Source organism: Aestuariispira insulae (genome assembly GCF_003385955.1).
Taxonomy (GTDB): domain Bacteria; phylum Pseudomonadota; class Alphaproteobacteria; order UBA8366; family Aestuariispiraceae; genus Aestuariispira; species Aestuariispira insulae.
In genome coordinates this window covers 57,672-114,367 of sequence record NZ_QRDW01000005.1, presented here as the reverse complement: position 1 = coordinate 114,367, position 56,696 = coordinate 57,672, and the positions used below count along the sequence as shown (strand labels likewise).

Sequence of the window (56,696 nt, the reverse complement as noted above, 5' to 3'; positions counted from 1 at the left end):
TCATTTTCCTGACTGACCCTAAACGGGTTTTCAACCGGGTCAACATGAAGGATATTTGTCCGCAGAAACAGAATTCAAGAAAAGGGGTCAGCCCATGTCGTTGCCGGATACCATGCGTGTTGTTGAAATCACTGAGGCGGGTGGCCCTGAAGTCCTGAAACCAGCCGCCCGGCCGGTGCCAAAACCGGGCCCCGGACAAGTGCTGATCCAGGTTTCGGCGGCTGGTGTCAACCGGCCTGACTGCCTGCAGCGCGCAGGTCTGTATCCGCCGCCGAAAGATGCCAGCGACCTGCCCGGCCTGGAGGTTGCAGGCACCGTCGCCGCCCTGGGCGACGGGGTGACTTCGCTATCCGTTGGCGAAGCGGTCTGTGCCCTGACCCCCGGTGGCGGTTACGCGGAATATTGCCTGACACATCACAGCCACTGCCTGCCGCTGCCCAAAGACTATGACATGGTGCAGGCCGCCGCCCTGCCCGAAACCTTTTTCACCGTCTGGAGCAATATCTTTGACCGGGCGCGCCTGGTCGCCGGGGAAAGCCTGCTGGTTCATGGCGGGTCCAGCGGGATCGGCAGCACGGCGATCCAGCTGGCCAAGGCCTTTGGCGCTCACGTCATTGTCACTGTCGGGAACGAAGAAAAGTCGGCTTTCTGCCGGAATCTGGGCGCGGATCATGCGATCAATTACAAGACCGAGAACTGGGTCGAGCGGGTGAAAGAGATTACCGGCGGTAAGGGTGTCAATGTGGTGTTCGATATGGTTGCCGGCGACTACATCCAGGGCAATATCGATATATTGGCGGTTGACGGGCGCTATGCCCTGCTGGCCTTCCTCAAAGGGCCGAAGGCCACCGTCAATTTCCGCCGGGTGCTGACCGACCGGCTGACCATTTCAGGTTCCACACTGCGCCCGCAATCCGACAAGGCCAAGGGGGCGATCGCAAGCTCTCTCTTAGGCTCTGTCTGGCCCCTGCTGGACAGTGGCAAGATCAAGCCGGTCATCCATGCGACCTTCCCTCTGGAAAAGGCGGATGAGGCGCATGCCCTGATGGAATCGAGCGCCCATATGGGTAAAATCATGCTGGCTGTCTAATCCTCCGGGGGCTTCTGATCACCAGCCCGACACCGGCCAAAACCAGTATGGCCGCTGCAATGGAGGCCGGATCAACCGGTTCATCCAACAGGATGATGCCCAAAAACATCGCCACCACCGGCACCAGCAAGGTGACACTCATGGCATTGGTGGCACCGGCCTGGGCGATCAGGCGGAAATAGAGGATATAAGCAAGTGCGGTGCTCAAGACCGCCAGTACCGCCATCGCCGCCCATAGATCCGTGGCCAACGGCAGGTCACGGAAACCGCCAAGCGTCCAGGTCAGCGCTACCAGGATTAGACTGGACATGGTCAGCTGACCGGTGGAAACGCAAAGTGCGGAATACCCTCCTAGACGCTTGCCGACCATCCCGGCACAGGCATAGGAAAGCGCCGCTACCAGAATGGCCCCCTGTCCCAGCAAGCTGTAAGGATCCAACACCAGATTCGGCCCGACCAGCAAAATCACCCCGCCAAGCCCCATCCCAAGCCCGGCAAGTTTTTGCCAGCTCAACTTTTCATCCTGGATCATGAAATGCGCCAGCAGGGCGCCAAAAAGCGGGGTCGCCCCGTTCAGAACCGCCGCCATACCACTATCGATACGGGTTTGCCCCCAGGTGATGCAGTAAAAGGGGATCGCGTTATTCAAGATCCCCAGCATCAAAAAAGCCCCCCATGGCTTCCACTGCCGGGGCATTTTTTCCCGCTGAAAGAGAATCACCCCCCATAAAACCGGTGCCGCCAGGGCCACACGCAAGCTGACCACTTCAAGGGGAGAGAAATATTCCACCGTAAATCCCACCAGGGTAAAGGCACCGCCCCAGAGGATTGCAAGAAGGCATAAGAGCAGAATATTGAAGGGTGTCATGGGCTTGAAATTCCGTCAGTTTCCTTGAATTTGCATGATTATGCGGCCGGTCCGGTGCCCCCGCCACCCGATCCTTGCGAACCCCTGAAACATGTTAATCACTTCTTATAAAATTCATGTTTCATTAGACCTCGCCCCTTTTAATGAATCGCAAAGATCCAATATAATGAAACATGGATTGTTGGGGCCAGTTTCGGCAATTGTCCAACAGGCCCCTTGAGCGACCATGACAGAGGCAGGAAGAAGACAGTTGGAATATGTAAAGTCCATGATCACGATGTCCGGAAGGGACGAAGACGAAGGTGATGGTGGCGCAGGCACAGGGCTGGCGACCAAGACCCGCCCGAAGACAAAAAAGCCCGCCATGTACAAGGTGCTGATGCTCAATGACGACTACACACCGATGGAATTTGTCGTCTACGTCCTGGAGAGATTTTTTAACAAAGGCCGTGAAGAAGCCACCCAGATCATGCTGCACGTGCACCAGCGCGGTGTCGGCATCTGTGGCGTCTTCCCCTATGAGATCGCCGAGACCAAGGTGAACCAGGTGATGGATATGGCCCGCAAGGAACAGCATCCATTGCAATGTACGTTGGAAAAAGAGTGAAACCGGCCAGGCCGGAGAAAGGATAAGATAACGCATGTTGTCCAAATCCCTCGAAGAGACCCTGCATCGCGCCCTTGCCTATGCCGCAGCAAGGAACCATGAATTTGCAACCCTTGAACATCTTCTGCTGTCACTATCAGAAGATCATGATGCGGTTGCGGTGATGCGGGCCTGTGATGTGGATATGGAGCGTCTGCGTGCGGATATCATCGATTATCTGGATAACGATCTGAGCGAGCTGATCAGTTCCACATCTGAGGAACCGAAACCGACCGCCGGGTTCCAGAGGGTCCTGCAGCGCGCCGCGGTTCATGTCCAGTCTTCCGGCCGCGAAGAAGTGACCGGGGCCAATGTCCTGGTGGCAATCTTCTCCGAACGGGAAAGCCATGCGGTCTATTTCCTGCAAAGCCAGGATATGACCCGCTATGACGCGGTCACCTATATCAGCCATGGCATTGCCAAGGCCCCCGGTGAAAGCGATGTTCACCCGGCAGTCAGTGGCGCCGATGAGGATGCCAAATCCGAAGAAGTGAATAAAAAAGGCACGGAAGCGCTGGATGCCTATTGCGTCAACCTCAATGAAAAAGCCAAGGACGGCAAGATCGATCCCCTGATCGGGCGCGCCGAAGAGGTGGACCGCACGGTCCAGATCCTGTGCCGCCGGACCAAGAACAATCCGCTGTTGGTAGGCGACCCCGGGGTCGGCAAGACTGCGATCGCCGAGGGCTTGGCCAAGCGCATTGTCGATGAAGACGTGCCGGAAGTCCTGCTGGAAGACACTATCTTCGCGCTCGATATGGGCGCATTGCTGGCTGGCACCCGCTATCGCGGTGATTTCGAGGAACGCCTCAAGGCGGTGATGAAGGAGCTGGAGGATTACGACGGCGCGATTCTCTTCATTGATGAGATTCATACCGTGATCGGTGCCGGGGCAACCTCCGGCGGTGCCATGGATGCGTCCAACCTGCTGAAGCCGGCTTTGGCCAGCGGCACGCTGCGCTGCATCGGCTCCACGACCTATAAGGAATATCGCGGCTATTTTGAAAAAGACCGCGCACTGTCCCGCCGTTTCCAGAAGATTGATGTCAAGGAACCCAGCGTCCCCGATACAATCAAGATTTTGAACGGCCTGAAGCCCTATTATGAAAAGCATCATTCCGTGCGTTATACAGCGGACGCGATCAAAACCGCTGTCGAGCTGTCCGACCGCTATATCGGTGACCGGAAACTGCCCGACAAGGCCATTGACGTGATTGACGAAGTGGGGGCCTCCCAAAACCTGCTGGCGCCGAGCAAGCGCAAGAAGGTGATCGGGGTCAAGGATGTGGAGAATGTGGTTGCCAAGATTGCCCGCATTCCGCCCAAACAGGTTTCCCGCGATGATAAGGAAAACCTGAAAAATCTGGAACGCGACCTCAAGACCATGGTCTATGGTCAAGATAACGCCATTACGGCGCTTGCCTCTGCAATTAAACTGTCACGGGCTGGGCTGCGCGAGCCTGAAAAGCCGATTGGCAGCTATCTCTTCTCCGGCCCGACCGGGGTTGGCAAGACCGAGGTGGCGCGCCAGCTGGCCAAGACGCTCGGCGTGGACCTGAAACGCTTCGACATGTCGGAATATATGGAACGCCACACGGTGTCCCGCCTGATCGGCGCGCCTCCAGGCTATGTCGGATTTGATCAGGGCGGACTGTTGACTGATGCCATCGACCAAACGCCCCATTGCGTGCTTCTGTTGGACGAAATTGAAAAGGCCCACCCGGACCTGTTCAACATCCTGTTGCAGGTGATGGATTACGGGAAGCTGACCGACAATAACGGCAAGACGGTCGATTTCCGCAATGTGATCCTAATCATGACCACCAATGCCGGTGCGGCAGACCTGGCCAAACCGGCGGTCGGTTTCAACCAGGAAATGCGGGTTGGTGATGATGAAGAGGCAATCAACAAACTCTTCACTCCGGAATTCCGCAACCGACTGGATTCGGTGATCTCCTTCGCCCATCTGGGTGAAGAGGTTATTCACAAGATTGTCGACAAATTCATCTTCCAGCTGGAAACCCAGCTGGCGGACCGCTCCGTTACTTTTGAATTGACCGACGACGCCCGTGAATGGCTGGGCCGGAAAGGCTATGATAAGCAGTTCGGCGCCCGTCCACTAAGCCGGGTGATTCAGGACCATATCAAAAAGCCGCTTTCCGAAGAGCTGCTGTTTGGCAAGCTGCAAAATGGCGGTGTCGTCCGGATCGAAACCAACAAGAAGGAAGATACACTGGCTTTCTCTTTCCCGGAGACCAAACCGTCCGGCAAAGGAAAAACCAAACTGCCGGCAACCGTCGACCGGTAAGAAAATCGTTCAAGAGAAAAAAGCCGGGGTTATCCCCGGCTTTTTTGTATCTGCCTCAACGGAGAAATCAGACAATTTCCTCATCAAACAGCGGGTCTTCAATCAGGTCTTGTTCCATGGAATCCACATTGGCCTCCGCTTTTTCCGGATCGAAGACCCGGGCCACATGGAAAACCGCATCGCCCTGGTTCACCACCGGCAGGTTGGTGCGGCCGATGACAATGCCATCGGTCTTGGCCCTAAGCTCGATATCCTGATCCCCGAACGGGCCGGAAACCACAGCAATCACCTCGCCTTTTTGTACAGCCTCCCCCAGGCCATAGAGCATGCGCAAAATCCCGCCTGTGGGCGCGCGCAACCAGTGACTGCTGCGCGAGAGAACCGGCCGGCGCTTGGGCCCGGCCAGGGGCTTGCCTGATATTATGCCCAGATCATGAAGGACGCGCAGAACGCCCTTTACGCCATGGCGGATCGCCCCTTCCTCAAATCGTAAGGCTTCCCCGGCTTCAAACAACAAGGTATGCACCCCTTCTTCCTGCGCCGCCTGGCGCAGGGAGCCGTCACGCAAGTTGGAGTTCAACGTGACGGGCGCACCAAAGGCGCGGGCCATGCGCCGCGCCACTTCATCGTCGAAATCCACCCTGATCTGCGGCAGATTTGAGCGATGCATACCGGCCGTATGCAGATCGATACCGTAATCCGCCTTGCGCACAACCTCTTCCATGAAGACATGCGCCAGCTTGGACGCAAGCGAACCACCGGTGCTGCCGGGGAAACAGCGGTTCAGATCCCGCCGATCCGGCAGATACCGGGTGTGGGAGATGAAGCCATAAACATTCACCACCGGCACCAACAGCAAAGTCCCGCGCGGTTTGGCAATCTGTTTCATCTGAAGCAGGCGGCGGATGATTTCTACCCCCAGCACCTCATCTCCATGAATGGCGGCACTAACAAACAGAACCGGCCCCGGTCTTTTGCCATGAATTACGTGCACCGGCAGGGTCATCGGCGTTTGGGTTGAAAGCACCCCCAGCGGGATATCAACCGTGCGCCGCTCACCGGCCGGGATGATCTCGCCCGCAATCTCAAACGCCTCTCGCCGGCGACGGCTATCAGCCCTTACCACGTGTTTGGGTCTTGTTCGGTTTAGCGTGATTTTCGATGAAGCTGATGATCTGGCCCGCCACATCCTTGCCGGTTGCCTTTTCCACCCCTTCAAGGCCGGGTGAGGAATTCACTTCCATCACAACGGGACCATGATTCGAGCGCAGCAGATCAACACCACAAACATTCAAGCCCATGGCCTTGGCCGCCGCGACAGCTGTGGAACGTTCCGCAGGCGTAATCCGAACCGACTTGGCAGAACCTCCACGATGCAGGTTGGAGCGGAAGTCCCCTTCCCGGCCTTTGCGGATCATGGAAGCAACCACTTTGCCACCAACCACCAAGCAGCGGATATCCTCGCCGCCAGCTTCCTTGATAAACTCCTGCACCAGGATGTTGGTTTTCACCCCGCCAAAGGCCTGAATGATACTTTCCGCCGCATTGGGGGTCTCCCCCAAGACCACACCGATCCCCTGGGTCCCTTCCAGGAGCTTTATAACCACCGGCGCACCACCGATAATCTTAAGTAATTCTTCTGGTTTACCGGTCCGGTGGGCAAAGACCGTGACCGGCAGGCCGATCCCTTTGCGCGCCAGCAATTGCAGACTACGCAATTTGTCGCGCGATCGGGTGATGGCAACGGATTCATTAACCGGGTACACGCCCATCATTTCAAACTGGCGCAATACGGCGGTGCCGAAGAACGTAACGGAAGCGCCGATACGGGGAATGATGGCATCAAACCCCGTCAGTTTTTCACCATTATAATGGATCGCCGGCTTATGGGCGGCGATATCGATATAGCAGCGCAAATGGTCCACCACATGAATTTCATGGCCGCGCGCTTCCGCCGCTTCGATCAGGCGTTTATGTGAATAGAGATTTTCGTTCCTGCAAAGCAGTGCGATTTTCATGATTGCCCCTTCTTTGATTTTTCGCCGCTGACACAGTAGGACCGGCCCGGATCGACCACAAAACCGCCGCGCAACGCTTCGCGGCCGATTAAAACCCGGAAACTCATTTCATCCCGGTCGGTCAAAGTCAGCTCGATGGCTTTTGACTGTCCACCCAGCACCATGGTTGTGCGAATCACATACCGGTTTTGGCTCTGTCCATTCGAACTTGTCACCGCCCGTTTATCCACCAATGGTGCTCTGCACAGGATCTCCGGTTTTTTTCTCCGTTGCAAGGGATGGACATAAAATTCCACAAATTCCTGCTCATGGACTGTGACGATCCTGGGTCGGTAAGCATGGATCGCCGATGTCTTGGCCCCGGTATCAATCTTGGCATTGATCGACGGCACGCCAAGTTCGGGAAAAGCGACCCATTCCCGCCAGCCGACTGTGGTTTTTGTTTTCTTTTTCTTCATGGACAGATCCCGTCTGCATCCTTCCTGGATCCGGCATAGCGCCTTGATTTCGCTATAACTGCTTTTATCAGCGCCCACAAAAGAAATCTGTCGCTTCCGACCCCTGAAATTGTGACATTCCGCGCGCAATAAAGAAACCCCGCCAACAGGCGGGGTCATCAGTTTGTGTTTTTTGGAGATAAAACGGGCGAATTCACACCACGGATGCCAGGGCCAGGCCGCCAATGGCCGTCAGGGCCACGGTGGTCACAAGCGCAAACCCCGCCAGAGAGCGCACTGTGCTGCTGCTCCGGCGCCAAACCAGCTTTTCCTGCGGATCAAAACGGAGATTCTGGATCTCCTCCGTCAGTTCGCCCGACTCATATACGCGTCTGCTGTTCATGTTCACGGTTTCCTGGATCAATCTTATCCGATGTTTCCGATTAGACCGTCACAGTAAGGCGTAAATGTGTCAGAACTCTGTGACTTGCGTCACAAAGTCCGGAAATTTGCGTGTTTTTTGTAATATTTTATGTCCGCTCCTCCACCAGGCGGATCGCACGCCCAACATAGTCCGGCACATTGTCGGCCCGTAGAGTAGTCAACTTTGCCTGAACGGCATCCGGAAAGGGCATGACACCGCCATCCACTGAGGTTTCCAGATGCAGCCCCATCAATTCGGTTGTCGCCCGCAGCTGACCGTCCACATGCATCTCATGAGCAAAATGCAGCCGCTTCTCATCAAAACTCAGAACAAGAGTGGTGAATTCCAGCATTTTACCCGCCGGCACTTCCATAAGATAGCGGATATGGGATTCCACCGTATAAACTGAACGGTTATGGGCATCCCGGTAATCCTGCCCCATATCGAGATAGTCATAGAGGGCATCAGTGGCATGCCCGAATGTCAGCACATAATAGGCTTCACTCAAATGCCCGTTATAATCGATCCATTCCTGGCGCACCGGCTCTTGATGCAGTTTCAACCGGGTCATCCCCGTCTCCTTCCACGAATACTTCACTCTATATCGAGTATCCACATAACGAATCCATGTTTTTGATCGAACCCGTAGCCGACTTGCAGAAATTCGACATATGTATTTTTGATTTCCAAAGAAATTGGTTTACACTTAATCAATTATTTTCTTGGACTTTTTGCTATAACCAAGAAATAAAGCAGTATTAGCCAGAACATATGGCAGGCCTAAACTAATGAATAAGCAAAAGGGCAACGGATATAGCATCCCCTTCCGCCTGCGCTTTAAAGCGTGGTGGGAAGGTATGGATCCGGCCGCCCTTATTAAAAAGAAAGGTGAGCCCCAAAAACCAGAGGACATCGAGGTCGATGCCGAGGAGGAAGGGGAAGCAACCGCCTGGCCCGAGCATCGGGTGGAATTTCTGACGCGCCTTTGGGGCGGTGAGGAGATGGAGGAAGTCGTGCTGCCCGGCGGTACCGGCTATACCCTGACGCTTGCCAAACCGCTGGGCCTGAATGAAACTAAGTCGGTTCTGGATTTATGCGCGGGCCTGGGTGGCGGAACACGCGAGCTTTCCAAACAATTCGATCTGTGGATTGAGGGCATGGAATCGGACGCCGAACTGGCGGCGCTGGCCAATGACCTCTCCATCAAACATGGCATGGAAAAACGCGCGCCGATCGAAAGCTTTGATCCCGACACGCTGAAACTGCGTGAAAAACGTTATGACGCAATCATGATCCGGGAATCGCTGTTTGCCTTTCAGAATAAAAAAATGATCCTGGAACAGTGTTTCGGTGCCCTGAAGCCGCTTGGCCATCTGCTCGTGACGGATTTCGTCCTCAAAAAGGCCGATTCCCTCGACAATAAAGTGGTGGATATCTGGAAAGAGAGCCATCCGGCCAAGCCTTATCCATGGACCATGGCCGAATATAAGCGTGCAGCCCTGGATCTTTCGATGAATTTGCATATCCACGAAGACCGGACCGATGAATATCGCCAGCTTGTGCTGGCCGGCTGGTCAGATTACGTGGGTAAACTGGCCAAATCGGATCTGAATCGCGATGTGGTCAATCAGTTGATGGCGGAAGCCCAAGACTGGCTGCGCCTGGTACGCGCGCTGGAATCGGGTGAGTTGCGCTACATGCGCTTACATGCCACCCGTGGACGTGAGACCATTTAACTGCTATCAAGCGCCCAACAGCATTGACGGTTTTTGAGAATATTAAAACTAGCTGTTGACAGAACCGGGCCCTGTCCCTATTTTCCGCGCGGATTTAACGACCCCGCGCACCGGGGCCACAGCCCGTGGTTGCCTGCAGGAGAAGAGAAATGAAAGTCGCCAGCTCGCTGAAGACCCTTAAAAAGCGTGACAAAAACTGTCGCGTTATCCGCCGTAAAGGCCGGGTCTATGTGATCAACAAAACCAACCCGCGCTTCAAAGCCCGCCAGGGTTAAGTTCGGGTTGTTGCCGGATATCCATCCGGCGCACAAGATCAGACAAAAGCCGCACTGAGTTATCAGTGCGGCTTTTGTCATTTATAAAAACTACGCAGTTTTTGCGAATTGTTCTCTCGCTTTCCGCTTCCTATAACATAAACTGATAACCGCACGTTCTTAAGATGCGGACAATTCAGTAATGCAGGGAGATCAGGTGCCATGCGCATGCCGGAACCGGACCGGGAAACGCTCGCCAACAGACAGACCATCGCAGCAGAGCTTCGACGAATCGTGCCGGGCGACGGAGTGATTGTTGATGAAGATGCCCTGCGTCCCTTCGAAACCGACGGCCTGACCGCTTACCGGACACTGCCACTGATCGTGGTCCTGCCGGAGACAGTGGAACAGGTGGCCGCGGTTTTGAAATATTGCCACCAGAACAGCGTCAAAGTGGTGCCGCGTGGTGCCGGCACCTCGCTCAGCGGCGGGGCACTGCCCCTGGCCGACGGGGTCTTGCTGTCACTTACCAAATTCAAGCAGATCCTGGAACTGGATTATGAAAACCGCTGCGCGCGCGTTCAGCCCGGCGTGACCAACCTGGCCATTTCCCAGGCGGTTGATGCGGACGGCTATTATTATGCCCCCGACCCCTCCAGCCAGATCGCCTGCACGATCGGCGGCAATGTGGCGGAAAATGCCGGTGGGGTTCACTGCCTGAAATACGGTCTGACCACCAATAACCTGTTGGGCCTCGAACTGGTGACCATCGAGGGCGAAATCATCCGGATCGGCGGCAAACACCTGGATTCGGGCGGATATGATCTGCTGGGCCTGCTGACCGGTTCGGAAGGTATGCTGGGCGTCGTCACGGAAGTGACCGTGCGCCTGTTGCCAAAGCCGGAATGCGCGCGCGCCCTCCTGGTCGGCTTCAATTCCTCCGAAGCAGGCGGAGATTGTGTTGCCGCCATTATTGCCGCCGGCATTATCCCGGGCGGCATGGAAATGATGGATCATCCCGCCATCAACGCGGCCGAAGATTTCGTCAATGCCGGATATCCCCGCGATGCACAGGCCTTGCTGATCATTGAATTGGATGGGCCAGAGGCGGAGGTGGATTACCTTATTGAAGAGGTTAGCCGCATCGCCAGGGAAAACGGGGCCAGTTCCATCCGAATCTCCGAATCGGAACAGGAACGCCTCACCTTTTGGGCCGGACGCAAGGCCGCCTTTCCGGCAGTTGGGCGCATATCACCCGACTATTATTGTATGGACGGCACGATCCCGCGCGCCAAACTGCCGCTGGTCCTGTCGCGCATGCGGGAGATGTCGGACAAATACGGCCTTCGTGTAGCTAATGTCTTTCATGCGGGCGACGGCAACCTGCATCCCTTGATCATGTATGACGCCAATGTGCCGGGCGAACTGGACCGGGCCGAAGATTTCGGCAATGACATCCTGAAGCTTTGTGTCGAGGTGGGCGGCGTGCTCACCGGCGAGCATGGGGTCGGCGTAGAGAAACGCGACTTGATGGGCGAGATGTTCACCGACGAGGACATGGCCCAGCAGCAGCGGGTGAAATGCGCCTTTGATCCCAAGGCGTTGTTGAACCCAGGTAAGGTCTTCCCCACCCTGCACCGATGCGCGGAACTGGGTCGGATGCATATCCGCCAGGGCCAGATCCCTTTCCCCGATATTCCGAGATTCTAAGCCCATGAGTGATGCGCAAATCTTTCGCCCGGAATCAGCGGAGCAATTACTTGAAACGATGTCCTGGCTGGTGTCGGAAAAAATGCCCGTTAACCTGCAGGGGCGCGGCAGCAAGCGCCTGATCGGTAATCCTGACCGGTCGGCCACCACACTTGATTTGAGCGCTTTTACCGGGATCTCGCTTTATGAACCGGAAGAACTGGTCATGAGCGCAGGCGCCGCAACTCCCATGGCCGAGATCAATAAGGCCTTAGACCAGGCCCATCAAATGCTGGCATATGACCCCCCAAACTTTGCTTCCCTTTTAGGCTTGGCCGATAAGGAGTCAGGCTCCCTCGGTGGCATGATCGCCACCAACCTGGCCGGTCCACGCCGGATCAAGGCCGGGTCCGCCCGGGACCATTTCCTAGGATTTCAGGCGGTGTCCGGGCGCGGTGAAGCTTTCAAATCCGGCGGTCGCGTGGTCAAGAATGTCACCGGCTATGATTTATCCAAACTGATGGCAGGCAGTTGGGGAACGCTTGGCGCCATGCATCAGGTTACAGTTAAAACCCTGCCACGACCGGAAAAATCGCGGACGGTCCTGGTGCAGGGGGTTGACGCCGATGAAGCACGGACCATCATGAGCGCTGCCTTGAACAGCCCCAATGAGGTCTCTGCCGCCTGCTGGCTACCAAAAAGCCTGGCGGAACGGTCAGATGTGGACATATTCCGGCATCTCAATAATTCCTGTGTGGCACTTCGGGTCGAAGGCCCCGGCCCCTCGGTTCAATATCGCTGCAAGATACTGCGCGACCGGTTTAAATCCGAGGGCAAGATTGAAGAGTTGCATACCAGCAACTCAGCCCGTTTCTGGCGGGAAATCCGGGATGTTTCCCCTTTTGCCGCTAAAATCGACGACCGCGTGATCTGGAAAATATCGGTGGCCCCTACCGCAGGCCCCGCAATCCTGTCCCAACTGAGCAACCTGAAAAATGCCGAGGGGTTTCTCGACTGGGCGGGTGGCCTGGTATGGCTGGCCGTTGATGCGCCGAAAATGGGGGCCGAATCCCTGGTACGCGATGCGGTGAACCGTCATGGCGGCCATGCCACATTGATCCGCGGGCCGGAAAAGCTACGTCGCGAGATTTCCATCTTTCACCCACAGCCCACCCCTTTGGCGGCCCTGAGCAGACGATTGAAGGATAATTTCGACCCCTTCGGCCTGTTGAACCCCAACCGCATGTATCCGGGGACATAACCAGCCATGCAGACCAATTTCACCCTGGCCCAGCTCGCCGATCCGGACATGGCCGAATCGGAGAAGATTTTGCGCAACTGCGTGCATTGTGGTTTTTGTACCGCCACCTGCCCGACCTATACATTGCTCGGCGATGAATTGGACAGCCCGCGCGGCCGGATCTATCAAATCAAGGATATGCTGGAAGGGGACAAACCCGCCGGTAAAACCATCGTCAAACATATCGACCGCTGTTTAAGTTGCCTTTCCTGCATGACCACTTGCCCGTCCGGTGTGCATTACATGCATCTGGTGGATCATGCCAGGGCCCATATCGCCAAGACCCATAAACGCTCGCCGGGTGAACGTCTGCTCCGGTCTCTCCTGGCAACATTGCTGCCGAAGCCGAGCCTGTTCCGTCTGGCTCTGATCGGCGCATGGCTGGCCAAGCCTTTTGCTAATACCTTCCAAAAACGACTGGCGGCCATGGTCCGCATGGCCCCGTCAAAGCCGCAACTATTCCCCTCCAAATGGGACCGCCCGCGCTGCCACGAGGCTGAGGACGCAAAAAAGGGCCGGGTGGCGTTAATGACCGGCTGCGCCCAAAAGGTCCTCAACCCCGCGATCAATGCCGCCACCATTCGCCTGCTTAACCGGGCCGGCATTGAGGTTGTTGTCGCCGAAGGGGCCGGATGCTGTGGCGCGCTGGTCCACCATCTGGGCGAAGTGGATGAAAGCCACCACCAAGCCGCCGCCAATATCAAAGCCTGGATGGCGGAAATTGACGGCCAAGGGCTGGACGCGATCATCATCAACGCCTCGGGTTGCGGCACCACGGTCAAGGATTACGGCTTCATGTTCCGCGAGGACAAGGCCCTGGCGGACGCCGCCGCAAAAATTTCAGGCATGACCCGCGACATCACCGAATATCTGGCCGAAATCGGCCTGCCCGAAGTGACCCGGCCGGTTCCAAAGAAAATCGCCTATCACAGTGCCTGCTCCATGCAGCATGGCCAGAAAATAACCGACCTGCCCAAGACCCTGTTGACCCAGGCCGGGTTCGACGTGGTCAGCCCGGCGGAAGGCCACCTCTGCTGCGGATCGGCCGGGACCTATAACATTCTCCAGCCGGAGATCGCCGACAAATTAAAAGAGCGCAAGGTCGCCAATATCGAAAAAACAGAGCCGGACCTGATCGCGGCCGGCAATATCGGCTGCATCAGTCAGATCGCCAGTGGCACGGATATCCCGATCGTGCATACGGTTGAATTGCTGGACTGGGTTACCGGGGGCCGGAAACCGAGAGGTGTATGAGTCTCAAAACCCACTTTCCCGCGAAACAGCTTACCGCCAGATGAAACCGCGCGTTTCCGGCAGGGCAAAATCGCGGATGCTGTCAGCAAGCAATTCCACTCGGTAACGGATATCGATCATCCGGTCCTTCAAATCCCGGTTGGCCTCCCAGAAGGGATCCATGACACCCGCCACCGTGCACAGCAAGTCGCCCGGATAATGGCTGGCCTGAATCATCGGGTTATCTTCAAGAAGGTCCAGTGCCATCGGCACCAGGATGGAGAGCCCGATATGCTGGGCGATGAGAAGGCGGAAATCTTCGGCCTGCAAGTCACTAAGCGGTTTGGAACGTGCCTTGGCGGTCGCCTGCATGACCGGGCTGTAGGCCCCGTCATGAACCGGGCTTGCGCCCTCCAGTTCCACCAGAGACTTCGAAAGATCGATCAATGCCATGGTCACCTACCTTTCTGACTAATCATGATATGATTCTGCTTTGGTGGTCTATCAATTTCGTAATCTTTCGATTGAGGATTTTTCAGCTGCAACAGGATGGATAGCCTCTTGAATCTATGCTGATATATCACCAGTTAGCTTTCTTACCCTTTCAGACGGAGGCCCCGCTTCATGAGCGCCTATATCATCGTGGACACCAAAATCACCAACCCGGACGCCTATGAGGAATATAAGGCGCTGGCCCGCCCGATCGTCGAATCCTTCGGCGGCATCTACAAGGCCCGCGGCGGAGACATGGATATTGTAGAAAACGGGCTTTGGTCCCCCAGCCGCCTTGTGATCCTGGAATTCCCCGACATGGAAACCGCCCGTAATTTCGTTCACAGTGATGAATATGCGCCGGTGAAGGCCCTGCGCCATGCCAATGCAGACTGTTCGCTTGTGATCCTAGACGGGATGTAAGTGCCACATACTTAGAAAATTCCCGTTCAGAAGCGTACGACTGTCGGAATCCTGCAATAAAACGCGGGTTTTCGGAAAGTTTTTCCTGTCTCCCCCGAGGATAACAAACGATCTTCAGCACCAGGGACAGGCGTGCGATGGAACAGGGACTACAAACCGAACGGGTGGCTATTCTGCCGATCCCAACCTTTCAGATGCTCAGTTTCTTCCTGACAGTGGAAACTTTGCGGGTTGCCAACCGGATTGCCGGAAAAGAGCTTTATGAATGGGTGGTGGTCAGTTTGGACGGCGGTCCGGTGACCGCATCCAACGGTATGTCTGTTGCGGCTCAATTTCCGATAAGCAACTGTCCGCCGGCATCAACGGCCTTTGTTACCGCTGGCTATGACATTGATACCGGCCGCACGAAACCCGTTCTCGACTGGGTCCGGCGCATGCATCGGCATGGCAGCCGCCTGGTGGGGCTGGATGCCGGGCCATTTTCCCTGGCCGAAGCGGGACTGCTGGATGGCCGCCGGGCAACCCTCCATTGGGAATCCCTTGAGGCCTTCCGGGAGGCCTATCCCGATGTTCATGTGACGGATGAAGTGTTTGAGCTGTCCGGCGATGTCGCAACCTCACCCGCCGGCATGGCAACCATTGATCTGATCCTGGGCCTGATCGCCGAACGTCATGGCACGGATCTGGCAGAACAGGTCGCTGTCTTCCTGATCCATGACAGGATCCGCAAAGGTGGGGATATCCAACGTTCTTTGTCGCAGCGCGTGCTGTCCATGCGCGAGCCCGGTGTCGGCCGCGCCATTCGCATGATGGAGGAAAACCTGGAGACCCCGGTCTCCATTGGCAAGATCGCAAAACAGGCCGGTATGTCCGAACGCAAGCTACAACGCCTGTTTGCAATTTACTTCAACCAAAGCCCGCTGGATTATTATCGCACCTTGCGTCTGGAACGGGCCCGTCAACTGGTCTGCCAGACCAATATTCCCCTGGTGGAAATATCGGTCAGCTGCGGCTTTGAATCCCAGTCCTGGTTTTCTCGTGCCTATCGCCAGCGCTATGATATCTCGCCATCGGATCATCGCCAGCAATATCGGCGGGATTTCAAATCCCTGTCCAACCGGGCCCCCGTACCGATTACCACGACCGGCTGGGATATGGGCGGCTATAATTTCGGCAGCTAAGGAAAAACCCATCCGCCAGTCCGGCGGATGGGCCTTGCCACCTGATACTCCTGCTTATGCGGCCTTTTCCTTAAGGGCCGGATAATCCGTATAGCCTTTTTCCGCACCGCCATAGAGCGTGTCACCATCCAACTCATTCAATGGCGCATTGACGCGGAACCTCTCGGCCAAGTCGGGATTGGCAATATACGGACGACCGAAACTGACCAGATCCGCCTTGCCATCCCGGATACGCTGGCGCGCCTCATCAGCCGTATAGTTGCCATTGGCAATATACGTGCCTTTAAACCCTGCGCGAATCGTATCAATAATTTCTTCGGGTCGGCCGGCCTCGTGATCGCCCATGAACATATCCTCAACCACCTCAATATAGGAAATGCCGATATCATTGAGCTTCCGTGCCAAGAGTCCAAAGGTTTCCAGGGGATTCTCATCCTTCATGGCATTGAAAGCACCAGTCGGGCTAATGCGGATACCAACACGGTCCGCGCCTAGGACATCCGCCACGGCCTGGACCACCTCCAACGTCAGCCGAATTCGGTTTTCCGCTGATCCGCCATAACTGTCGGTACGTTTGTTGCTGCCGCTGCGCATGAACTGGTCCAACAGATAACCATTGGCCGCATGGATCTGGACGCCGTCAAAACCCGCTTCTTTGGCGTTCCAGGCGGCCTGTCGGTACTGGTCTACAATCCCGGGCAGCTCGTCCGCTTCCAGGGCACGCGGTGCCGGGATTTCGATCATGCCGGATTTCGCCGAAACAAAGGTCATGGCCCCTTCCGGCTTGATCGCGGAAGGGGCCACGGGCAGCGCCCCCTCCGGCTGCAGATCCGGATGGGAGATACGGCCCACATGCCAGAGTTGCGCCTGCATCAGGCCACCCAAGGCATGAACCGCGTCCGTCACCTTGCGCCAGCCATCAATCTGCCCCTTGGAATAGATGCCCGGCGTAAAGGCATAGCCTTTCCCCTGCGGGGAGATTTGCGTTGCCTCAGACAGGATCAGGCCCGCTCCGGCGCGCTGGCTGTAATATTCCACATTCATCGCCTGCGGTTCGTCGCCTGGCTGGGCCGCACGGGAGCGGGTCAGGGGGGACATCAAAATCCGGTTGGGCAATGTGATCGGCCCCAATTTATAGGCTTCAAACAGGGGATCGTGGTTTTGGATATCGCTCATTTACTGTGTTCCTTTTGTTCGGGTGATTAAAATAATTAGACCGGTCGTCTATTAACTAGATAAATAAAAAAGAAAGCTTCGCTCTTCATCTCTCCATCAGGATGCTGCCAAACATCAATTCGATAATTTCCTTTGCATGGTCGGCATTGCCATCCATCCGCATACGCATCAAGGCCCCTTCCCAGCTGCTCCAGATCAGTTTGGCCAACTGGTCAGCCGTCAGGTCCTGGCGCACCTGGCCCGCATCCTGAGCCGCCTGCAATAGACCCGCCATGCGTTTTTCCCAACCACCGGCCGTATGCTGCATGGCCATCTGGCACAGGCTGCTGGTGCTGCCGATTTCCGCGGCCAAAATACCGACCAGACATCCCTGCGCACAGCTTTGGGATTCATATTTCGCGAGCTGGCATTCAAGAATTTCCCTTAACGTGACCAGGGGCCCTGCCGTGCTGTCGGCGATCTGCCTGTCGAGCCCTTCCAGGATTTTGGCGCCATAGTGATCCAATATCTCGGCGACATAGGCCTCTTTGCTCTCGAAATAATTATAAAACGACCCCTTCGGCACCTGCACCGCGTCCAGGATCTGTTTGATACCCGTGCCGTGGTAGCCTTGTGCCGACAATTGAGCGATCCCCTCTTCAATCAGGGCCGCCCGTGTCTGTTCGCTTCGTCTCGGTCTTGCCATGAATCGAATATGTGACCGGTCGTCTTGGAATTCAATGGGGTATTTTCATAATTTTTTCCACTCATCCAAAAACTGCTGGAGATTGACAGTTTCCCGTCTTTGTCAAACTCTTAGTTCCCCACAAAAGATTGAATTAACGATAGCGCCGAAAACAGGGACAAAGAAAATATGCAAGCCACCGCGAGCCTTCCCATGTATGTCCGTGCAGAAACGGTGGACGCCCATAATGCCTTCTGGGCAATCTTTCACGGTATTTTCACCGATATGGGGGGGGAATGCCCATCTTCCCTGATCATGCCCGATGACATTTTGCTTCACTGGCGGTCTCCGGACCTGTTCTTAAGTCAGACCTGTGGCATGCCCTACCGGGTGATGCTGCATGACCATGTAACCCTGGTCGGTACGCCGGATTACGGGCTAAGCGGCTGTCCGTCCGGGCATTATCAAAGTGTCCTTGTTGTCCGTTCAGATGATGACAGGAAGACATTGCCCGACTTCAAAGATGCCCGTTTCGCCTTTAACGAACCGATTTCGCAATCAGGCTATTCAGCAGCCTGGTTCCATACCGAAGCGGAAGGATTTCACTTCACCAACCTGATCCAGTCCGGTGCCCATGTAAAATCCGCACGCATGGTTGCCGCAGGCAATGCAGATATAGCCTCACTTGATGCGGTTACCTGGCAGTTCATTCAGGAATATGATGCCTTTTCCGATCAGTTACGCGTGCTTGATCGGACCATCCCCACGCCCGGACTGCCGCTCATCACAGCAAAGGGCAATGATCCGGAACCCATATTCCAGGCTTTCAAGACCGCACTGACACATGCACCAGCTGATATTTTGACGAAAACCGGGATCAGGGATCTCGTTCCAATCCCCAAGAATAGCTATCTGGAAATTCCCACACCGCCCGTGCCAAACAATATGGGATGAAGTCGTTTGCAGCCCGATTTGGTGCCCCCTATCCCCGGAACCAGATAAGCGCTAGAATAAAAAGGCAATAACACTCTTTTAACCTATTTAGTTTATTCGAAAAGAGGCTGAATATTGCGCTTTTTTGCACGGGGGGACTGTACTGGAAATGACACCGTCCGATGGCGACCGGAAAAATATCGGTGCATCGGGGGCATCGGGAGATCCGATTTTGGATAAATTCTTTACATCCCTGCCCATCGCGATCGCCCTCCTGGATCCGCGCAGCAACAAGGTTGTCTGGACCACCAGTCATTGTGCCGATCTGTTTGAATGCGCCCAGGATGATGTGAAGGAATTTCTCAGCAGTGAGCTTGTCCGATCACAGGCACAACTGGATGATATTACCGGCAAGCTGGATGCGCAGGGAACCATCCAATCCCAGGAAATGGTTTATTCTACAGCCGCCGGGAACCATATCGTCGCGGTGGTTGATTTCGGTTATGTCGATCATGAAAACGGCAAGATGATTGCCGCCAGCATCCAAGACATTACCGAACGCAAGCAAGCCGAAGCGGACATGTGCCATGACGCCGAAGCCGACAAGCTGATGAGCATCATTTCCGGACAGTTATTGGGCATTGATGTTGCCGGTGCCATATCCGGCGCGCTGCGCAATATCGGTATCTATTTCAATGTGGACCGGGTCTCGGTCATTCCGCTTCTCGGTTCCGAAGAAAGCTGGATGAAGGCCCATTGGAGCCGATTTGGCAATGAATCCGAAACCGGTGGCGGCTTTGGCAAGAATCCCCTGGCGTCGGTGCGCTGGATCGAGCATCAGCTCAATGAGGGAAAATCGGTCATCCTTAATTGCATTGCCGACATGCCGGAACAAGCCAAGCTGGATCGCGATATCCTGGAAAATCTGGGGGTTCAGTCCCTGCTGGCGACCCCGGTCCAGTCCCAGGGCAATCTGATTGGTTTCGTCTGCATGGAGGCAGTCCAAATCGCTCGCGAATGGTCGATCCGTGAAATTGAACTGCTGACACAGTTCAGTAATGTGATCGGCAGTGCGCTTGCCCGTCAACAGGCGGAATCACGCATGCGCACCGCCATCAATCGGGCGGAAGATGCCTTACGGGACCTGGAAGGCGCACAAAACCAATTGATCCAGGTGGAAAAAATGGCCGCCCTTGGAGATCTTGTCGCCGGTATCGCCCATGAAACCAACACGCCGCTGGGCAGTGCGGTCACCACGACCAGCGCGATCAAATCCAGGACCAAACAGCTCTACAAGGCATTTGACGAAGGCAAGATCAAACGATCCGATATGAATGCCTATTTCGACTATACCAATGAAGGTTTTCAGATCCTGGAGACCAACTTGACAAGAGCAGCGGAACTGATCCAAAGCTTCAAGAGGGTCGCGGTCGATGTCAGCCATGCCACGATCCAGGATATCAATATCGCCGAATATCTGACCGACATCATGCGTTCAATCCGGCCCCGGACGAAGAAATTCAAGTCGATATTGCTTGAACTGGATTGTCCCGATGATTTGGAGATTAAGACCGAACCCGGTGCAATTTCACAGATCCTGACCAACCTGATCATGAATGCCTATCTGCACGGCTATGACAATGACTTGTCCGCGCAAGGCTGCATTCGGATCAAAGTGGAACAGGTCGCCGAGAATGTGCAGCTTACTTTCTCCGATGACGGCAAAGGCATGTCCGACGAAGTCCGGGAGAAGCTGTTTGACCCTTATTTCACGACCAAGCGCGGCCAGGGCGGCAGCGGGCTCGGCATGCCGATCATCAAGGATCTGATCACCGAGACATTGTCCGGCGATATCACCGTCTCTTCCCAACCCAACATGGGCAGCACCTTCACCATCACCTTTCCTGCCAACCTGCAGCGCTCACCCTGCATGCCCGCCAATCAACGCGCCAATGGCACAGAATAAACCCCGGGGAAGACCCGGGGTTTTTTATCTGTATCGGATAGTACCGGATCAGCGTCCCATCTGATCCGGCAGGTAGGTAACGATCTCCGGGACGAACACAATCAATCCCAGCGCCACCATCATCAATAGGAAGAACGGCAAGGCCGATTTGGCAATCTGCAAGATATTGCGCCCGGTCAGCCCCTGCAGGACAAACAGGTTGAATCCGACCGGCGGAGTGATCTGGGACATTTCCACCACGATCACAATGAAGATGCCGAACCAAAGTGTATCAATCCCGACCCGTTCCACCATGGGCAGGATCACGGATGTGGTCAGCACCACGACGGAAATGCCATCCAGGAAACAGCCGAGGATTACAAAGAAAACCGTCAGCACGGCAAGCAACGCAAAGGGTGAGAGCCCCATACCACCGATCCATTCCGCCAACAGGCTGGGAATCTGGGTGAAGGCCATCGCAACAGTCAGGAAAGCAGCCCCCGCCAGGATCAGCGCAATCATACAGCTGGTCCGGGTCGCCCCGATCAGACCGTCACGGAAACTTTCCCAGGTCAGGTCTCCGCCGATCCAACTGAGGAACAGGGCAATGGCAACACCCACCGCCGCTGCATCTGTCGGTGAGGCTATGCCTGAATAGATTGAGCCTATCACGCCGCCAATCAGGATCACGACAGGTGCCAGGCTGCGCGTTGCCTTGATCTTTTCCATCAAGGGCATGCGTTCGTTATCATCCGGCACCTTGTCCTTATTCAACAGGGACCAGACAATCACATAGCCCATGAAGAGACCCACCAGCATCGCGCCCGGCAGGATGCCCGCGACAAAGAGCCTGGCGATCGATTGATCTGTTGCAACCCCATAAACGATCAGAATGATCGAAGGCGGGATCAGCAGCCCCAGTGTTCCGGAGCCCGCCAGGGTGCCGATCACCGAATTCATGTCATAACCACGTTTCTGAAGCTCCGGGATTCCCATTTTACCAACCGTGGCCGCCGTGGCCGCCGAAGACCCGGAGACAGCGGCAAAGATCCCGCAGCCGATGATATTCACATGCAGTAAACGGCCGGGCAGCCAGCCCAGCCAGGGGGACAGGCCCTTGAACATGTCGGACGAAAGACGGGACCGGAACAGGATTTCCCCCATCCAGATAAACAAAGGCAGCGCCGCCAGCGCCCAGCTGTTGCTGGCCCCCCAGACGGTGGAGGCCAGAACCTGACCAACCGGCGCACTGGTGAAGACTGTGATGCCGATGAAACCAACGCCCAGCAGGGCAAGTGCCACCCAGATGCCTGAAGCCAGGAAAACCAGCAGCGCAATCAGCAGGAAGCCCGAAATCAATAATGGATCCATAATCCTTACTCCCCGCTCTCAGACAGTTCCGGATCGCCATGCGCGCGCTCTTCCCCGCCAAGAACGGCGGCGAATGCATCCAGCAAAGCCATCAGGAAAACCAGTAATCCCAGCGCCAGCGCACTTTGCGGGATCCATAACGGCACCGGTATCAGGCCCGGCGACATATCCATATATTCCAAAGATTCCAGAACCAGCTGCAGCATGTGCCAGCCAAAAAAGCCGACCATCAGGATCGCCAGGCCGACACACCATAATTCGACGATCCGGCGCTTAGTGCCGGCAAAATTCTGAATAACCAGGCTGACCCGGATATGAACGCCCGCCCGGAAGGTCCCGGCCAGGGCCAGGAAGGAAGAGGCCGCCAGGAAAAAGCCGGCGAATTCCGCATAGGAAGGAATGGCATATTCCCCATTCACCCCGGTCATCCAGCCGACCAGCGAATTGGCGATATTGCAGCCAACCTGCGCCAGAACCATCACACCGATGGCCAGCAGGAACGCCGCTGCGAGATATTCACTCGCTTTATAAATCATGTCCAGAATGCTTCGCATCATCCTCTCCCGAAACCGCCCCCTGACAGGCTTTTTACAAATACTCAAGACTGTGGCGGGTGCCGGTTTTCCGGTCTCCCCGCCACAGATTGACAGTCACATGCTTATTTATTGAAGGCGTCGATGACGGCCTGGCCATCCGCACCAGCAGCTTTCAGCCACTCTTCCGTCATGGCTTCGCCAATTTTCTTGAAACCGGCAGACAGTTCGGCGCTCGGCCCGGCAACCTTGATGCCATTGTCACCCAAGGTCTTGGTTTTGGCTTCGGTCTCTGCCATGGATTTTTCCCAGCCGCGCTTTTCAGCCCGTGCAGCGGCTTCCATCACAGCCTGCTTCACATCGTCATCCAAGCGGCGGAACGCCTTTTTGTTCACAACAACGATGTTTTTCGGCAACCAGGCCTGGGTGTCATAATAATTGGTCAGGAAGTCCCAGGATTTGGAAGAAACACCAGTAGAGGGGGACGTGATCATGGCTTCCACACGACCGGTGGCGAATGCCTGCGGCAGATCCGGGCTTTCCACCTGGGTCGGCACCATGCCGGCCAGATTGGCAAAGCTTTCGGTACCCGCATTGTAAGCGCGGAAGGACATGCCTTTCAGGTCGTCCATGGTATTCACATCCTTGACCGTGTAGAGGCCCTGCGGCGGCCACGGCACGGCAAAGAGAACCTGCAGGCCTTGCTGGTCCAGCAGCTCTTCCACCTTCGGGCGCGATGCGGCCCACAATTTACCGGCAGCTTCATAGTTACTGGCCAGGAACGGCAGGGTATCAACACCAAAGACCGCATTTTCGTTGCTCAGCCTAGAGAGCAGGAATTCCCCGACCGGCACCTGACCGCCACGAACGGCGTTCTTGATTTCCGGATGTTTAAACAGGGAACCGGCACTATGGACATTGATGGTCAGCTTGCCACCGGAACTTTTGGCCACATCCTCGGCAAATTCCCGGATATTCTGGGTGTGGAAAACCGCATCCGCATAAGGAACCGGCATGTTCCATTCATCCGCCTGTGCGGCACCAAGGGACAGCATACCTGCCGTCGCTGCAATAATCGCTTTAATTTTCATCTTCAAAATTCTCCCAGTTCGATAAAACACTTAAAACCCCGCCCTGGATACAAATGTATCTCTTCATTGAGCCCCATTCTTTACCGCGGGATCCAATTCCACCGGCATAGATGCTATGCCATAAAACCTTCACCGCACAGCCCAAATCATCAGGACTGAAAAGCATATTGACAATTTATCGATATTTTGTCAACGTTTTATCAATCCGAACCGCGAGGCCGATTGCGAAGGCCTCACTCATGCGGCAGGATGACAGGGAAAACAGCAGTGGGAAAAGGATAAGAACCATGGCGTCGCACCAACATGAAGACCAGACCGGCTGGCAATTCTGGATCGACCGAGGCGGCACATTCACCGATATCGTCGCCCGGAAACCCGATGGCACGCTGGTCACCCACAAGCTGCTTTCCGAAAATCCGGAAGCTTACAAGGATGCCGCTGTCTATGGCATCCGCACCTTGCTTGGCCTGAAAGACGGCGCCCCTTTCCCGGCGGAACAGGTTGATGCGGTCAAGATGGGCACGACGGTCGCCACCAACGCTCTGCTGGAACGCAAGGGCGAGCGCACATTGCTGGTGATCACCGAAGGCTTCCGTGACGCCCTGCGCATTGCCTATCAGGCGCGGCCCAAGCTGTTCGACCGCAATATCGTGCTGCCCGAACTGCTCTACGAGCGGGTCGAGGAAGTCACCGAACGCATGGATGCCAAAGGCGGGATTGTGACGCCTCTGGATTTGGAAAATCTGCGTCCGCGCCTAAAAAGCGCCCTGGCAGACGGCATCAAATCCATCGCCATCGTCTGCATGCATGGTTATCGCTATACCGATCACGAAGAGAAAATCGCGGATCTGGCCCGCCAATTGGGTTTCACCCAGGTTTCCACCTCGCATGAGACCAGCCCGCTGATGAAGCTGGTCAGCCGCGGCGACACCACGGTTGTTGATGCCTATCTCTCCCCGATCCTGCGCCGCTATGTCAATCAAGTGGCGGGTGAATTGGGGGATGTGCGTCTGCAGTTCATGCAATCCAACGGCGGCCTGACCGATGCCTCCCTATTCCAGGGCAAGGATGCGATCCTGTCCGGCCCGGCCGGCGGCATTGTTGGCTCTGTGCGTACCTCCGAACAGGCCGGATTTAACCAGATCATTACCTTTGACATGGGTGGCACCTCCACAGATGTGGCCCATTATGACGGCGAATATGAGCGCGCATTCGAGACCCAGGTGGCGGGTGTGCGTATGCGTGCCCCCATGATGCAGATCCATACGGTTGCCGCAGGCGGTGGTTCCATGTGCATCTTTGACGGCGCGCGCTATCGGGTCGGCCCGGAAAGTGCCGGTGCCAATCCGGGGCCTGCCGCCTATCGCCGCGGCGGACCGCTGACGGTGACTGACTGCAACGTGATGCTGGGTAAATTGCAGCCATCCTTCTTCCCGCCAGTTTTCGGCCCGAACCAGGATCAGCCGCTGGACGCAGACGTTGTCAGACAGAAATTTGAGGCGTTGGCCCAGGAAATAGAGAAAGCCACAGGCGATAAACGCTCGGCTGTTGAAGTGGCCGATGGTTTTCTTAAGATCGCGGTCGAAAACATGGCCAATGCGGTTAAAAAAATCTCGGTCCAGCGTGGCTATGACGTAACCGAATACACCCTGACCTGCTTCGGCGGAGCAGGCGGCCAGCATGCCTGCCTGGTGGCCGATGCCCTGGGCATGACCAAGGTGATGCTGCATCCCTTTGCCGGTGTTTTGTCCGCCTATGGCATGGGCCTGGCCGATGTCCGCGCCATGCGGGAAAAAGCCATGGAGCTGCCGCTCGAACCAAACCGCCTGCCCGCGCTGGAAGCCGTTCTCAATGAACTGGGTGGCCAGGCCGAGAAAGAAGTGCTGGACCAGGAGATCGCCCAGGACAAGATCGAAGTTTTGCGCAAGGTGCATCTGCGTTACGAAGGATCCGACAACGCGCTGGAAGTCTCTTTTGGCAGCATCGAAGACATGGTCGCTGAGTTTGAAGCCGCCTATCGCGCGCGCTTCGGCTTTAACATGGAGGGCAAGGCCCTGGTTGCGGAGGCCGTGGCTGCGGAAGCTATCGGCCATACATTCGCCCTGGAAGACGGCAAGGCCGACAATGACGGCGCCCTGCCCGCTCCGTTGGCGGAAATTGAGAGCTTCATGGCCGGCAATCATCACAACACGCCGGTCTATGACCGCGATGCCATGAAACCCGGCAATATCGTCAATGGCCCTGCCATCATTCGGGAAAAGACCGGCACCAACGTGATCGAGCCCGGATGGCAGGCGAAAATGACCGATATCGGCAACCTGGTGCTAACCCGGGTTGAACCGTTGGCCCGTGTCGAAGCCATCGGCACCACCTGCGATCCGGTCATGCTGGAAGTGTTCAACAATCTCTTCATGTCGATCGCCGAACAAATGGGCTACACCCTCCAGAACACCAGCTATTCGGTCAATATCAAGGAACGGCTGGATTTCTCCTGCGCGGTCTTTGACGCCGAGGGCCAGTTGATCGCCAACGCGCCCCATATGCCGGTGCATCTGGGGTCCATGGGGGAAAGCATCCGCGCCGTGATCCGCGGCAACCAAGGCACGATTAAGCCGGGTGATGTTTATGTCCTAAATGCGCCCTATAACGGCGGCACACACTTGCCGGATATTACGGTCGTGACCCCGGTCTTTGACGATGCGGGCCAGGAAATCCTGTTCTATGTGGGCAGCCGCGGCCATCATGCGGATATCGGCGGCACCACGCCGGGATCCATGCCCTCCAATTCCACATCTGTGATTGAGGAAGGCGTTCTGATCGACAATTTCAAACTGATTGATCAGGGCACATTCCGGGAAACCGCCTTTGTGGAGTTGTTGAAGTCCGGACAATATCCGGCCCGGAACACCCATCAGAATCTGGCCGATATCCATGCCCAGGTGGCCGCCAATGAAAAAGGGGTGCGCGAGCTTCGCAAGATGGTCGATCATTTCGGCCTGGCCACCGTGCAGGCCTATATGGGCCATGTGCAGGACAATGCGGAAGAATCTGTGCGCCGCGTGATTGATGTTTTGTCTGACGGTGTGTTTGAATATCCCATGGATGACGGCAGCCTGATCAAGGTGACCGTAACCATCGACAAACCCAGCCGGTCGGCAAAGATCGACTTCACCGGCACCAGCGCACAGCGCCCGACCAACTTCAATGCGCCAAGCGCCGTTTGCCGGGCCGCGGTCCTCTATGTATTCCGCACCCTGGTCGATGACGACATTCCGATGAATGAGGGCTGCCTGAAACCGCTGGAACTGGTCATCCCGGAAGGCTCCATGCTGAACCCGGAATATCCGGCTGCCGTGGTCGCGGGCAATGTTGAAACGTCCCAATGTATCACCGACGCGGTTTATGGGGCTTTGGGTGTTATGTCCGCCAGCCAGGGTACTATGAATAACGTGACCTTCGGCAATCAGACCCATCAATATTACGAAACCGTCTGTGGCGGTTCCGGTGCCGGCGAAGGGTTTAACGGAACCGACGCGGTCCATACCCATATGACCAACTCCCGCCTGACCGATCCGGAGATCCTGGAATGGCGTTTCCCGGTGCGGCTCGACAAGTTCGAGATCCGCAAAGGCTCTGGCGGCAAAGGTAAATATCACGGCGGAGACGGCACCAACCGTCACCTGCGTTTCCTGGAGGAAATGGATGTTGTGATTCTGTCCAACCACAGGAAAATCCCGCCTTACGGTATGAAAGGCGGGGAACCTGGCGAGTTGGGGCGCAACTGGGTCGAGCGCGCCGACGGCACGATCGACGAAATGACGGGCACCGACAAACGCCATGTCCAGCCGGGCGACGTTTTTGTCCTGCAAACTCCCAGTGCGGGCGGGTTTGGTACCGCTTAAGCTTTGGTTGTTGGTATCCAACCAGCCTGCCAGCATGCGCCTCGCCTTCCCCGGCGGGGCGTTTGCCGTTTGGGGCCATCATCGCTATATCTCTGGTCAGACCCAAAGCCGAGGACCCGATTTCATGACCGACCGCCCATCAAAAGAACGCATTGTTTCTTCCGCTCATTTGGTTTCCGAGGATGCCGCGGAACTGAGCGAGTATGAATTTGGCCTGATCATTGCCAGCAATGCCTTCAACCGCTGGATCACAAGGTGCATGACCGCCAGCGGCGGCGGCGACTTGAGCCCGCTCGAAGTCCTGGTGCTGCACACGGTCAATCACCGTTCGCGGGAAAAACGGCTGGCCGATATCTGTTTCACCCTCAATGTGGAAGATACCCATACGGTCAATTATGCGCTCAAGAAACTCTTGAAAAACGGCTTAGTCGAGCGGGAGAAGAAGGGCAAGGAACAGTTTTATCGCGCTACCATTGCCGGGTCGGACGCCTGCGCCAATTACCGCAAGGTCCGCGAGGCCTGCCTGGTCGATGCCTTTGGTGCACTGGGCGGCCTCAACCTGGAGGATGTCGGCGAGATGGCCAAAACATTGCGCGCCCTTTCCGGCCTGTATGATCAGGCCGCACGATCCGCAACCAGCTTGTAACCCCGGCCAGCCCGCTCCCTTGAAAAAGCGGGGCAGGATCTATATCAGGCCTGACAGGTATTTTGTTTCCCATTGACCCGGACCAGAACCATGGCAATCGATCTTGAAGAACTTGTAGAGGATTTCAGCTTCTTTGATGATTGGGAGGCCCGCTACAGCTACATCATTGACTTGGGCAAGAAGCTGCCCCCCATGCCGGCAGAAGAAATGATCGAGGAGAACAAGGTCCGCGGTTGTATGAGCCAGGTCTGGATGACCAGCCGGGTCGAAGGCGATCCCGCCATCATGCGGTTCAATGCCGATTCAGATGCCTTTATCGTAAAAGGCCTAATCGCGGTTTTGATGCAGATTTATGATGGCCAAAGCCCAGCTGACATTGCCGAAACCGATGCTATGGAGGCTCTTTCCCGCATTGGTCTGGAATCACATATCAGCCCCAACCGGCGCAATGGCCTGGTTGCAATGGTGGAGCGCATCCGCGCCGATGCCGCCGCCCAGCTAGGCTGATTGACATCTACCCATTTCGCCATAGCATTCCCGCAGGACTTCATAGCATTTTAAACAAAATTTGTTGAAAGCCCATTCTGCTACCGTTAAGCATAGTTCTTAAGGGAAAAAATTGTTGCCACAGGCAGCGGGCCAAAAAGAGCCACAATAACAATAAATGGTACCGGGGTGGTCAATGATCGGAGCGATTTAATCCGGCCAAAGTTAAAAGAAGCCAATAGAATCAAACCGTTCAATTTCGATTAACCATTTTGGTATAATCTTGTGCTCACGCGACGTAATAATCGCCACCCGTCTGCCGTACCCCCAGAGGTCCGGGGCAGGGCAACAGCAGCAGAGGGAATATCAAGGTGTCGGTAACGGACGATCAGTCTCCCGAAGAAAACCAGGCCGCAGGCGCCAATCCAAACCATAAATCACAAACGTCATCCTGGACCCTGAGGCGGGTTCTGCTTCTTTTGTCCATTCTGTTTTCCGCCGGGATTCTGGCCAACCAGGTCTGGACCGCGGGTGCGTTCCGCGAACTGGCCCTGACCCAGTTGGAGGCGACGTCGGAAGAAACACTTTCCGTTCTGGTCAAGGACCGGATCGAACGCCAGTATCTGGCCAAGATCGAGCCTCATGCCAACACGGAGTGGAGCCGCCATCCAAGCTTTACCAAGGCCATGCAAAGTGGCGATCCTAAGCTGATGGAGGTGCAGACCGACGCGGTTTACAATGACGCCATTTTCACCAGTGGTGATTTTGCCTTTGTGAATGTCAATTTTCTCTCCAAGGATTTGGAGATGTTGGCCCAGGCTCCCAAGGGCAATGGCGAATCCGTCTTCTCCATCCCCGGCGTCCGGGAACAGTTGCAATCGCGCGATAAAAAGGCCCAACGGCAAATTGCCGGCTATTACTGGCGCACCGAAGATGGCCGCCCGGTCCATTCGCTGGTCGCCCCCGTCGGCGGCTTCCGTGTGGCCGGCTTCATGGAGGTTGTCACCGATCCCCTTCAGATGCTCAATGGGCTGGCCGATACCATGGGCGGTGACTTCCAGCTTCTGAACATCAATAACGAGCAGGTTTTCACCGAGGATTACCATTCCGAAGAGACGGCTGCCGCTGATGAAACCGGGGGCGCAGCCGAAGAGGCCGCCGCGGAAGCTACGGAGGATGCGGGCAGCGTTTCCGACGCAGATGATGCTTCTCAATCGGAAGAAATGGAAGCTGAAGCTACCGCAGATGGCGCTAGCGAAGACTTCACTGATACCCGCATCACCCTGCCCGATTCCTTTGGTGACACCTGGGCCTACGCCGTCCTGACCCGCAATATCAGCGGCCTGAATACTGCTGTCAGCGAAACAAGGAACCTGGCCCTGGCCGTTGTGGTCGGCGGTGTGGTCGTTGCCTGGGTGCTGGGTTGGTTCCTGCTCAATTCCATCACATTCCGGCCCCTACGCCGTTTCGCCAGCGCCATGAACCAGATCGGTGACGGCCAGACCGATGTGGACATTCCTAAAACCGGCAATGATGAGATGGCTGTGATGGCAACCGCGCTGGCCAAGCTGCGGCAAAGTTCGGTTGAGCTGAAGGAAATCCAGGATAAGGAAGAAGAACGCCAGCGTGCCCAGCGCAAGGAGATTCAGGACAAACTTCAGGAAATGTCGGACAAACTGAATGAGGAGCTGCGCTCCACCGTCAGCGGCATCCAGGATAATATGAAACGGCTGGAATCCATTGCCGATGATATGGCATCATCAGCACAAGGGGCCCAGGAACGCTCCACTTTGGTAGCAAACCAGGCCGAGCAGGCCACCCAGAATGCCGAGGCCGTGGTGGGCGAAACCGAACAGGTCACCCATTCCTTCACTGAGGTGCTGGACCTTGCCGGCCGGTCGAGCGGCATTTCCCAACAGGCCAGCGAACAGGCGGAAACCGCTAGTGATTCGGTCTCTTCCCTGGCCGAGGATGCGCGGAAAATTTCCGATGTGATCAGCCTGATCACTGAGATTGCCGACCAGACCAACATGCTCGCGCTCAACGCCACCATCGAGGCGGCCCGGGCCGGAGAATCCGGGCGCGGTTTTGCCGTCGTCGCCCAGGAGGTTAAAAACCTGGCCAACCGGACAACCCAGGCAACCGAGGAAATCACGAGCCAGATTAGTCAGGTCCAGAGCCGGACCAAGGCTACGGTGGATGCGATCACCACCATCTCCGACACCATCGTCCAGATGAGTGAGATCACCGATACGATCGCACGCACCGTAGAAGCCAGGACCGAAGGCACAAGGCAGATCACCGACAATGTCCGCGAAGCCGCCAACGCCACCCGCGGCGTGACCGAGGAAATTGGCGAAGTGACCAACAGCGCCGCCCAGGTGGGCGAGCTGTCGCAGCAGGTCCGCACCGGCGCGGCCGAGGTTTCCGACGGCATCGAAAATCTGAGGGACCGCCTGTCACGTATCCTGAACTGAAACCGGTCAGTTGGAGAGGATTTGAAAGCCCCGGTTTTGGCCGGGGCTTTTTTTGCCGTGCGATAACAAATGCTGATCCAGGCGCAAGGTTGGTGTTATTTTAACAATTGCGATACTCTGGCAGCAATCAAAACAAGAATTGAACGGGACAGACCATGGCCAGCCAGACCGCCCAGATCCGGGATTTAACCGATGTTACTGCCGCTTTGACGGATGCCTTCGGCGACCGGCTTTCCACGGCAGAAAGCATTCGCGATCACCATGGCCATGGTGAAGGCTGGTTCGCCAGCAACCCGCCAGACATGGTTCTGTTTGCCCGATCCACCGAAGAGGTTGCCCAGGCAATGCGCATCTGTGCCGCCCATGCCCTACCCGTTATTCCCTATGGCACCGGGACCTCGCTGGAAGGCCATATCAATGCGGTAAAGGGTGGCCTGAGCATTGATCTTTCCCAGATGGATGCCATCCTGGAAGTCAATGGCGAGGATCTCGATTGCCGGGTGCAGGCCGGGGTCACCCGCGAACAGCTGAATGATTATCTGCGCGATACCGGCTTGTTCTTTCCGATTGATCCCGGTGCCAATGCCTCTCTTGGTGGCATGACCGCGACCCGGGCCAGCGGCACCAATGCCGTGCGCTATGGCACCATGCGGGAGAATGTATTGGGCCTGACCGTGGTCACGGCCGAGGGCAGGATAATCCGAACCGGCGGACGGGCGCGGAAATCCGCAGCCGGCTATGACCTGACCCGCTTATTTGTCGGCTCCGAAGGAACGCTTGGCATCGTGACCGAAATCCAGCTGCGCCTCTATGGCATCCCAGAGAGCATCACCAGTGCGGTCTGCCAATATCCCGACCTGGAATCCGCGGTGAATACGGTGATCCTGGCGATCCAGTCGGGCATTCCCGTGGCCCGGATCGAACTGTTGGACGCGGTGCAGATGAAAGCCTGTATCCAATATTCCAACCTGGAAGGATATGAGGAAAAACCAACCCTGTTTTTTGAGTTCCATGGCACCACCGCCGGGGCAGAGGAACAGGCGGAACAAGTGCGCGCCATTTCCGATGAATTCGGCGGCAGCGCCTTTGCCTGGACCGCGCAGGTGGAAGACCGGAACCGGCTATGGAAGGCGCGACACAACGCCTATTTTGCCGCCAAGGCGTTGGACCCGACAAAATCGGCGCTCACCACCGATGTCTGCGTGCCAATCTCCCGCCTGGCGGAATGCATCTTGGAAACCAAGCAGGATGCCGATGCAGAAGGCCTGACCGCCCCCATCGTCGGTCATGTGGGTGACGGCAATTTCCATATGCTGCTGCTGTTTGATGCCGATGACCGGGCCGCACAGGCCCGGGTTCATGACCTGGTCGGCCGACTGAATGACCGGGCGATTACTATGGGCGGCACCTGCACCGGTGAGCATGGCATCGGCATGGGCAAAATCAAATATCTGGAGCGTGAGCATGGCGAAGCGGTCGAGTTGATGCGCACGCTCAAAACCGCCTTTGACCCGCAAGGGATCTTAAATCCCGGGAAAATTATATCCTGATGTTATCCCGGCGCTAGTGCCGGGATGACAGAAACTCGCGGATACGACGTCTTATTTCTCGTACACCACATAAATCTTGCGAGCGGTCTCGACCGTTTCCCAGATGCCCTGGAAACCGGCCGGGATGACAAAGCTGTCGCCTTTTTCAAACCGGCGGGAGTTGCCGGACGCATCATGCAGGATCACGACCCCTTCCAGGATCTGGCAAAATTCCTCTTCCGTGTAATTCACCTTGTGCTGACCGGGCCGCCCGGACCAAATGCCGGCCGAAAACTGATTGCTGTCATCGGTATAGAAATTTTGCACCATCTGTTCCGGATTGCCGGCCAGAATCTTTTCCGCATCCGGGGAATAGCGGATTTCCTCGGCTGCGGCTTCTTTGAAATCAATGATTTTGTCGGCACCAACGGACATATAACCCTCTCACGGTATAACAGCGGAAAAACAAACGGCTGAATTGTGATCACAATTCAGCCGTTAAATCAACATCCACGATCTGCGGAACAAGATTTTGCCGCTCGGATCCGATTTAGCGTCGCCAGAAAGGCTTGCTCATTTCACCGAAGATATCTTCATCGCTGAGGCCCAAATCTTCGCGCAGACGCGGTTCCAACTCTTTCATCTGACGGCGCTCTTCCGCCCGGTAATACCAGCAGACGATAGCGTTCCACAAAACCGCGAAAGGGTTCTGGATCTTAATGATTGTCGGGTTGATTTCGATCGTGCCATGACAGGGTTTTGCTATTTCACTCATTGGAAACCTCCTTCCAAATCCTTCATCCATCTTAGGTGCCATCTATTGGCTTTCCTCATCTACTAACATTAGATATGGTTAAAGCACCTCCCAGACAAACGGGATTTTCTTAAAGTATGGCCAAGATTTTCTAATTTATGAGCAAAGCCCGCAAACTCCCGCCCCTCAATGCGCTACGCGCCTTTGAAGCTGCCGCACGCCATTCCAGTTTCATGGCAGCCGCAGAAGAATTGCATGTCACCGCCTCCGCTATCAGCCAGCAGGTCAAACAGCTGGAAGAGTGGCTCGGCCTGGCCCTGTTCCAGCGCCTGCCGCGCGGATTAGCGCTCAGTGACGAAGGGCGACGCTATTTGCCCGGCCTGACCGACGCATTGGACGCCATTGCCGAGGAAACCCGGCGCGTACAGGACAGGGGGGATGATTTCAACCTGACCGTCACCGTCATGCCATCCATGGCCGCCCTGTGGCTTGTGCCACGACTTCACCGCTTCACGGACAGTCATCCCGAAATCACCGTCCGGGTCGTTTCCTCAACAGAACTGGTGGATCTCAATCGCGAAGATGTGGATGTCGCCATCCGCTTTGGGCTTGGCAATTATCCTGGGCTCTTTGTAGAAAAACTAATGGATGAGGAAATCTATCCCGTTTGCAGCCCCATCTTACTGGAAAAGGGGCCGCCGATCGAAACACTGGAGGATCTGAAAAACCACCTCCTGCTTCAGGATAGCGGCAGTGTCTTTCCCTACACAAAGTTATGCTGGCCGGAATGGTTTGCCCATTTTGGTATTGATGAGGTGGATCTCTCCCATTCACCAATCTTCAACGATACCCATTTGACCACAATGGCAGCCGTCTCAGGACGCGGCATTATGCTGGGGCGCAGTGTCCTGACCGCCGATGCGTTGGAGTCAGGCGCGCTGATCAAGCCTCTGGATGTGGATCTACCGGCGGATGTTGCCTATTATTTTGTCTGCCGAAAAGATCGTCAGGAGTTGCCGAAAATCCGCGCCTTCCGTGATTGGCTGCATCTGGAAACAACACGCCCGACCAGCAATTGATGAGGCTCAGCCAGCTCAATCATCTTGCCCGTCGCCCTCTCGCTTCTTGCCGTCAAGTTCCCGACGGATGCGTTCCGCCTCCTGCGTTTCCTTTGTCTTTTCCGCTTTCGTCCGGCCAAAGCGCGCACGGTTCTCTTCCGCCTGGCCTTCCTTCTTGCGTCTTTTCTGCTGTTTGCGGGCCTGTCGCAGATTGATGATTTCCGCCATGGGATCTACATTTTCACCGTTTGTAACACCTATATGCATAGGATAGCTTATAACTTTCCCGCTGCAAGCTGAACGCGCCCACGCCATACAGGAACCGGTCCTTGAAAAAAACCATCATCATTGCCAGCAGTCTTGTCAGCGCCGCGATTGGCGCCGTCTTCCTGGCCCCTTCGGTTATCGACTGGGACAGACATCAGGCTTCCTTCATCACGGCAATCGAACAAGAAACCGGCTGCAGCATCACCGTAAAGGATAAATTCCAGTTTGAATTGCTGCCCTCGCCCCGGCTGACCTTGATCCAGCCGGCCATGCTGGATCAGCAGGGGACAGCGCTCATGAAAGCACGTTGGGCCCGGGCAGAGCTTTCCTGGCGCAAACTGGTTCAGGGAGAAATCCGGGTCGAACGCCTGGAACTGGTGGAACCCTCGGTTGATTGGGATAATGTCACAAGTTGCGACGATGCCACACCGGCATCCCCGGGAAACGGTGGCAACCTGCCGTCCGGCATAGCTGCAGATGAAGAGGCCTTTTCGATCAATTTGGTCTCAGTGAAAGGAGGCCAGTTTACCTATGCCACGCCAACGGGTGCACGCCTGTTCCAGATGGAGGACCTGAATGGCAGCTTTCGCTATGATCCCGACCGGGACCAGGTCATCGGTGACGGCACAGCCCGGATTATCAATCAGGACGCCAATTTCGGCCTTACCTTCACCGGCCTTGGCAAACCTGAACGCCAAAGGGCCAACCTAACTTTGGCCCAGCCGGGCGGCGGCCTTAAGGTGACCCTGACCGGACGCCGGGATGGCCTTGGCAACCCCATTACCGGCAGAGCCAGCCTAGAAGCGGACCAATTAGCCTTTCTGGGGCCGGAACCGTTTCTCCGGGAACTGCCTGATGGCCTCCGGGGGACACTGATCAACTCTCCGGCAAAGCTCGAAACCGATTTTGACCTGCAGGATGAAGCCTTCCAATTCAACAATTTCAATCTCCGCCTGGCCGGGCAGACCGCCACCGGCGCGATTGTCATTCCCTTGGACAACCAGGGCAGCATCAATGCAGCACTCAGTTTCAACCATCTGGATCTGGACCGGCTGGCACAACAGAGACAGATACCTGCTGAAACTGCTTTGGACGACCAAGCGCAGGACGTGGCAGCCAACATCGATACCGTTCAACCAAAAGAAGCTGCCAGCGCCTATCTGACCCAGTTTTTTCACCGGATCGTTTCTCCCGACAGCTGGCGATTTTCAGTAGACATCTCCGCAGACCGGGTCTTGTATCGCAGCGCTCTGATCCATGATATCGCCCTTCATGTTACGCGCGACAAAGAAGCTTTGCGGTTGGACCGGGCAGAAGCCCTGCTGCCGGGCGGATCCGTCCTGGCCATGAATGGCAGTTTGGATTCGAGAAACGGCATACCGGAATTTATCGGTGACATCACTTTTCGGTCAGACGATTTCCGCCGTTTTCTAAGCTGGACCCATCTCGATCCAGCTCACTTTTCCAGCAATCGGCTGCGCAGTGCGGCCGTGAATGCCCAGGTTATTTTCAGCCCCGGCTATCTCGGCTTGCATGCTTTGGAAGGTCAAGTGGACTCGGCAAAGATTTCGGGTTTCCTGGAACAGCAATCCAGCTCGGAGCAGATTTCGATCGAAAGCCGGTTTCGGCTCGACCGGCTCAATCTTGATGCCTATGGCAATGGCGAGACCCTCCCGGCTGTATGGAGCTGGCTGCAATCCGGCTTCAAAGGGGCGGGGCCCGGTTCTCCCGGCGCAAGCCAACAAACGGCAAACACGGCCCCAGAAACCACCGACCCGGCGGTGCCGACCTATTGGAAAACAGACCTGGAGATTGAAAACCTAACCAGCAACGGTCTGCCGATGAAAGACGTCCAGATGACCATTGCCCATGAAGAACAGGGCTTAATGCTGGAACGGTTTCAACTGGGCGATTTAAGGGGGCTGGGCCTCCAGGCGAGCGGCCGCCTGCCCTCCCGCGACAATAACAATAATGCCTCTCTTGCAGTTTCATTTTACCTGCCCGACCCGGAAGAGACCGCTGCACGGTTCGGTGCTTCCTCACAAACCAGGCATCTCTTGCGTCGGTTCGGCCCCGGCAACGGATCCATCCTGCTGGAAGGAGACATCGCGCGCTTGAATACACGCCTTGTTTATGACGGTCAGGAAGGCTGGATAAAGTTGGATAGCGCCGCCCTTTGGGAAGCCGGCGAACTGGCGCTGGCTATCCGGGATGGCGGCATCCGGCTGCCAGACCTGGACCTTCGGAAATTGTCTGGAGAGGCCCGTTTTCAGTCCGACCAGGGTATTGCCTGGCAGGATCTGCAAGGACAATGGATGGACCTCGCCTTTGTCAGCAATGGGACCTATCAAGAAGGCCGCCTGATGGGAAAACTGAAAATGGAAAGTCCGGACATCAATTCATTCAACCAATTGGCGGGAAACTACCTGCGGGCAGAGGGCGCCGTGCAGGCAGAGATGGAATTCCAATCTTTGGAGCTTGATGCCGAAAAGCCCCTGTCCACCATTCAGGGGAAGGGAACATTATCCGGCGCAGTCACACTGACGCCGGGCACGGAACTGGCGGCGGACAGCAAACTTGCCCCTATCCGACGCTTACGAGAGTTCATGGTCACCGCTTTTGACGGGGCCATGCCTCTAAAAGGTGCTATTTCTTTGGACAATGGCCAGCTCAAAATATCGAATCTCAATTTACAGGGCGCGCGCGGGACAGGCACCGCCGCTGTCAAACTGAACACCGAAACCATGCGACTTTCCGGCAAATTATCCCTGTTGGCCACTGGCCAACAGGACCCGGAATTCACTTTACAGGCTAACGGGCCGGCAGACCGGCCCAATCTGAAAACCGCTGGGAAATGGCTGGCCGGGCAATAGTCCGACCGATCATCCGTCAGCTGACGACAATATTTTGAAGGACAAAGGTCCGAATCGCGCTCGACAGGTTGCCAGTACGTTTCCGGTCAATGTCGGTCACGACCTGATTCACCGACACTTTCTTTGACGTCGCGATACTGCGCAAGCTATCCCAGAAAATATTTTCCAGAGATATGCTGGTCCTGTGACCTGCGATGACGACGGAACGTTTTTTGATTTCGGACGGATCATACTTGTCGTTGGCTGTTACCACGCCCATTGCTGCCCCTACTTCTTTCATACTCTTCTCATTACCAATTTTGACGCATCCCAACCGGATTCATCACCCTAGCGTCGATTAACCATTTCTCCCATGGGGGCGAACCTAGCAGCAGATGGTTAACGAAAGCTTACCAAAATCCTTAATATCCAAAAAAACAGCGTTGTTTTTTCAATTTTTGTGTGCAGTAAAAATCACCAGCTGAGATCTGCTGCTAAAGCACGATATACAAGGCTTTTGGTCCAGTTTTCCCGCCCAAAACCAACCTCAGAAACCAAAACTTTTGCGTGTATAGGCAACCGTTGCGTTCCTACCCGGAATACGATTCCGTTAATAATTTGGGCCAAAACGTTAAGGTGCTTTTCTCGAGAAAAGCGGGTCAAACACCCATGAAGGCACAAATCTCCAAAACCGCCTGGCTCAGGTTCCCGTCTTCCGTATGGCCGGATTTCTTGCGCGGCTTTAATCCATGATCTCCATCCGGCAACCAGCGCAAGATGACATCCTGTGGCAGATTCATAGCCTCGACGGCATCACGACCACCAAAAGGATCCCTTTCTCCCTGGCAGATCAAAGTTTTAGATTTCAAATCTGAAAAATGCTCAATCCGGAGTTTCTCCGGTTTGCCCGGCGGGTGGAACGGATAACCAAGACAGACAACCCCCAGCACCGGCAGTTCGGTAGCAATCAAGCTTGCCATCCGCCCGCCCATCGATTTGCCGCCGATAAACAGTTTGTCGGCGCCGCCCAGTTCCTGCAACACCTCGCGCCAGCATTCCAACAGTTTCGGCGCCCGATCCGGCGGCCGTTTTTTTCCATCGACCCGTCGGGCGGCCATATAGGGAAATTCAAATCGGGTAACGGCAACGTCCCTTTCCGCCAGCCCCTCTGCGATCTGATTCATGAAGGGGGTATCCATACCTGCCCCGGCCCCATGGGCCAAAACCAGTTGATACCGGGCGTTTTCCGGGCCGTTTTTCAGCAATTCCATGTCTCTTCTCCTTCCCCGATCCGACTGTAAATTCCCACAGGGCGCCTTTAGTGTTTTGAGTTGGTTAAACCGGTCAAAAAATCTTTCGTTGTCAAGGCTCTGTTAATGATTTTACTATTATCTTACGATGTTCTGGACGTAGTCTGAACTGCGCGTAACAAATAAGGATGACTGGCCGTGTCTGACCTAGCCCTTGCAGAATCCCAAGACCTCACCACGCTGGATGAGGAACAATTGGTAACAATGACCGTGGACAATCAGCTCTTCGGCATTCCCATTCTGAAGGTCCAGGATATTGTCGAACCCGATCAGATCACTCCGGTTCCACAGGCACCTGGCGCGATCGCCGGCGTCCTGAACCTGCGCGGACGCATTGTTACCGTTATTGATCTTCGGGAATGTCTGGGTGCGCCGGAAGCCGAAGAAACAAAACAAATGAGCGTGACCGTTGAATATAAAGGCGATCTCTATACGTTATTGGTCGACAGCATCGGCGACGTACGCTCCCTGCCACGCAAGAATTTCGACAAGCCCCCGGCCACGCTGGCCGATAATTTGAGGAGCCTTTGTTCCGGCATTTTCCAATTGGAACATGATCTGCTGGTGGTTTTGGATGTCGAACGCATCCTGGACGAAGAAACCATCATGAAAACCCCGCGCCGCACGCGAAAACGCCGCAAGATCGAATTGATCGAACAGGCGAAGACAAAGGTCGAAACAGAAAGCGTCGAAACGGAAGAAGCCGACGAGCAGGATAACTGCGCCCCGGAGAAACCCAAAACCAAGCCTGCTACAAAGAACAAGCCCGCAAGCCCGGCCCCCGCTGCTAAGAAATCAGCCGCACCAGCCCCCAAGAAGGAAAGCGCTGCCGTAACGGAGCCGGAGCCAGAGGAGGAAGAAGCAGCCGAAGACAGCTTTACCCCGCCGCCGTCCGAAGATCTGGAAGCAAGGGCCCTGCAGGCGGTAGAAGCTTATGCCGCAAAGATCGACAGCGATCCGATCTTGAATGATCTGTTCAAGGATGTTGGTGACCCGGAGATGCTCGACCTGCTGATGGCCTTGTTCAATGCCGCTTTCGAAGTGCCGGGCGCTGGAAAACTGGAACCGGCTTACATGACCCTGATCAATCAACCGGGACTTGGCGACGATCATTTCATGCAGGCCGGAACTGCCATGCATTCCACCCTCACAGAAATGAAGTTAAGCCCGGAGGAAACGGACAAGATCATGCGTGTGATCGATGAAGTACGCATCAAAGTGCTCGACACCTGATACCAACCGGAATTTCTTTCACCAAAACGGACCTGTTTCTAGGTCCGTTTTTTTGATTTCAATGACAAACCCGCGTTCCGAAAGAACGCGGGTTCCTGTTTTTTTATGGAATATTTGGACTGACGGAATGATCAATGGGCGGTATGTCTGATCCGCGCGATTTCATCCCGTACCATGAGCTTCTCATGTTTGATTTCACGTAGAACATTATCATCCGGCAACGGCCGGACTTGTTCGGCATGGAGACGTTGTTCCAAATCGGCATGTTTTGCTTTAAGCGACTGGATACGGTCCTGTGAGCTCATTGAGAGTCCCTCCACTGGTTAGCGAGATCAGTGTAGGCAGGACCCTTGGACCAGAAGGGCACAAACAATGATGAAGCCATAAGGCGGCCATGACAGGATGATATGCAGCAATCCTGACTATATTATGAAGCTATGCTCTCCATCTGGCTGGTCATCAATATGTACAATGCACCCGTATGGGCCGGGGTCCGGCCCGGTTTTTTTATAGAAGACGCTTGTCGCGCCTCTCAAGTATGGTACATCATTCAGCGGAGATGTCGAGCGATGAATGATAAAAGAAAACTTCTGGTAGGAATCTCAGGGGCTTCCGGTGTGACCTATGGGATCCGTTTACTCGAAACCCTTGCTGAGCTTGGGGTTGAGAGCCATTTGATCCTATCGAAAGCCGCAGAAATGACCATCGCTTATGAGACGGATCATACCCCAAAATCCATCCGCGCCATGGCGGATGTGGCCTATGCCACCGGAGATATGGGCGCTGCCTGTTCCAGCGGTTCTTTTCCAACCGACGGTATGATTGTCGCACCCTGTTCCATGAAATCGTTGGCCGAGATCGCCACCGGGGTCACCAGCACCCTTTTGACACGGGCCGCCGATGTTGTCTTGAAAGAGCGCCGGCGCCTGGTTTTGATGGTTCGCGAAACCCCGCTTACCAATGTCCACCTGAGAAACATGCTCACCGTTTCTGAAATGGGCGGCATCATCGCCCCGCCGGTACCCGCCTTTTATACCCGACCGGAAAGCCTGGAAGAGATGGTTGACCATTCCATCGGCCGGGTTCTGGATCTCTTCAATCTGGATACCGGTAAGATCAAACGCTGGAAGAGCGAGCAATAGGTCAGCGCCCCTGTCCAGGGCTGATCCGCCCCGAACAAAGGGGTAGGTGTAAAACTGACTTTTCAGTCAATAAACCCAAAGCTTCAGCGGCTTCTTCCGCCCGCAAGGGTAGTGTGCCACACTCTATCGGGTAGGAATCGTATTTTTTCATATCAATGCCATCGGAAAACCGGCAAAAGGTCTGTGATTTTGTGCGTTAATCTCTATGATTGTGAACACAGAACCCAATGTAAGAATTTGAAGGGGGTCCGCCATGCGCATGACGCGTGAACATAAAACCAAAATCGTCGCCACACTGGGTCCTGGTACGTCCAGCAAGGAATCAATTCAGGCCCTGTTCGAAGCCGGTGTCGACGTGTTCCGGCTTAATTTCAGTCACGGTGCCTATGAAGAACACAAGGCACGACTGGACGCGATCCGCGAAGTGGAAAATGAAACCGGCCGTCCGATTGCGGTCCTCCTCGACCTCCAGGGGCCAAAACTGCGCGTTGGCACATTCGCCAACGGCCCCATCGAGCTTGCCACCGGAGACCGGTTCCAATTGGACCTGGATGACATTCCCGGCAGCCAGGAACGCGTGACCCTGCCACATCCGGAGATTTTCGAAGCCCTTCAGCCGGAAACCGACCTGCTGCTGGATGATGGCCGTGTACGCCTGCGCGTCAAAGAGTGCAGCGAGCGCCATGCAGTAACGGAAGTGATCGTCGGCGGCCCCCTGTCTGACCGCAAGGGGGTGAATGTGCCAGGTGTAATCCTGCCGATTTCCCCGCTCACCGAGAAAGACCGCCGAGACATGGAGTTTGGCCTGGAAGCCGGCGTCGATTGGTGTGCATTGAGCTTTGTCCAACGCCCGGAAGACATGGAAGAGGCCAAACGCCTTGTGGCAGGCCGCGCCCTGGTGCTTGCCAAGCTGGAAAAACCGGCCGCCATCGACAGCCTGGAAGAGATTGTTGAACTCAGTGATGCGATCATGGTCGCACGCGGGGATCTGGGTGTGGAGATGCCGCCCGAGGATGTGCCGATCCTGCAGCGCCGTATCGTCAAGGCCTGCCGCAAGGCGGGCAAGCCGGTGATCGTTGCGACCCAGATGCTCGATTCCATGGTCGACCGCCCCGTGCCAACCCGCGCAGAGGCGACCGACGTTGCCAATGCGGTTTACGAAGGGGCCGATGCGGTCATGCTGTCCGCAGAAACCGCGGTTGGCGACTACCCGATCGAGGCGGTCAAAATGATGAACCGCATCATCATCCGAGTGCAAAAGGACGAGGAATATTGGAAGAGCCTGGCGGCCGACCGATCAGAACCGGAAGCCACCACGGCTGATGCCATCAGTGCCGCCGTACGCCAGGTCGCTGCTACGATCTCTGCTGCGGCCATTGCAACCTATACCACGTCCGGCTCCACCACATTCAGAATGGCCCGCGAACGGCCTTATGCACCGATCATCGGCCTCACTCCGCGCATTCAGACCGCCCGCCGACTGGCGTTGGTTTGGGGCGTTCATTCCGTGCGGGCACCAGATGCCAAAAGCATGGAAGATATGGTGGATACCGCCGTCCATCAGGCCCGTATCGATGATTTTGTCGAAACCGATGACCGTATCGTGATCACCGCCGGCGTCCCCTTCGGCACACCAGGCAAAACCAATATCATGCGCATTGCCCGCATTCATCCCAAAGGCCAGCAGGTCTGATAGATCTAACGCTGTTCGAATAATCTGGCTCAGCCGGAAGCGCTCTTAAGTAGCGTCTTCCGGCAGCCCGTCTTCCAGAACCTTAAGCCGTTTTCGGACACTGAATAGATAGGGATTGACTTCAAGCGCTCTCCGATAGGCGTTGATCGCCGCCTTGGCATTTCCCAGAGCTTCAAAATTCATCCCCAAACCGGCCAGCGCTCCGAAATGGCGGGGCTCCAGATCCAAAGTGCGATCCACATCTTCAACCGACTGCTCGAACTCGCCCAACATATAACGGACCGTGGCCAACTTATTCCAGGCCTCCGCATAATCCGGATCAATTCGGATGATTTCCTGGAACAGATCAATGGCATTAACCAATTGACCACTGCCCATGGCCTGAATGCCCCGCTGCATAAGCCGCTCCACATCCTCGCGACCATGATTGCCCCAGATTGACCAGATCTGTGCCTCCAACAGTTTGGCCTGCGCCAAGGAAATACGTGCCTTAAGCTCGGCAAATAATGGCGGCAGGCGTTGATCATTTTGATCGGCCGCCGCCCCGCTGCCAAGACAGGCAACGATCATGAGTGCCGGTAGGTAAATACGCAATATGCGCCACATCATCTGACCCATTCAAAACCAGTCCGGCCATAAGAATAACAAAATCAGGTTTCCACGCCCACTCACAAGTGGTTTAACCCGTTGCGATGTTCCGTTACTATCCTGGCAAGATGACTGATAACAAAGACTGTTTTTCCTTTTCTGTCGGACAGGCCCGGGATCGTTTCCTGGCCGCCTGTGACAGTGCCCATATTCCGGTCACCGCCTTTCCCGGCACCGCGACCGGGACCGAGGATGACAGACAACAGGTCTTTGCTGATATTGCCCGCTTTGGCTCCCCCTCCGCCTCAAGAGTTTTGTTGTTGGCCCCTGCTGAGGGTGGCTTGTCGGCCTATCTTTCCGCCGGTCTGATCACAGCTGCTGTCCAAGAGAAGCTATACCGCCATCTGGCACGCGATGTGGCGCTGTTGCTAGTGCATGCCATCAACCCCAAAGGCCCGCTCTGGCCCGTTTCCGGTGTCGATATTCCACGGCCAGAGGATTGGGAGGACAGTATGCTTGCCCAGGCGGAAGAGCGCTTTCAGTCCCGCCCCAAACCCCCGACAGCCTTTGACCGGCAAAGCCTGTCGAACCGCCGTCTCTCCGATATGATCGAACCTGCCTGGGACCGAACTGTCATCAACACCATCGCCGATCAGTTCCTGGAGGAATGTGATCGCCTCTATATATTGGAACTGGCCGAAATGCCGGGGTCAGCTGGCGAATTGTCGCTGACCTGCGATGATCCCTCAGCCTGGCTGCCACAGCAGCCGAAAAATCGCGAATATGTGCCTGAAAGCAGCCTGTCCGGTCATTTTGCCGGCTTTGCCGGCTTGCATCATTCCTATGCCGCGCTGGCGCGGTTTGGAACGACCCCCCGGGTTCCGGCCCGGTCGGAGGATAAAAACAAAGATCGGTTCATTCCCGACGCCCGGCCGGAATGGGAAAACCCGGTCAGGGAAAGCGGAACAGACCTGATCACTGGCTGCATCAAGGCCATCGGTGCGCTGGAATAGCGGCTCAGACAACACGCCCGTCTGAGAGAAAAACCGGCAATTCCCCAGATAGAACGCGGCCGTTGATCGCGGCAATGGGCCGGATATTGATCAGGCTGTTGGTCAAAAAGCCCGCCTGCACCTGATCCAGCCCATCCGAGGACAGACTGGCCTCTTCAATATTCAAGCCGTTTTGAACCGCCAGGTCCAAAACGGACCGCCGGGTGATGCCGGGCAAAACACCATCCGAAATCGGCGGTGTGATCCAAGTACCATCCGCTCTTTTGAGAAAAATGTTGGCCGCCGCGACACAAGCGACATGCCCAGCATTGTTCAACAGCACCGCATCATCAAAGCCATCAGCCTTCGCCGATTGCAGGGCCAGTATATTGTCCAGATAGTTCAGCACCTTCAACCGGCTGAGCGGTGATCCTTCGTTACGTCGGAATTCACTTACCATCAGCCGTGCCGGCGGCAGCTCCGTAGGCTCCCGCCCGGACGGGCTGCAGGTGATCAGAATTGTTGGCACGTTCGTTTCCGGCGGCAGCAAACCACGAGGCCCGGTGCCTCTCGTGACCGTCAGGCGCAATGACGCATGCTCCAGGCCGTTTTCCGCCAGCAACAGATACATGGTGCTTTCCAGCATATCGTCATCTTGGGCAATATCCAGCTTCAACACCGTCAAAGAACGACGCAGCCGCTGGAGATGCTCCCGGCAATGCAGGATTTTCCCTTCGGCCGCTTTCAGGGTTTCAAACAACCCATCCGCCAATAAGAAGCCCCGGTCGTTAGGCGCTATCTTCGCCGCATCCGCATCGATAATCGCGCCATTCAACCAGCTTTTCATCAAGCGGCATCCTCGATCTGGCAGGCAAGCCGCAGGAAGTTCTCCAGGATCTTATGGCCGCCTTCCGTTAAAACCGCCTCGGGATGGAACTGCACTCCAAAAACCGGATAGCTTTTATGCCGGAATGCCATGATCTCACCTTCATCGGTGCGGGCAGAAACCGACAGATCCGCTGCCTCACCAGCCTCCAGTTCCACGATCAGGGAATGATAGCGGGTTACTTTTAGCGGGTTCGGTAACCCTTCAAACAAATCCGTACCGTTATGATCAATTTCCGTGGTTTTACCGTGCAATGGCTTGATCGCCCGAGAAACCTTTCCACCATAGACCTGGCCGATCGCCTGATGACCCAAACAAACACCGAGAAGCGGTATATGCGGCCCTAGCTTTTCAATCACTTCCAACGAGACACCCGCCTCATTCGGCGTGCAAGGACCGGGAGAGATGACAATGGCTTCAGGGGCCAGGTCACGGATTTCATCCACGCAGAGCGCATCATTGCGCACAACCTTGATCTCGCGCCCCAATTCTTCCAGATAGCGTGCCAGGTTATAGACAAATGAATCGTAATTATCGATCAGCAGGATCATGGATCAGCCCGCCGCCTTGATATCTGCAAAAGACGACCGGCCCGACGACATGGCATCAAAGGCTTCAAACAGACGCTTGGCTTTGACCAGTGTTTCTTCATATTCCGAACGCGGATCCGAATCCGCCACAATGCCACCCCCGGCCTGGAACGCGACTTGCCTATCTTTAATCGCCAATGTGCGGATCAGGATGCTGGTATCCATATCACCGGCGAAACTAACATAACCCAACGACCCGCAATAGGGGCCACGGCGCTTCGGCTCCAACTCGGCGATGATCTCCATGGCGCGCACTTTCGGCGCGCCTGTGATCGATCCGCCGGGAAAACTTGCAGCCAACAGGTCCACCGCATCCTTGCCGGGTTTCAACGCCCCTACCACCGCCGACACAAGATGATGGACGGACGCATAACTTTCCAGCGCACACAATTCAGGAACAGCCACAGTATGCGGCGCACAGACCTTTGAAAGATCGTTGCGCAACAAATCGACGATCATGACATTTTCCGCCCGGTCCTTGTCACTGGCCAAGAGATCCGCTGCCAATGCGCGGTCTTCTTCCGGATTATTGCTGCGGCCACGGGTGCCCTTGATCGGCCTGGTTTCCACCCGGCCCGCTTCTACCTTCAAGAAACGTTCCGGTGAAGACGAAGCAATCACACCGTCGCCCGTGTCGAAATATCCACAAAAGGTCGCGGCATTCATCTGTCGGAGATGCTTATAGAAGGCCAGCGGGCTGAAATTTTCCGGCAATGGCGCATGAAAGCGCTGGGATAGGTTGGCCTGGAAAATATCGCCTGCATAGATATAGTCGATCACCTTCTGGACCTTGGCCTCATATCCCGCCTGGCTGTCGCTGGACTGCCATGTCAGTGGCGGCATAATCATGGCGGGCCACCCCTGGCGACCGGCTGTTTTCAACCGTTTCAGGAACCAGGATGCTCTTTTGCGTGCCTGTTCCAGGCGGGCTTTTTCTTCTGTTTCCGGGAAACCGGTGCTGATCACCCAGGCCTTTTGGGCGTTATGGTCGAAGGCCAAGACCACGTCAAAAAGCCCCACCGCCATTGGTGAAAAAGACATATCATCGGCCTGATGATCCGGGAGGTTTTCCAAGCACCATCCAAGATCGTAACCGAAAAGACCGGCCGCCCCGCCCTGGAAAGCCGGCAGGTTCGGGTCGCGTTCCAGAGGAAAAGCCGACAATTCCTTTTTAAGAATATCAAACGGGTTTTCTGTAACCGGACTGCCATCGACCAAAACCGCATCATCGCGCGCTTCGATCACGCGATAAGGGTCCGCGGTGATATAGGAAACACCGCCCAAACGGGGATCCACCATGGCACTGTCAAGAAACAAGGCATGGGACAGATCGGCAAAATCCGGGAAGATATCCGCAGGATCGACAAATGGGATTTCTTTGATGACGGCGGGAAGGCTCATGACCGGTAACCGCGTTCCTGAATTCAAATCTGGTTCAACAAAGCACATATTATAACGCGCCCAGCCCAACAGGATCTTAGGCTGAGCGACTTATATAGGCTTGCCTGCGAAGAGTCCAAAAACAATTCGGCCTCCGGGGAGCCTTTATCCCCGAAGACCGAAATTTCCCTGCCCCACTTTTGTAACTTGTTATCCCGCGAAGGCAAACCGCAAGGCAACCACCGTCAAAACCCCTCCGCCGACCGCAATCAGAGTATGGCACCGGAGGGCCAGCAGGACTGTCACCGCCACTGCCACGGTTTCCGCAAATCCCGTCGCCAGGGCCGTCGGCGTGACAATGGCTGCCAGAACCGCTGCCGGCATCGCCTCAAGGGCTGCCGCCACCCGCCCCTTGATTGCGACCTTGCCGATGATCCAATAACCAGTGAAACGGGTCAGTGCCGTGACCAGTGCCATCCCCAGGATCGTCGCATAGATTGCATAACTCTCGCTCATGCCGCTTGCTCCTCACGATAAAAAACCGCCCCGGCGATCACACCGGCCAAACCGCCGAGGAAGATGTACCAGACACCCGGCAGGAAATGATGCGCCAGCACCGCGGTAAACACACTGGCCACGATGGGTGGTGCGGAATGAGAGCCTTTCCAGAATCCCATGACCAGGGTGGTGAAAACCGCGGTGAACACAAAATCAAACCCGTATACGGCGGGATCCTCGACCAGATGACCGAATTTTACCCCCAACACGCTGAACAGGATCCAGTTCAGGTAAAAGGGCAGGATCACCCCCATCACATAGGCCGCCGTCAGCGGTTTCTTCGCACTATGTTTGATCGCTGTCGCCCAGGATTCATCCGACATCACATACAGGAACGACCAACGGCACCAAGCCGGCAGATGCCGGATCCGGGGGCCCAGCGCCGCCCCCATCAGCACATGACGCAGATTGACCAGCAAGGTCACGCCGATAATCGTCAATATCGGCACCGGCGTTGCCCAGATGCCAAGGGCGGTGAACTGCGATGCCCCCGCATAGACCAAGCCGCTCATGGCCATGATGTCCCATTGATCCAAACCCGCGCCAGCCGCCAAAGCCCCGACCATAAGGCCAAAGGGGGCTGCCCCGACTGTCAGCGGTATCATATCGAAAAACCCTTTCAGGAAAGAGCTTTCCGCATCCATCGTCTTCATATCGGCCGCAATAGATGTTTCCTGCATATCGTACAATTACCCACATAGTTGCCTATTCCGGCAATCTAGTCAGCTTGGCTGTTCTTTTATTGTAAAAAATTGCAGCTCGGCACGCTGAGCGCAGTTTTCCTTGGCTTTTGGTGATTAGGCATTTAATAAAGGCTGCCGCTCCAGAAGGGGGCTGTAGCTAAATATTAGGTATTTCCGGGGGGAATATGAAAAATTTGACGTTTTTTACGCTGATCGTCCTGGTCGGCGGCATTTTGGCGGGTTGTCAGGGGAATTCAGCTTATTATGGCAAGGGGCCGATGGTTCTGTCCCCCAACTCACAGATGCATTTCGAAAAATATCTCACATCCAATCCCAGCACCTTTCTGGTCACGACGGATGGACGGAACAGCTATTATCGTTACTGCCCAGACACCGCCTGCCGTACAGAGCCGGTGACAGTCGGGCTCTATAATTGCGAAAAACACTATGGCAAGGAATGCCGGATCTATGCCGTCAAAGACAAGGTTGTTTGGCAGTTTGATGCGAGTAACCAGCAAGGTGTTGCATACAAACCGAACAATCAGCAGAACATCACGCACCAATTTCTCGCGGATTGGGGCGGATTATTCAGCGACAAACTAATGTCCGCTTCTTTCAGCCATTCCATGAATGGGAAACTGTCATTCTACAATAGTGAAACCGGCATTTGTAACGGGACCTTCCGTATCGATCAGGATAGCGCCAAACCCGTCACCGACCAAAATGCGGTTGAATACAAAGGTGATTGGGCGCTGAGCTGCGGAGAGGGCCAATCCGCACAGGGCGATGTGCGCATGGTTCTCAACGAAAAGGGTAAAGTCACCGACCTCGCTGGAAATGGCGAAGATGAAAACGGGCAACCGCTCGTCTTCAAAAAGACCAATCCATAACCTGACAGCCACAATGATATGCAAGCCGCCCTGTTAGCAGGGCGGTCTTATCTTGCTGAGCTTTCTTAGAAGTTTTTGAAAAATTGGGGAATTTTTAACTATGTTGAGAAAAATCGTTCTGACCGTGCTTGTTGGCGGCTTACTCGCTGCCTGTCAGGGTAACTCCGCCTATTATGGGAAGGGTCCAATGACACTGTCTAACCGGACACAAATGCATTTTGAAAAATATCTATCGTCCAATCCCAGTACTTTCATGGTCACTGTTGACGGACGCAATTCCTATTATCGCTACTGCCCAGACACCGCGTGCCGCACAGAACCGGTGACCGCCGGGCTTTATAATTGCGAAAAATTCTATGGCAAGGAATGCCGGATCTATGCCGTCAAAGACAAGGTCGTTTGGCAGTTTGATGATCAATACCAACCAATTGAAGAAACCCTTAAAAATGCTAAATCAGCTAAGCTTGATATGGATTGGTCCGGAGTTCTCGATGGCCATCCCACCCAGATGCATTTCGATAAGGGCCTTGAAGGTAAATTGACCCTGATTTCAGATGAGACCGGAGAATGCAAAGGTGACTTCAGCTTGAATGAAAAACCTGGCTCCACCCGATATCCAGGTGATTGGCGCCTTGAATGTGCCAAAGGCCAGAAAGCCAAAGGCAAGTTGACCCTAACCACGACCAGAAGCGGTGAAATCCAATTCATCAACGCCAGCGGCAAGGATCGCGACGACACCTATGTCCGCATGTATCTGAGCTATTAATCAAACGCGCGTTGATAGCATTTGGGCGTGACACCGATTGCACGCTTGAAGTTTTTCGTGAAATGGGCCTGGTCGTAGAAGCCGCAGGAAATGGCGGCTTCGGCCAGGTCCGTTCCTTTTGTCAGCATAGATTTCGCCTCATTGATCCGGCGGTTCATGCGATAGGCATGGGGACTGATCCCCAGGTGCTTCCGAAAGGCACGGATCAGACGAAACTGATTCATCCCCGCTAACGCTGCCAGCTCTTCCAGGCCAATATCCTCGGCCAGGTTGTCATTCATGAAATCACAGACTTTGCGAACCAAATCACGATCGTCACCAATGCTCCGCATCTGGTCCCGGCCATCGGCATAACGGCGGATCAGGTAGCCCAGCATCTCACGCAGACCGGTCTCACGCTCCAGGCGCTCACCATCCCCTTCGAACAGGCCGTGCAACCGGCAGAATAACCGGCATAAAGCCTCATCCTCGAATTGCGGCATTTTAAAATAGGGAAGTCCCGCCGGCCGCTCCCCAATTTCTTCCGCGATCTGCCGCATCAAAACCTGGCTCGGGTAGATCGTCCGATATTCCGAGCCCTCTTCCCCGGGCCGGCAATCATGCAGGTCATCCGGGTTGATGACCAGGGTCGTACCTTTTCCCCAGACCCGCTCCTCACCCTTGTTGCGATAATTCTGACTGCCCTGGATAATATGCCCCAAAACAAATGTATCGTGGGTATGGGGCGCGAAACAGTGGGTCCGGAACCGGGTATGCATGCATTCCAGGTTCCCCAATTCCGGCAGGACCCAAATCCGGCTGGAATTATCATTCACCGCATGCTGTGGCGCCGCCGCAGACTGTGGAACCGTTGCCTGCTCAGCCATGGCAGGCATTCCGGTAGGCACCCGGCGTCACACCAACCACCCGCTTGAAGATGCGTGAAAAATGCGCCTGATCGTAAAAACCGCAATCCAGGGCAGCCGCGCTTAGGGTCACGCCATTCTTCAACAATCCCCGCGCCGCCTCGACACGGCGGTTGATGACATACGCATGGGGGGTCATTCCCATTTCCTTGCGAAAGGCCCGTATCAGCTGATACCGGTTCAACCCGGCGATTGTTGCCATATCCTCCAGACCAAATTCCTGGTCCAGGCCATCGCGGACAAAATCACAGACCTTGGCAACCGGTGAGGATTCATCACCGATCCTACCCGGTACCGGTTTCTGATCACCATGATGCAAAACCAGATGGGTCAGCGTTTCCAGCATGAGGCTTTCCGCCTCCAGCGGACAACCTTCGCTTTCCAGCAGCCGATGCAGCCGGCCGATCCGCTCGCTCAAGAGACGATCTTCCACATAACAGTTTGAAAACCAGGGGATATCGCCGGAGCCGCCACATTCCTCATTGGCCTGTCGCATCAATTCAACCGAGGGATAAAACATGCGGTATTCATACCCCTCTTCGCCCGGTCGACCGTCGTGCAAATCCCCGGGATTGATGATGGTCAGGCTTGTGCCAGGTGTCAGGGCGAAATCAAGGCCACGGCTGCGGCAATGCTCGACCCCCTGTTCGACACGGCCAAAAACAAAAGTGTCATGGAAATGCGGGCTATATTGATAGTCCTGAAACCGGGCATGAAGGCATTCCAGGTCGTCAAAACGGGAATCGACCCACAAATGCGCTCGCTCCCGCGGGCTGAGCTCGCCGGTTTCAAAAGGGTTGTCTTTTGCACATACCATGGTCATTAGCTGAGTATACCCCCTGCGGCGGAAACTCTCTTGTAAATAATTGCACGTCCCAAGGGATATAAGCCGACATTGCCGTTATGCCAACGTTGCGCCCTCTTTTTTGGAGGAGGTTTCCGCGCGTTTTTTCTTCAGGCGGCTTGAGCGCAGCTCGCCCGCAGAATCCAATATCGGATAAGCAACCGATGTAAGATGGGCATTAATACGTTTCAAATCGCGGATGATATCGAGATGCATGGCCGAGGTTTCGATGGCCTCCGGCCGCCCCTGTTCCAGGCGCTGATAATGGTTTTCCGCCGCGACCTTCTCCAGGTTGCGCACTTCATCCTTTTCCTGAATCAGTTTTCGGGCATGTGACATCTCTCCAGAGATGAACACCCCCAGCGCAAGTCGCAGATTATTGTGTACCCGACGGAAGAGCTGATCCAATTCCGACTCGCCTTCCGGTGAAAAACGCAAGCCACGCTTTTCCTTTTTCACCGCCAGATCCACAAGATTTTCCGCAATGTCACCGATATGTTCCAAATTGGTGCAAAAAGCCATGATCTCACCACATTGCAGGCTTTCCTGCTCATCCAGGGATTCCCGGCGCACCGCCGCCAGATACAGCTTCACAGCCTCATAAACCCTGTCGATCTGATCATCCCTGCGGGCAATCTCGGCAATCACCTCCGGATCACCGCCCTCGCGTACCGCCGCCATGGAATCGGCCAGCATCGCATCGACCAAATCGCCCATACGCAAGACCTCCCGGGAGGCATTCGCCAGGGAAATAGCCGGATCCAACCCTTCCTCGTAGCCGAGATTGCGTTGGTGCATCTCCTGTGGCTGACCTTCATCCTGATCCTTGATCAACCGCTCTACCAGTTTTGCCGCCAATCCAACAACCGGCAGGAACAGAACCGCCAGACCAAGATTGAACAGGGTATGCATATTAACCGCCATGCGCACCGGATCCGGGTCGAACGTCGCAAGATAAGGTTGGATGAGGCCTAGCAGCGGCAAGGCAATCACACAGCCGGTCAGCTTGAAAAGGCCGTTGCCGACGGCAACCATCCTTCCCTCACGCGGGCCGTGGAGCGTCGCCAGGAATGGCGGTAACGCGCCTCCGAAATTCGCCCCCAGCACCAATGTCAGCGCCAACCCCACCGGAATAGCCCCCGTGGCAGCCAGCGAGCAGACAAGCAGGACCGTCGCCAGGCTGGAATGGGCGAGCCAGGTAAGCACCGCCGCCAGCAGAATGGCAATCAGCGGTTCCCCATCGAGCGCCCCGACAATGACCGGCACCGTGGGGGAGGCACGCAGGGGTTCCGAACTGGCAACAATCAGGCCGAGCGCCAGAAGGATCAACCCGAGACCAATGAAAATCCGACCGGCATTCTGCGGCCGTTTGCCTTTGCTGGAAGCATGCAACAAAAAGCCGCCAAATAGTAAAATCGGCGATAGCCAGGAAATATCAAAGCTGAAAACCTGCGCAATCAAGCTTGTCGCCACATCCGCGCCCAGCATGATCGCCAGGGCGACCGGCAGGGCAACAATGCCGCGCGCGGCAAAATCCGCCGTCATCAGGCAGGTCGCCGTGCTGCTTTGAACCAGTGCGGTAACGCCCAGCCCCGCACCAAAAGCCGCAAAACGGTTTCGCAGCCAGTGCGACAGAAAAGCCTGCAACCCATTACCAAATGCCCTTTGAGCACCCGTCCGGACCATCCGCATGCCCCAGAGCAGCAGGGCAACCGCCCCCAATAGATTCACAAGCAACATTGTCGCAGACATTCAGCACCTGTCCTTTTCTTTATTATGGTTTTCTTTTCCGTGTCTTCCCGACCATGCAGCCATAAGCACAGGAATCACAGAAGCTTACATTGTTACATTTTTGTTACAGGTTAAAATCTATCATTTCTAGCCGTTTTTGCGGCCAATCCCATCATTTTTCCGGCATTTACCCGATCCATTATCGTAACCCCGCATTCCTTAAAATCTGTTAAGGACCGGAAAATCACACAGAATGCACAGTTTCCCTTGCAATCCCAAAGAAAGCCCGCATATGAGAGGGGCCGAGGCAGGCGCCTCCAGTCACAATAATTGCATTTTTCAAGGCCAGCGCGGGGGCCGGGTTTTCAGTATGGATATTCTTTTTGTAATCGGTGGATTGATTCTCCTGTTTTTTGGGGGCGAAGGTGCCCTTCGAGGTGCGATCGCGCTGGCCAAGAAACTCTGTGTCTCCCCCGCGATCATCGGCCTGACAGTCATTGGTTTTGGCACCTCGGCACCGGAACTGGTGGTAACCCTTCAGGCCGCACTGGATGGCCAGCCCGACCTGGCGATCGGCAATGTGGTCGGCAGCAATATTTCCAATCTGCTATTGATCCTAGGGTTGGGTGGATTGATCACCCCCCTGGTCTGCTGCCCGAAGGCAATCCGCCGCGACGGTGGCATGATGCTGGCCTCCATGGTGGTGCTCACCATTCTAGGCCTGACGGGCAAAATCGTTTTTTGGCAGGGCGCCCTGATGCTGTCCACCCTGCTGGTTTTCCTCAGTTGGTCCTATTATCAGGATAAGAAGAAAAACGCCGCTTCGGATTTGCATGAGCGGGAGATGGAAGAACTTCAGAATGTGCCTGAAAATCCGCTCGTGATTGGCGGATATCTGCTGGCCGGTTTTGCCGGTTTGGTCTTCGGCGCGCATCTGCTGGTCGAGGGCGCTGTCAATATCGCGACCGATTTCGGCATCCCTGAATCCATTATCGGGCTGACCCTGGTGGCCCTGGGTACCTCCCTGCCGGAATTGGCCGCCACGGTGGTTGCCGCCATGCGCAAGCATGCCGATGTTGCTGTTGCCAATGTCATGGGCTCCTGCATGTTCAATGTGCTGTCCATCCTGGGCATTACCGCGATGGTCGAACCGCTGACCATCGCCGATGACATCCGCCAATTCGATATCTGGGTCATGCTGGCCGCTTCCCTGGTATTGGTTCCCATGCTGAAGGGGGATTCAAAAATCTGCCGCCGGGACGCGATATTCCTGGTCTGTGGCTATCTGGCGTATATCGGCTCCATCGGCACGCGCATATGGGCGTAAACGCCAAGTCATATAAAAAATCTATAGCCTGAAAGCTCTCATTGAGAGCAAGCATATGTTTTACCAATGCGCCATCATCTGGTCGCACTGACAAAAAACATCATTCCTGCGATATGCGATCTTCTTCTCATAGATTGGCAGCCATCCAACGCAGCCAGAAGTGCCGCCGTTCAACCCGGCGATAGCCGTCTTATCGATGCTTCGATAAAGCTTGTTCCCTTCATGCGGGAATATGGCTGAAGCCCGCATCCTCCCTAATGTTTCAGACAATAGTCACGGTTTATAAAAGTATAGTTTTTTTCTATATCTCATTATCATATTTTAGATATTTTATATAATTGTAACAAAACCGTCCCCAATTTGTCGCAATCCTAACTGTACTGTCGCCGCGATCATTGCACTGTTGGATTCAGGGCAGCAAAGACCCTGCATCCACAAAGGATGATAACTGATTACGGGTGCCTGCCGGAGACATGTCCCAATCCAGGAACATGCCCTTCCCCCGCAGGTGAGTTTACTGGGGATCCATTTGGGAGATTTATCCATGACCGCCATGAAGAAAATTGCATTGGGCCTGATCGGCGCAGCTTCCGCTGCCGTGATCACCTCTGCCGCGCTTGCAGAAACATTGACCGTCTACACTGCTGTTGAGGCGGAAGACCTGAAGAAATATGCCGCTGAGTTCAACAAGCAGAACCCGGACATCAAAATCAAATGGGTTCGCGATTCCACCGGTGTTGTGACCGCGAAACTGCTGGCTGAGAAAGACAATCCACAGGCTGACGTTGTTTGGGGCCTGGCCGCTACCTCTCTGATGAAACTAAAGGCCGAAGGCATGCTGGAGCCCTATGCACCGGCTGGCGTTGAGAAGCTGGAAGGTTCCTTCGTCGACAGCTCCAACCCGCCGTCCTGGACCGGCATGGATGCCTGGGTTGCAGCGGTATGCGTCAACACCGTTGAAGCCGAAGCCAAAGGCCTGCCGATCCCGTCTTCCTGGAAAGACCTGACCAAACCGGTTTACAAAGGTCATGTCGCCATGCCGAACCCGGCATCTTCCGGCACCGGTTTCCTAGACGTCTCCTCCTGGCTGCAGATGTTTGGCGAAGAAGGCGGCTGGAAATTCATGGACGAGTTGCATCAGAACATTGCCTGGTACACCCATTCCGGTTCCAAGCCCTGCAAGCAGGCCGCCTCCGGTGAAGTACCGATTGGTGTAAGCTTTGCCTTCCGTGGCGCCAAGTCCAAAGCCAAAGGCGCACCGCTGGAAATCGTTGTTCCGACCGAAGGTGTGGGCTGGGACATGGAAGCAACCGCCATCGTCAAAGGCACCAAGAAACTGGAAGCCGCACAGAAGCTGGTTGACTTCACCGTGACCAAGGAAGCCAACGAAATGTA

General features: G+C 55.5%; 54 protein-coding genes (1 of these 54 only partly in view). 27 read left to right on the top strand and 27 right to left on the bottom strand.

The features are described from left to right. The first annotated feature begins 94 nt into the window (after positions 1-94). The gene (locus DFP90_RS13300) at positions 95-1,090 is read left to right on the top strand and encodes an NAD(P)H-quinone oxidoreductase (protein WP_218044672.1); all 996 of its coding nucleotides are present in this window, start codon (positions 95-97) and stop codon (positions 1,088-1,090) included. Here DFP90_RS13300 and DFP90_RS13295 read toward each other — a convergent pair. Next, positions 1,074-1,958: a DMT family transporter gene (locus DFP90_RS13295; protein WP_115936988.1), complete on the bottom strand. Its 885-nt coding sequence runs from the start codon at positions 1,956-1,958 to the stop codon at positions 1,074-1,076. The two genes, DFP90_RS13300 and DFP90_RS13295, sit on opposite strands and share 17 nt — an antisense overlap. 277 nt (positions 1,959-2,235) lie before the next feature. Here DFP90_RS13295 and clpS point away from each other — a divergent pair, with 277 nt between their 5' ends. Together clpS and clpA are read left to right on the top strand one after the other, a co-directional pair. After that, entirely contained in the window at positions 2,236-2,565 is a 330-nt protein-coding gene (gene clpS, locus DFP90_RS13290) for an ATP-dependent Clp protease adapter ClpS (RefSeq protein ID WP_181905368.1), read from the top strand. Positions 2,566-2,599: 34 nt separating this feature from the next. Further along, positions 2,600-4,912, top strand: coding sequence for an ATP-dependent Clp protease ATP-binding subunit ClpA (gene clpA, locus DFP90_RS13285; RefSeq protein ID WP_115936986.1), 2,313 nt, complete (start codon positions 2,600-2,602; stop codon positions 4,910-4,912). Positions 4,913-4,979: 67 nt separating this feature from the next. Here clpA and DFP90_RS13280 read toward each other — a convergent pair whose 3' ends face one another. The 5 genes from DFP90_RS13280 to DFP90_RS13260 all read right to left on the bottom strand — a co-directional run bounded on the left by DFP90_RS13280 (position 4,980) and on the right by DFP90_RS13260 (position 8,362). Continuing rightward, a complete protein-coding gene (locus DFP90_RS13280) occupies positions 4,980-6,038 on the bottom strand; it encodes a succinylglutamate desuccinylase/aspartoacylase family protein (protein WP_245957069.1) in 1,059 nt (352 codons plus the stop codon). Next, on the bottom strand, positions 6,025-6,930 hold the full coding sequence (rimK, locus tag DFP90_RS13275; protein ID WP_115936984.1) for a 30S ribosomal protein S6--L-glutamate ligase: 906 nt from the start codon (positions 6,928-6,930) through the stop codon (positions 6,025-6,027). Before rimK ends, DFP90_RS13280 begins: the two co-directional genes overlap by 14 nt. Next, positions 6,927-7,388, bottom strand: coding sequence for an ATP-dependent zinc protease family protein (locus DFP90_RS13270; protein ID WP_115937213.1), 462 nt, complete (start codon positions 7,386-7,388; stop codon positions 6,927-6,929). Before DFP90_RS13270 ends, rimK begins: the two co-directional genes overlap by 4 nt. Positions 7,389-7,581: 193 nt before the next feature. Further along, entirely contained in the window at positions 7,582-7,770 is a 189-nt protein-coding gene (locus DFP90_RS13265) for a hypothetical protein (RefSeq protein WP_115936983.1), read from the bottom strand. A gap of 127 nt (positions 7,771-7,897) precedes the next feature. Beyond that, complete coding sequence (locus DFP90_RS13260; RefSeq protein ID WP_115936982.1) at positions 7,898-8,362, bottom strand: thioesterase family protein; 465 nt, start codon at positions 8,360-8,362, stop codon at positions 7,898-7,900. A gap of 217 nt (positions 8,363-8,579) precedes the next feature. Here DFP90_RS13260 and DFP90_RS13255 point away from each other — a divergent pair, with 217 nt between their 5' ends. The 5 genes from DFP90_RS13255 to glcF all read left to right on the top strand — a co-directional run bounded on the left by DFP90_RS13255 (position 8,580) and on the right by glcF (position 14,024). Beyond that, positions 8,580-9,527: a methyltransferase domain-containing protein gene (locus DFP90_RS13255; RefSeq protein WP_115936981.1), complete on the top strand. Its 948-nt coding sequence runs from the start codon at positions 8,580-8,582 to the stop codon at positions 9,525-9,527. A gap of 149 nt (positions 9,528-9,676) precedes the next feature. Further along, on the top strand, positions 9,677-9,802 hold the full coding sequence (gene ykgO, locus DFP90_RS13250; protein WP_115936980.1) for a type B 50S ribosomal protein L36: 126 nt from the start codon (positions 9,677-9,679) through the stop codon (positions 9,800-9,802). A gap of 201 nt (positions 9,803-10,003) precedes the next feature. Then, complete coding sequence (locus tag DFP90_RS13245) at positions 10,004-11,491, top strand: FAD-linked oxidase C-terminal domain-containing protein (RefSeq protein WP_115936979.1); 1,488 nt, start codon at positions 10,004-10,006, stop codon at positions 11,489-11,491. A 4-nt stretch (positions 11,492-11,495) separates the two neighbouring features. Continuing rightward, complete coding sequence (glcE, locus tag DFP90_RS13240; RefSeq protein ID WP_115936978.1) at positions 11,496-12,731, top strand: glycolate oxidase subunit GlcE; 1,236 nt, start codon at positions 11,496-11,498, stop codon at positions 12,729-12,731. A gap of 6 nt (positions 12,732-12,737) precedes the next feature. Further along, positions 12,738-14,024 carry a glycolate oxidase subunit GlcF gene (gene glcF / locus DFP90_RS13235; RefSeq protein WP_115936977.1) on the top strand — a complete coding sequence of 429 codons (1,287 nt, stop codon included), beginning with the start codon at positions 12,738-12,740 and terminating at the stop codon, positions 14,022-14,024. A gap of 30 nt (positions 14,025-14,054) precedes the next feature. On the opposite strand, the gene DFP90_RS13230 is transcribed toward glcF, so the two are convergent. After that, positions 14,055-14,456, bottom strand: a complete 402-nt coding sequence (locus DFP90_RS13230; RefSeq protein WP_115936976.1) for a contact-dependent growth inhibition system immunity protein — start codon at positions 14,454-14,456, stop codon at positions 14,055-14,057. 171 nt (positions 14,457-14,627) lie between these two features. Here DFP90_RS13230 and DFP90_RS13225 point away from each other — a divergent pair, with 171 nt between their 5' ends. Both DFP90_RS13225 and DFP90_RS13220 read left to right on the top strand, forming a co-directional pair. Next, on the top strand, positions 14,628-14,918 hold the full coding sequence (locus tag DFP90_RS13225) for a DUF1330 domain-containing protein (protein WP_115936975.1): 291 nt from the start codon (positions 14,628-14,630) through the stop codon (positions 14,916-14,918). A gap of 137 nt (positions 14,919-15,055) precedes the next feature. Next, positions 15,056-16,099 carry a GlxA family transcriptional regulator gene (locus tag DFP90_RS13220; protein ID WP_115936974.1) on the top strand — a complete coding sequence of 348 codons (1,044 nt, stop codon included), beginning with the start codon at positions 15,056-15,058 and terminating at the stop codon, positions 16,097-16,099. A gap of 54 nt (positions 16,100-16,153) precedes the next feature. Here DFP90_RS13220 and DFP90_RS13215 read toward each other — a convergent pair whose 3' ends face one another. Both DFP90_RS13215 and DFP90_RS13210 read right to left on the bottom strand, forming a co-directional pair. Further along, positions 16,154-17,275, bottom strand: coding sequence for an alkene reductase (locus DFP90_RS13215; protein ID WP_115936973.1), 1,122 nt, complete (start codon positions 17,273-17,275; stop codon positions 16,154-16,156). A gap of 85 nt (positions 17,276-17,360) precedes the next feature. Next, entirely contained in the window at positions 17,361-17,960 is a 600-nt protein-coding gene (locus DFP90_RS13210) for a TetR family transcriptional regulator C-terminal domain-containing protein (protein ID WP_115936972.1), read from the bottom strand. A 168-nt stretch (positions 17,961-18,128) separates the two neighbouring features. Here DFP90_RS13210 and DFP90_RS13205 point away from each other — a divergent pair, with 168 nt between their 5' ends. Then, positions 18,129-18,893, top strand: a complete 765-nt coding sequence (locus DFP90_RS13205; protein ID WP_115936971.1) for a phosphate/phosphite/phosphonate ABC transporter substrate-binding protein — start codon at positions 18,129-18,131, stop codon at positions 18,891-18,893. A gap of 148 nt (positions 18,894-19,041) precedes the next feature. Beyond that, positions 19,042-20,838 (top strand): GAF domain-containing sensor histidine kinase, encoded by a 1,797-nt coding sequence (locus DFP90_RS13200; protein ID WP_115936970.1) that lies wholly within the window; start codon positions 19,042-19,044, stop codon positions 20,836-20,838. Between the two features lie 48 nt (positions 20,839-20,886). On the opposite strand, the gene DFP90_RS13195 is transcribed toward DFP90_RS13200, so the two are convergent. From DFP90_RS13195 to DFP90_RS13185, 3 genes are all read right to left on the bottom strand, one after another. Beyond that, entirely contained in the window at positions 20,887-22,188 is a 1,302-nt protein-coding gene (locus tag DFP90_RS13195; RefSeq protein WP_115936969.1) for a TRAP transporter large permease, read from the bottom strand. Positions 22,189-22,193: 5 nt separating this feature from the next. Then, positions 22,194-22,745 carry a TRAP transporter small permease gene (locus tag DFP90_RS13190; RefSeq protein ID WP_115936968.1) on the bottom strand — a complete coding sequence of 184 codons (552 nt, stop codon included), beginning with the start codon at positions 22,743-22,745 and terminating at the stop codon, positions 22,194-22,196. A 101-nt stretch (positions 22,746-22,846) separates the two neighbouring features. After that, positions 22,847-23,812 (bottom strand): TRAP transporter substrate-binding protein, encoded by a 966-nt coding sequence (locus DFP90_RS13185; RefSeq protein ID WP_115936967.1) that lies wholly within the window; start codon positions 23,810-23,812, stop codon positions 22,847-22,849. Between the two features lie 287 nt (positions 23,813-24,099). On the opposite strand from DFP90_RS13185, the gene DFP90_RS13180 reads away from it, so the two are divergent. The 5 genes from DFP90_RS13180 to DFP90_RS13160 all read left to right on the top strand — a co-directional run bounded on the left by DFP90_RS13180 (position 24,100) and on the right by DFP90_RS13160 (position 32,873). Further along, positions 24,100-27,714, top strand: coding sequence for a hydantoinase B/oxoprolinase family protein (locus DFP90_RS13180; RefSeq protein ID WP_115936966.1), 3,615 nt, complete (start codon positions 24,100-24,102; stop codon positions 27,712-27,714). Then, positions 27,671-28,360, top strand: coding sequence for a winged helix DNA-binding protein (locus tag DFP90_RS13175; protein WP_245957068.1), 690 nt, complete (start codon positions 27,671-27,673; stop codon positions 28,358-28,360). Before DFP90_RS13180 ends, DFP90_RS13175 begins: the two co-directional genes overlap by 44 nt. A 90-nt stretch (positions 28,361-28,450) precedes the next feature. Next, the gene (locus DFP90_RS13170; protein WP_115936965.1) at positions 28,451-28,867 is read left to right on the top strand and encodes a SufE family protein; all 417 of its coding nucleotides are present in this window, start codon (positions 28,451-28,453) and stop codon (positions 28,865-28,867) included. Positions 28,868-29,217: 350 nt separating this feature from the next. Next, positions 29,218-31,323: a methyl-accepting chemotaxis protein gene (locus DFP90_RS13165; protein WP_115936964.1), complete on the top strand. Its 2,106-nt coding sequence runs from the start codon at positions 29,218-29,220 to the stop codon at positions 31,321-31,323. A gap of 155 nt (positions 31,324-31,478) precedes the next feature. Beyond that, positions 31,479-32,873, top strand: coding sequence for an FAD-binding oxidoreductase (locus DFP90_RS13160; RefSeq protein ID WP_115936963.1), 1,395 nt, complete (start codon positions 31,479-31,481; stop codon positions 32,871-32,873). Between the two features lie 51 nt (positions 32,874-32,924). On the opposite strand, the gene DFP90_RS13155 is transcribed toward DFP90_RS13160, so the two are convergent. Continuing rightward, positions 32,925-33,287: a cupin domain-containing protein gene (locus DFP90_RS13155; RefSeq protein ID WP_115936962.1), complete on the bottom strand. Its 363-nt coding sequence runs from the start codon at positions 33,285-33,287 to the stop codon at positions 32,925-32,927. A 115-nt stretch (positions 33,288-33,402) separates the two neighbouring features. After that, on the bottom strand, positions 33,403-33,627 hold the full coding sequence (locus tag DFP90_RS13150; protein ID WP_115936961.1) for a DUF1127 domain-containing protein: 225 nt from the start codon (positions 33,625-33,627) through the stop codon (positions 33,403-33,405). Positions 33,628-33,764: 137 nt separating this feature from the next. Between DFP90_RS13150 and DFP90_RS13145 the strand changes: the two genes are divergently transcribed. Beyond that, positions 33,765-34,685, top strand: coding sequence for a transcriptional regulator GcvA (locus DFP90_RS13145; protein WP_115936960.1), 921 nt, complete (start codon positions 33,765-33,767; stop codon positions 34,683-34,685). 15 nt (positions 34,686-34,700) lie between these two features. On the opposite strand, the gene DFP90_RS13140 is transcribed toward DFP90_RS13145, so the two are convergent. Beyond that, a complete protein-coding gene (locus tag DFP90_RS13140; protein ID WP_115937211.1) occupies positions 34,701-34,892 on the bottom strand; it encodes a DUF4169 family protein in 192 nt (63 codons plus the stop codon). 101 nt (positions 34,893-34,993) lie between these two features. Between DFP90_RS13140 and DFP90_RS13135 the strand changes: the two genes are divergently transcribed. Further along, positions 34,994-37,804: a hypothetical protein gene (locus DFP90_RS13135; RefSeq protein WP_115936959.1), complete on the top strand. Its 2,811-nt coding sequence runs from the start codon at positions 34,994-34,996 to the stop codon at positions 37,802-37,804. Between the two features lie 16 nt (positions 37,805-37,820). Here the strand turns inward: DFP90_RS13135 and DFP90_RS13130 are convergent, their stop codons facing one another. Both DFP90_RS13130 and DFP90_RS13125 read right to left on the bottom strand, forming a co-directional pair. Then, positions 37,821-38,084, bottom strand: a complete 264-nt coding sequence (locus DFP90_RS13130) for a ribbon-helix-helix domain-containing protein (protein WP_342767801.1) — start codon at positions 38,082-38,084, stop codon at positions 37,821-37,823. Positions 38,085-38,442: 358 nt separating this feature from the next. Then, entirely contained in the window at positions 38,443-39,054 is a 612-nt protein-coding gene (locus DFP90_RS13125) for an alpha/beta family hydrolase (RefSeq protein WP_115936957.1), read from the bottom strand. A 177-nt stretch (positions 39,055-39,231) separates the two neighbouring features. On the opposite strand from DFP90_RS13125, the gene DFP90_RS13120 reads away from it, so the two are divergent. Continuing rightward, a complete protein-coding gene (locus tag DFP90_RS13120; protein WP_245957067.1) occupies positions 39,232-40,326 on the top strand; it encodes a chemotaxis protein CheW in 1,095 nt (364 codons plus the stop codon). Between the two features lie 131 nt (positions 40,327-40,457). Here the strand turns inward: DFP90_RS13120 and DFP90_RS13115 are convergent, their stop codons facing one another. Next, on the bottom strand, positions 40,458-40,631 hold the full coding sequence (locus DFP90_RS13115) for a YdcH family protein (RefSeq protein ID WP_115936956.1): 174 nt from the start codon (positions 40,629-40,631) through the stop codon (positions 40,458-40,460). A 264-nt stretch (positions 40,632-40,895) separates the two neighbouring features. Here DFP90_RS13115 and DFP90_RS13110 point away from each other — a divergent pair, with 264 nt between their 5' ends. Together DFP90_RS13110 and pyk are read left to right on the top strand one after the other, a co-directional pair. Then, a complete protein-coding gene (locus DFP90_RS13110; RefSeq protein WP_115936955.1) occupies positions 40,896-41,468 on the top strand; it encodes a UbiX family flavin prenyltransferase in 573 nt (190 codons plus the stop codon). 259 nt (positions 41,469-41,727) lie between these two features. Further along, positions 41,728-43,161 (top strand): pyruvate kinase, encoded by a 1,434-nt coding sequence (pyk, locus tag DFP90_RS13105; RefSeq protein ID WP_115937209.1) that lies wholly within the window; start codon positions 41,728-41,730, stop codon positions 43,159-43,161. 45 nt (positions 43,162-43,206) lie between these two features. On the opposite strand, the gene DFP90_RS13100 is transcribed toward pyk, so the two are convergent. Further along, positions 43,207-43,779, bottom strand: coding sequence for a tetratricopeptide repeat protein (locus DFP90_RS13100; protein ID WP_115936954.1), 573 nt, complete (start codon positions 43,777-43,779; stop codon positions 43,207-43,209). Positions 43,780-43,877: 98 nt separating this feature from the next. On the opposite strand from DFP90_RS13100, the gene DFP90_RS13095 reads away from it, so the two are divergent. Beyond that, entirely contained in the window at positions 43,878-44,762 is an 885-nt protein-coding gene (locus tag DFP90_RS13095; protein WP_181905343.1) for a DUF2817 domain-containing protein, read from the top strand. 4 nt (positions 44,763-44,766) lie between these two features. Here DFP90_RS13095 and DFP90_RS13090 read toward each other — a convergent pair whose 3' ends face one another. The 5 genes from DFP90_RS13090 to DFP90_RS13070 all read right to left on the bottom strand — a co-directional run bounded on the left by DFP90_RS13090 (position 44,767) and on the right by DFP90_RS13070 (position 48,835). Further along, positions 44,767-45,588, bottom strand: a complete 822-nt coding sequence (locus tag DFP90_RS13090; RefSeq protein WP_115936952.1) for an aminotransferase class IV — start codon at positions 45,586-45,588, stop codon at positions 44,767-44,769. Continuing rightward, a complete protein-coding gene (locus DFP90_RS13085) occupies positions 45,588-46,178 on the bottom strand; it encodes an anthranilate synthase component II (protein ID WP_115936951.1) in 591 nt (196 codons plus the stop codon). Before DFP90_RS13085 ends, DFP90_RS13090 begins: the two co-directional genes overlap by 1 nt. A gap of 3 nt (positions 46,179-46,181) precedes the next feature. Next, entirely contained in the window at positions 46,182-47,618 is a 1,437-nt protein-coding gene (gene pabB / locus DFP90_RS13080; protein ID WP_115936950.1) for an aminodeoxychorismate synthase component I, read from the bottom strand. 189 nt (positions 47,619-47,807) lie between these two features. Further along, positions 47,808-48,113 (bottom strand): AzlD domain-containing protein, encoded by a 306-nt coding sequence (locus DFP90_RS13075; protein WP_115936949.1) that lies wholly within the window; start codon positions 48,111-48,113, stop codon positions 47,808-47,810. After that, a complete protein-coding gene (locus tag DFP90_RS13070; RefSeq protein ID WP_115936948.1) occupies positions 48,110-48,835 on the bottom strand; it encodes an AzlC family ABC transporter permease in 726 nt (241 codons plus the stop codon). The genes DFP90_RS13075 and DFP90_RS13070 overlap by 4 nt, the downstream gene beginning before the upstream one ends. A 188-nt stretch (positions 48,836-49,023) precedes the next feature. Between DFP90_RS13070 and DFP90_RS13065 the strand changes: the two genes are divergently transcribed. Then, a complete protein-coding gene (locus DFP90_RS13065) occupies positions 49,024-49,728 on the top strand; it encodes a hypothetical protein (protein WP_115936947.1) in 705 nt (234 codons plus the stop codon). A gap of 187 nt (positions 49,729-49,915) precedes the next feature. Continuing rightward, positions 49,916-50,494 carry a hypothetical protein gene (locus DFP90_RS13060; RefSeq protein WP_147301007.1) on the top strand — a complete coding sequence of 193 codons (579 nt, stop codon included), beginning with the start codon at positions 49,916-49,918 and terminating at the stop codon, positions 50,492-50,494. Here the strand turns inward: DFP90_RS13060 and DFP90_RS13055 are convergent. The 3 genes from DFP90_RS13055 to DFP90_RS13045 all read right to left on the bottom strand — a co-directional run bounded on the left by DFP90_RS13055 (position 50,491) and on the right by DFP90_RS13045 (position 53,995). Next, positions 50,491-51,360 (bottom strand): AraC family transcriptional regulator, encoded by an 870-nt coding sequence (locus DFP90_RS13055; protein WP_181905342.1) that lies wholly within the window; start codon positions 51,358-51,360, stop codon positions 50,491-50,493. The two genes, DFP90_RS13060 and DFP90_RS13055, sit on opposite strands and share 4 nt — an antisense overlap. Then, positions 51,353-52,222 carry an AraC family transcriptional regulator gene (locus DFP90_RS13050; RefSeq protein WP_115936944.1) on the bottom strand — a complete coding sequence of 290 codons (870 nt, stop codon included), beginning with the start codon at positions 52,220-52,222 and terminating at the stop codon, positions 51,353-51,355. The genes DFP90_RS13055 and DFP90_RS13050 overlap by 8 nt, the downstream gene beginning before the upstream one ends. A 78-nt stretch (positions 52,223-52,300) precedes the next feature. Continuing rightward, positions 52,301-53,995, bottom strand: coding sequence for a Na/Pi cotransporter family protein (locus tag DFP90_RS13045; RefSeq protein ID WP_115936943.1), 1,695 nt, complete (start codon positions 53,993-53,995; stop codon positions 52,301-52,303). Positions 53,996-54,344: 349 nt separating this feature from the next. Here DFP90_RS13045 and DFP90_RS13040 point away from each other — a divergent pair, with 349 nt between their 5' ends. Together DFP90_RS13040 and DFP90_RS13030 are read left to right on the top strand one after the other, a co-directional pair. Then, positions 54,345-55,301: a calcium/sodium antiporter gene (locus tag DFP90_RS13040; protein WP_181905341.1), complete on the top strand. Its 957-nt coding sequence runs from the start codon at positions 54,345-54,347 to the stop codon at positions 55,299-55,301. 544 nt (positions 55,302-55,845) lie between these two features. Further along, positions 55,846-56,696, top strand: partial view of a putative 2-aminoethylphosphonate ABC transporter substrate-binding protein gene (locus DFP90_RS13030; RefSeq protein ID WP_115936940.1) — the 5' portion only. 175 nt of this gene lie beyond the right edge of the window; 851 of the gene's 1,026 nt are visible here — the first part of the coding sequence; its start codon is at positions 55,846-55,848; its stop codon lies off the right edge, out of view.

Coding starts and splice junctions, on each gene's coding strand:
- DFP90_RS13225 (WP_115936975.1), top strand. CDS start 14,628: ATGAGCGCCTATATCATCGTGGACACCAAAATCACCAACCCGGACGCC.
- DFP90_RS13190 (WP_115936968.1), bottom strand. CDS start 22,745: ATGATGCGAAGCATTCTGGACATGATTTATAAAGCGAGTGAATATCTC.
- DFP90_RS13200 (WP_115936970.1), top strand. CDS start 19,042: ATGACACCGTCCGATGGCGACCGGAAAAATATCGGTGCATCGGGGGCA.
- DFP90_RS13040 (WP_181905341.1), top strand. CDS start 54,345: ATGGATATTCTTTTTGTAATCGGTGGATTGATTCTCCTGTTTTTTGGG.
- DFP90_RS13100 (WP_115936954.1), bottom strand. CDS start 43,779: ATGGGTCAGATGATGTGGCGCATATTGCGTATTTACCTACCGGCACTC.
- DFP90_RS13295 (WP_115936988.1), bottom strand. CDS start 1,958: ATGACACCCTTCAATATTCTGCTCTTATGCCTTCTTGCAATCCTCTGG.
- DFP90_RS13065 (WP_115936947.1), top strand. CDS start 49,024: ATGAAAAATTTGACGTTTTTTACGCTGATCGTCCTGGTCGGCGGCATT.
- DFP90_RS13125 (WP_115936957.1), bottom strand. CDS start 39,054: ATGGAATTGCTGAAAAACGGCCCGGAAAACGCCCGGTATCAACTGGTT.
- DFP90_RS13130 (WP_342767801.1), bottom strand. CDS start 38,084: ATGAAAGAAGTAGGGGCAGCAATGGGCGTGGTAACAGCCAACGACAAG.
- DFP90_RS13150 (WP_115936961.1), bottom strand. CDS start 33,627: ATGAGTGAAATAGCAAAACCCTGTCATGGCACGATCGAAATCAACCCG.
- clpA (WP_115936986.1), top strand. CDS start 2,600: ATGTTGTCCAAATCCCTCGAAGAGACCCTGCATCGCGCCCTTGCCTAT.
- DFP90_RS13045 (WP_115936943.1), bottom strand. CDS start 53,995: ATGTCTGCGACAATGTTGCTTGTGAATCTATTGGGGGCGGTTGCCCTG.
- DFP90_RS13110 (WP_115936955.1), top strand. CDS start 40,896: ATGAATGATAAAAGAAAACTTCTGGTAGGAATCTCAGGGGCTTCCGGT.
- DFP90_RS13260 (WP_115936982.1), bottom strand. CDS start 8,362: ATGACCCGGTTGAAACTGCATCAAGAGCCGGTGCGCCAGGAATGGATC.
- DFP90_RS13090 (WP_115936952.1), bottom strand. CDS start 45,588: ATGAAAAGCTGGTTGAATGGCGCGATTATCGATGCGGATGCGGCGAAG.
- DFP90_RS13230 (WP_115936976.1), bottom strand. CDS start 14,456: ATGGCATTGATCGATCTTTCGAAGTCTCTGGTGGAACTGGAGGGCGCA.
- DFP90_RS13160 (WP_115936963.1), top strand. CDS start 31,479: ATGGCCAGCCAGACCGCCCAGATCCGGGATTTAACCGATGTTACTGCC.
- pabB (WP_115936950.1), bottom strand. CDS start 47,618: ATGAGCCTTCCCGCCGTCATCAAAGAAATCCCATTTGTCGATCCTGCG.
- DFP90_RS13195 (WP_115936969.1), bottom strand. CDS start 22,188: ATGGATCCATTATTGATTTCGGGCTTCCTGCTGATTGCGCTGCTGGTT.
- DFP90_RS13255 (WP_115936981.1), top strand. CDS start 8,580: ATGAATAAGCAAAAGGGCAACGGATATAGCATCCCCTTCCGCCTGCGC.
- glcE (WP_115936978.1), top strand. CDS start 11,496: ATGAGTGATGCGCAAATCTTTCGCCCGGAATCAGCGGAGCAATTACTT.
- DFP90_RS13115 (WP_115936956.1), bottom strand. CDS start 40,631: ATGAGCTCACAGGACCGTATCCAGTCGCTTAAAGCAAAACATGCCGAT.
- DFP90_RS13070 (WP_115936948.1), bottom strand. CDS start 48,835: ATGCAGGAAACATCTATTGCGGCCGATATGAAGACGATGGATGCGGAA.
- DFP90_RS13270 (WP_115937213.1), bottom strand. CDS start 7,388: ATGAAGAAAAAGAAAACAAAAACCACAGTCGGCTGGCGGGAATGGGTC.
- glcF (WP_115936977.1), top strand. CDS start 12,738: ATGCAGACCAATTTCACCCTGGCCCAGCTCGCCGATCCGGACATGGCC.
- DFP90_RS13180 (WP_115936966.1), top strand. CDS start 24,100: ATGGCGTCGCACCAACATGAAGACCAGACCGGCTGGCAATTCTGGATC.
- DFP90_RS13205 (WP_115936971.1), top strand. CDS start 18,129: ATGCAAGCCACCGCGAGCCTTCCCATGTATGTCCGTGCAGAAACGGTG.
- rimK (WP_115936984.1), bottom strand. CDS start 6,930: ATGAAAATCGCACTGCTTTGCAGGAACGAAAATCTCTATTCACATAAA.
- DFP90_RS13265 (WP_115936983.1), bottom strand. CDS start 7,770: ATGAACAGCAGACGCGTATATGAGTCGGGCGAACTGACGGAGGAGATC.
- DFP90_RS13075 (WP_115936949.1), bottom strand. CDS start 48,113: ATGAGCGAGAGTTATGCAATCTATGCGACGATCCTGGGGATGGCACTG.
- pyk (WP_115937209.1), top strand. CDS start 41,728: ATGACGCGTGAACATAAAACCAAAATCGTCGCCACACTGGGTCCTGGT.
- DFP90_RS13145 (WP_115936960.1), top strand. CDS start 33,765: ATGAGCAAAGCCCGCAAACTCCCGCCCCTCAATGCGCTACGCGCCTTT.
- clpS (WP_181905368.1), top strand. CDS start 2,236: ATGTCCGGAAGGGACGAAGACGAAGGTGATGGTGGCGCAGGCACAGGG.
- DFP90_RS13050 (WP_115936944.1), bottom strand. CDS start 52,222: ATGACCATGGTATGTGCAAAAGACAACCCTTTTGAAACCGGCGAGCTC.
- DFP90_RS13300 (WP_218044672.1), top strand. CDS start 95: ATGTCGTTGCCGGATACCATGCGTGTTGTTGAAATCACTGAGGCGGGT.
- DFP90_RS13170 (WP_115936965.1), top strand. CDS start 28,451: ATGGCAATCGATCTTGAAGAACTTGTAGAGGATTTCAGCTTCTTTGAT.
- DFP90_RS13055 (WP_181905342.1), bottom strand. CDS start 51,360: ATGGCTGAGCAGGCAACGGTTCCACAGTCTGCGGCGGCGCCACAGCAT.
- DFP90_RS13155 (WP_115936962.1), bottom strand. CDS start 33,287: ATGTCCGTTGGTGCCGACAAAATCATTGATTTCAAAGAAGCCGCAGCC.
- DFP90_RS13060 (WP_147301007.1), top strand. CDS start 49,916: ATGACACTGTCTAACCGGACACAAATGCATTTTGAAAAATATCTATCG.
- DFP90_RS13245 (WP_115936979.1), top strand. CDS start 10,004: ATGCGCATGCCGGAACCGGACCGGGAAACGCTCGCCAACAGACAGACC.
- DFP90_RS13095 (WP_181905343.1), top strand. CDS start 43,878: ATGACTGATAACAAAGACTGTTTTTCCTTTTCTGTCGGACAGGCCCGG.
- ykgO (WP_115936980.1), top strand. CDS start 9,677: ATGAAAGTCGCCAGCTCGCTGAAGACCCTTAAAAAGCGTGACAAAAAC.
- DFP90_RS13220 (WP_115936974.1), top strand. CDS start 15,056: ATGGAACAGGGACTACAAACCGAACGGGTGGCTATTCTGCCGATCCCA.
- DFP90_RS13210 (WP_115936972.1), bottom strand. CDS start 17,960: ATGGCAAGACCGAGACGAAGCGAACAGACACGGGCGGCCCTGATTGAA.
- DFP90_RS13085 (WP_115936951.1), bottom strand. CDS start 46,178: ATGATCCTGCTGATCGATAATTACGATTCATTTGTCTATAACCTGGCA.
- DFP90_RS13185 (WP_115936967.1), bottom strand. CDS start 23,812: ATGAAAATTAAAGCGATTATTGCAGCGACGGCAGGTATGCTGTCCCTT.
- DFP90_RS13140 (WP_115937211.1), bottom strand. CDS start 34,892: ATGGCGGAAATCATCAATCTGCGACAGGCCCGCAAACAGCAGAAAAGA.
- DFP90_RS13215 (WP_115936973.1), bottom strand. CDS start 17,275: ATGAGCGATATCCAAAACCACGATCCCCTGTTTGAAGCCTATAAATTG.